At 47.8% G+C, this 57,671-nt stretch carries 52 protein-coding genes and 1 other annotated feature; of the genes, 30 read left to right on the top strand and 22 right to left on the bottom strand.

What is annotated here, in order from left to right; all coding sequences use genetic code 11:
* Positions 1 to 77: 77 nt before the first annotated feature.
* Positions 78 to 749 carry a rhomboid family intramembrane serine protease gene (locus tag BVJ53_RS08410; RefSeq protein WP_129302026.1) on the bottom strand — a complete coding sequence of 224 codons (672 nt, stop codon included), beginning with the start codon at positions 747 to 749 and terminating at the stop codon, positions 78 to 80.
* Between the two features lie 231 nt (positions 750 to 980).
* Positions 981 to 1,901 carry a ribose-phosphate diphosphokinase gene (locus BVJ53_RS08405; RefSeq protein WP_129302025.1) on the bottom strand — a complete coding sequence of 307 codons (921 nt, stop codon included), beginning with the start codon at positions 1,899 to 1,901 and terminating at the stop codon, positions 981 to 983.
* A gap of 200 nt (positions 1,902 to 2,101) precedes the next feature.
* Between BVJ53_RS08405 and BVJ53_RS08400 the strand changes: the two genes are divergently transcribed.
* Positions 2,102 to 3,031 (top strand): alpha/beta hydrolase, encoded by a 930-nt coding sequence (locus BVJ53_RS08400; protein WP_129302024.1) that lies wholly within the window; start codon positions 2,102 to 2,104, stop codon positions 3,029 to 3,031.
* Positions 3,032 to 3,146: 115 nt separating this feature from the next.
* Here the strand turns inward: BVJ53_RS08400 and BVJ53_RS08395 are convergent, their stop codons facing one another.
* The 5 genes from BVJ53_RS08395 to BVJ53_RS08375 form a co-directional block, all read right to left on the bottom strand.
* Entirely contained in the window at positions 3,147 to 4,100 is a 954-nt protein-coding gene (locus BVJ53_RS08395) for an alpha/beta hydrolase (RefSeq protein ID WP_129302023.1), read from the bottom strand.
* 118 nt (positions 4,101 to 4,218) lie between these two features.
* Positions 4,219 to 5,373 carry a mannitol-1-phosphate 5-dehydrogenase gene (locus BVJ53_RS08390; RefSeq protein WP_129302022.1) on the bottom strand — a complete coding sequence of 385 codons (1,155 nt, stop codon included), beginning with the start codon at positions 5,371 to 5,373 and terminating at the stop codon, positions 4,219 to 4,221.
* Positions 5,374 to 5,376: 3 nt separating this feature from the next.
* The gene (locus tag BVJ53_RS08385; protein ID WP_129302030.1) at positions 5,377 to 5,820 is read right to left on the bottom strand and encodes a PTS sugar transporter subunit IIA; all 444 of its coding nucleotides are present in this window, start codon (positions 5,818 to 5,820) and stop codon (positions 5,377 to 5,379) included.
* Between the two features lie 4 nt (positions 5,821 to 5,824).
* Positions 5,825 to 7,882: a BglG family transcription antiterminator gene (locus BVJ53_RS08380; protein ID WP_129302021.1), complete on the bottom strand. Its 2,058-nt coding sequence runs from the start codon at positions 7,880 to 7,882 to the stop codon at positions 5,825 to 5,827.
* A 35-nt stretch (positions 7,883 to 7,917) separates the two neighbouring features.
* Positions 7,918 to 9,738: a PTS mannitol transporter subunit IICBA gene (locus BVJ53_RS08375; protein ID WP_129302020.1), complete on the bottom strand. Its 1,821-nt coding sequence runs from the start codon at positions 9,736 to 9,738 to the stop codon at positions 7,918 to 7,920.
* 385 nt (positions 9,739 to 10,123) lie between these two features.
* On the opposite strand from BVJ53_RS08375, the gene nagB reads away from it, so the two are divergent.
* From nagB to BVJ53_RS08335, 8 genes are all read left to right on the top strand, one after another.
* On the top strand, positions 10,124 to 10,834 hold the full coding sequence (gene nagB / locus BVJ53_RS08370; RefSeq protein ID WP_129302019.1) for a glucosamine-6-phosphate deaminase: 711 nt from the start codon (positions 10,124 to 10,126) through the stop codon (positions 10,832 to 10,834).
* A 212-nt stretch (positions 10,835 to 11,046) separates the two neighbouring features.
* A complete protein-coding gene (locus BVJ53_RS08365; protein WP_129302018.1) occupies positions 11,047 to 11,832 on the top strand; it encodes a Cof-type HAD-IIB family hydrolase in 786 nt (261 codons plus the stop codon).
* 365 nt (positions 11,833 to 12,197) lie between these two features.
* Positions 12,198 to 12,458, top strand: a complete 261-nt coding sequence (locus tag BVJ53_RS08360; protein ID WP_129302017.1) for a hypothetical protein — start codon at positions 12,198 to 12,200, stop codon at positions 12,456 to 12,458.
* Between the two features lie 10 nt (positions 12,459 to 12,468).
* Entirely contained in the window at positions 12,469 to 12,645 is a 177-nt protein-coding gene (locus tag BVJ53_RS08355; RefSeq protein ID WP_129302016.1) for a hypothetical protein, read from the top strand.
* A 309-nt stretch (positions 12,646 to 12,954) separates the two neighbouring features.
* Positions 12,955 to 14,130, top strand: a complete 1,176-nt coding sequence (locus BVJ53_RS08350; RefSeq protein WP_129302015.1) for a spr1629 family repressor/antitoxin — start codon at positions 12,955 to 12,957, stop codon at positions 14,128 to 14,130.
* Positions 14,131 to 14,555: 425 nt separating this feature from the next.
* Entirely contained in the window at positions 14,556 to 15,647 is a 1,092-nt protein-coding gene (locus BVJ53_RS08345; protein ID WP_414467438.1) for an efflux RND transporter periplasmic adaptor subunit, read from the top strand.
* Complete coding sequence (locus BVJ53_RS08340; protein ID WP_129302014.1) at positions 15,640 to 16,329, top strand: ABC transporter ATP-binding protein; 690 nt, start codon at positions 15,640 to 15,642, stop codon at positions 16,327 to 16,329. The genes BVJ53_RS08345 and BVJ53_RS08340 overlap by 8 nt, the downstream gene beginning before the upstream one ends.
* Positions 16,316 to 17,509 (top strand): ABC transporter permease, encoded by a 1,194-nt coding sequence (locus BVJ53_RS08335; protein WP_129302013.1) that lies wholly within the window; start codon positions 16,316 to 16,318, stop codon positions 17,507 to 17,509. The genes BVJ53_RS08340 and BVJ53_RS08335 overlap by 14 nt, the downstream gene beginning before the upstream one ends.
* 96 nt (positions 17,510 to 17,605) lie before the next feature.
* Here BVJ53_RS08335 and BVJ53_RS08330 read toward each other — a convergent pair whose 3' ends face one another.
* From BVJ53_RS08330 to BVJ53_RS08320, 3 genes are read right to left on the bottom strand one after another with little or no spacing between them, the layout of a single operon-like run.
* On the bottom strand, positions 17,606 to 18,775 hold the full coding sequence (locus BVJ53_RS08330) for a pyridoxal phosphate-dependent aminotransferase (protein WP_129302012.1): 1,170 nt from the start codon (positions 18,773 to 18,775) through the stop codon (positions 17,606 to 17,608).
* A 51-nt stretch (positions 18,776 to 18,826) separates the two neighbouring features.
* Positions 18,827 to 19,609, bottom strand: coding sequence for a carbon-nitrogen family hydrolase (locus BVJ53_RS08325; RefSeq protein WP_129302011.1), 783 nt, complete (start codon positions 19,607 to 19,609; stop codon positions 18,827 to 18,829).
* A gap of 32 nt (positions 19,610 to 19,641) precedes the next feature.
* Entirely contained in the window at positions 19,642 to 20,481 is an 840-nt protein-coding gene (locus BVJ53_RS08320; protein WP_129302010.1) for a MetQ/NlpA family ABC transporter substrate-binding protein, read from the bottom strand.
* 253 nt (positions 20,482 to 20,734) lie between these two features.
* Positions 20,735 to 20,953, bottom strand: a binding site (T-box leader).
* Between the two features lie 221 nt (positions 20,954 to 21,174).
* Here BVJ53_RS08320 and BVJ53_RS08305 point away from each other — a divergent pair.
* Entirely contained in the window at positions 21,175 to 22,260 is a 1,086-nt protein-coding gene (locus tag BVJ53_RS08305; RefSeq protein ID WP_129302009.1) for an iron-containing alcohol dehydrogenase family protein, read from the top strand.
* Between the two features lie 80 nt (positions 22,261 to 22,340).
* Here BVJ53_RS08305 and BVJ53_RS08300 read toward each other — a convergent pair whose 3' ends face one another.
* From BVJ53_RS08300 to rpmH, 8 genes are all read right to left on the bottom strand, one after another.
* A complete protein-coding gene (locus BVJ53_RS08300; protein WP_129302008.1) occupies positions 22,341 to 22,817 on the bottom strand; it encodes a threonine/serine exporter family protein in 477 nt (158 codons plus the stop codon).
* 1 nt (position 22,818) lies between these two features.
* Positions 22,819 to 23,583, bottom strand: coding sequence for a threonine/serine exporter family protein (locus BVJ53_RS08295; protein ID WP_129302007.1), 765 nt, complete (start codon positions 23,581 to 23,583; stop codon positions 22,819 to 22,821).
* A gap of 353 nt (positions 23,584 to 23,936) precedes the next feature.
* Positions 23,937 to 25,838, bottom strand: a complete 1,902-nt coding sequence (mnmG, locus tag BVJ53_RS08290) for a tRNA uridine-5-carboxymethylaminomethyl(34) synthesis enzyme MnmG (protein WP_129302006.1) — start codon at positions 25,836 to 25,838, stop codon at positions 23,937 to 23,939.
* Between the two features lie 39 nt (positions 25,839 to 25,877).
* On the bottom strand, positions 25,878 to 27,266 hold the full coding sequence (gene mnmE / locus BVJ53_RS08285) for a tRNA uridine-5-carboxymethylaminomethyl(34) synthesis GTPase MnmE (protein WP_129302005.1): 1,389 nt from the start codon (positions 27,264 to 27,266) through the stop codon (positions 25,878 to 25,880).
* Between the two features lie 373 nt (positions 27,267 to 27,639).
* On the bottom strand, positions 27,640 to 28,407 hold the full coding sequence (gene jag, locus BVJ53_RS08275) for an RNA-binding cell elongation regulator Jag/EloR (protein ID WP_129302004.1): 768 nt from the start codon (positions 28,405 to 28,407) through the stop codon (positions 27,640 to 27,642).
* Between the two features lie 17 nt (positions 28,408 to 28,424).
* Positions 28,425 to 29,261 carry a YidC/Oxa1 family membrane protein insertase gene (locus BVJ53_RS08270; RefSeq protein ID WP_129302003.1) on the bottom strand — a complete coding sequence of 279 codons (837 nt, stop codon included), beginning with the start codon at positions 29,259 to 29,261 and terminating at the stop codon, positions 28,425 to 28,427.
* 29 nt (positions 29,262 to 29,290) lie between these two features.
* Positions 29,291 to 29,647 carry a ribonuclease P protein component gene (gene rnpA / locus BVJ53_RS08265; RefSeq protein ID WP_010490327.1) on the bottom strand — a complete coding sequence of 119 codons (357 nt, stop codon included), beginning with the start codon at positions 29,645 to 29,647 and terminating at the stop codon, positions 29,291 to 29,293.
* Positions 29,648 to 30,058: 411 nt separating this feature from the next.
* A complete protein-coding gene (rpmH, locus tag BVJ53_RS08260) occupies positions 30,059 to 30,199 on the bottom strand; it encodes a 50S ribosomal protein L34 (RefSeq protein ID WP_003568442.1) in 141 nt (46 codons plus the stop codon).
* 756 nt (positions 30,200 to 30,955) lie between these two features.
* Here rpmH and dnaA point away from each other — a divergent pair.
* The 12 genes from dnaA (at position 30,956) to rpsR (ending at position 43,458) form a co-directional block, all read left to right on the top strand.
* Entirely contained in the window at positions 30,956 to 32,305 is a 1,350-nt protein-coding gene (gene dnaA / locus BVJ53_RS08250) for a chromosomal replication initiator protein DnaA (protein ID WP_129302002.1), read from the top strand.
* 173 nt (positions 32,306 to 32,478) lie between these two features.
* Positions 32,479 to 33,618 (top strand): DNA polymerase III subunit beta, encoded by a 1,140-nt coding sequence (dnaN, locus tag BVJ53_RS08245; RefSeq protein ID WP_129302001.1) that lies wholly within the window; start codon positions 32,479 to 32,481, stop codon positions 33,616 to 33,618.
* A gap of 397 nt (positions 33,619 to 34,015) precedes the next feature.
* Entirely contained in the window at positions 34,016 to 34,228 is a 213-nt protein-coding gene (gene yaaA / locus BVJ53_RS08240; protein WP_129302000.1) for a S4 domain-containing protein YaaA, read from the top strand.
* Complete coding sequence (gene recF, locus BVJ53_RS08235; protein ID WP_129301999.1) at positions 34,225 to 35,343, top strand: DNA replication/repair protein RecF; 1,119 nt, start codon at positions 34,225 to 34,227, stop codon at positions 35,341 to 35,343. Before yaaA ends, recF begins: the two co-directional genes overlap by 4 nt.
* A 42-nt stretch (positions 35,344 to 35,385) precedes the next feature.
* Positions 35,386 to 37,347, top strand: coding sequence for a DNA topoisomerase (ATP-hydrolyzing) subunit B (gyrB, locus tag BVJ53_RS08230; protein WP_129301998.1), 1,962 nt, complete (start codon positions 35,386 to 35,388; stop codon positions 37,345 to 37,347).
* 65 nt (positions 37,348 to 37,412) lie between these two features.
* Positions 37,413 to 40,037, top strand: coding sequence for a DNA gyrase subunit A (gyrA, locus tag BVJ53_RS08225; protein WP_129301997.1), 2,625 nt, complete (start codon positions 37,413 to 37,415; stop codon positions 40,035 to 40,037).
* Between the two features lie 251 nt (positions 40,038 to 40,288).
* Complete coding sequence (locus tag BVJ53_RS15320; RefSeq protein WP_238150155.1) at positions 40,289 to 40,609, top strand: hypothetical protein; 321 nt, start codon at positions 40,289 to 40,291, stop codon at positions 40,607 to 40,609.
* A gap of 2 nt (positions 40,610 to 40,611) precedes the next feature.
* Positions 40,612 to 41,502 carry an MFS transporter gene (locus tag BVJ53_RS08220; RefSeq protein ID WP_331250561.1) on the top strand — a complete coding sequence of 297 codons (891 nt, stop codon included), beginning with the start codon at positions 40,612 to 40,614 and terminating at the stop codon, positions 41,500 to 41,502.
* Positions 41,503 to 41,654: 152 nt separating this feature from the next.
* Positions 41,655 to 42,086 carry a single-stranded DNA-binding protein gene (ssb, locus tag BVJ53_RS08215; protein WP_129301996.1) on the top strand — a complete coding sequence of 144 codons (432 nt, stop codon included), beginning with the start codon at positions 41,655 to 41,657 and terminating at the stop codon, positions 42,084 to 42,086.
* A gap of 126 nt (positions 42,087 to 42,212) precedes the next feature.
* Entirely contained in the window at positions 42,213 to 42,509 is a 297-nt protein-coding gene (gene rpsF, locus BVJ53_RS08210) for a 30S ribosomal protein S6 (RefSeq protein ID WP_129301995.1), read from the top strand.
* Between the two features lie 29 nt (positions 42,510 to 42,538).
* Complete coding sequence (ssb, locus tag BVJ53_RS08205; RefSeq protein ID WP_129301994.1) at positions 42,539 to 43,132, top strand: single-stranded DNA-binding protein; 594 nt, start codon at positions 42,539 to 42,541, stop codon at positions 43,130 to 43,132.
* An 89-nt stretch (positions 43,133 to 43,221) separates the two neighbouring features.
* Entirely contained in the window at positions 43,222 to 43,458 is a 237-nt protein-coding gene (rpsR, locus tag BVJ53_RS08200; RefSeq protein WP_003568467.1) for a 30S ribosomal protein S18, read from the top strand.
* 85 nt (positions 43,459 to 43,543) lie between these two features.
* Here the strand turns inward: rpsR and BVJ53_RS08195 are convergent, their stop codons facing one another.
* Positions 43,544 to 44,050, bottom strand: coding sequence for a type 1 glutamine amidotransferase domain-containing protein (locus tag BVJ53_RS08195; RefSeq protein WP_129301993.1), 507 nt, complete (start codon positions 44,048 to 44,050; stop codon positions 43,544 to 43,546).
* Positions 44,051 to 44,411: 361 nt separating this feature from the next.
* Here BVJ53_RS08195 and BVJ53_RS08190 point away from each other — a divergent pair, with 361 nt between their 5' ends.
* The 5 genes from BVJ53_RS08190 (at position 44,412) to BVJ53_RS08165 (ending at position 50,505) form a co-directional block, all read left to right on the top strand.
* A complete protein-coding gene (locus BVJ53_RS08190; protein WP_129301992.1) occupies positions 44,412 to 45,890 on the top strand; it encodes a cytochrome ubiquinol oxidase subunit I in 1,479 nt (492 codons plus the stop codon).
* A complete protein-coding gene (gene cydB, locus BVJ53_RS08185) occupies positions 45,883 to 46,902 on the top strand; it encodes a cytochrome d ubiquinol oxidase subunit II (protein WP_129301991.1) in 1,020 nt (339 codons plus the stop codon). Before BVJ53_RS08190 ends, cydB begins: the two co-directional genes overlap by 8 nt.
* Before the next feature lie 147 nt (positions 46,903 to 47,049).
* On the top strand, positions 47,050 to 47,244 hold the full coding sequence (locus tag BVJ53_RS08180; protein WP_129301990.1) for a hypothetical protein: 195 nt from the start codon (positions 47,050 to 47,052) through the stop codon (positions 47,242 to 47,244).
* 1,057 nt (positions 47,245 to 48,301) lie between these two features.
* Complete coding sequence (locus BVJ53_RS08170) at positions 48,302 to 49,396, top strand: ammonium transporter (RefSeq protein WP_129301988.1); 1,095 nt, start codon at positions 48,302 to 48,304, stop codon at positions 49,394 to 49,396.
* A complete protein-coding gene (locus tag BVJ53_RS08165) occupies positions 49,393 to 50,505 on the top strand; it encodes an NAD(P)/FAD-dependent oxidoreductase (RefSeq protein WP_129301987.1) in 1,113 nt (370 codons plus the stop codon). Before BVJ53_RS08170 ends, BVJ53_RS08165 begins: the two co-directional genes overlap by 4 nt.
* Positions 50,506 to 50,820: 315 nt before the next feature.
* On the opposite strand, the gene BVJ53_RS08155 is transcribed toward BVJ53_RS08165, so the two are convergent.
* The 3 genes from BVJ53_RS08155 to BVJ53_RS08145 form a co-directional block, all read right to left on the bottom strand.
* Entirely contained in the window at positions 50,821 to 52,077 is a 1,257-nt protein-coding gene (locus tag BVJ53_RS08155; protein WP_129301985.1) for a cell wall hydrolase P40, read from the bottom strand.
* A gap of 201 nt (positions 52,078 to 52,278) precedes the next feature.
* Positions 52,279 to 54,852, bottom strand: coding sequence for an ABC transporter permease (locus BVJ53_RS08150; protein ID WP_129301984.1), 2,574 nt, complete (start codon positions 54,850 to 54,852; stop codon positions 52,279 to 52,281).
* A 9-nt stretch (positions 54,853 to 54,861) separates the two neighbouring features.
* Positions 54,862 to 55,563: an ABC transporter ATP-binding protein gene (locus BVJ53_RS08145; RefSeq protein WP_129301983.1), complete on the bottom strand. Its 702-nt coding sequence runs from the start codon at positions 55,561 to 55,563 to the stop codon at positions 54,862 to 54,864.
* A gap of 181 nt (positions 55,564 to 55,744) precedes the next feature.
* Here BVJ53_RS08145 and BVJ53_RS08140 point away from each other — a divergent pair, with 181 nt between their 5' ends.
* The 3 genes from BVJ53_RS08140 to BVJ53_RS08130 are packed head-to-tail and all read left to right on the top strand — an operon-like array spanning position 55,745 to position 57,456.
* On the top strand, positions 55,745 to 56,296 hold the full coding sequence (locus BVJ53_RS08140) for a TetR/AcrR family transcriptional regulator (RefSeq protein ID WP_129301982.1): 552 nt from the start codon (positions 55,745 to 55,747) through the stop codon (positions 56,294 to 56,296).
* 24 nt (positions 56,297 to 56,320) lie between these two features.
* Positions 56,321 to 57,127 (top strand): HAD family hydrolase, encoded by an 807-nt coding sequence (locus BVJ53_RS08135; RefSeq protein WP_129301981.1) that lies wholly within the window; start codon positions 56,321 to 56,323, stop codon positions 57,125 to 57,127.
* 8 nt (positions 57,128 to 57,135) lie between these two features.
* A complete protein-coding gene (locus tag BVJ53_RS08130) occupies positions 57,136 to 57,456 on the top strand; it encodes a hypothetical protein (RefSeq protein WP_129301980.1) in 321 nt (106 codons plus the stop codon).
* The last annotated feature ends 215 nt before the right edge of the window (positions 57,457 to 57,671 follow it).

Raw genomic sequence — 57,671 nt, 5'->3', positions numbered from 1 at the left:
AATCTTGAAAGTTGCTTCGGCCTTTCGCGCTAGCTCCATCAGTTTTAACGACCCAACTTCTTTAGCCTAGCTAGCATCTATGCACGATCAAGCCTTTGACGTCTTTCTTTCTTGACGTACCAAATGCCAAACAAGCCCCCAACAAGGCCTCCGCCAGTATGCACATAAGCCGTCATAGTCAGTCCGGTTGAATCCTGAAATCCAAGAATGACATCCCCAATTGTCAAGACTACGAAAATAACCATGACGATCAATCTACCTTTTACTGCTTTCAGATGTCGCCAATAGACGGCGAAGAAGGTGATGAGCGTAAATATAAACAATCCTGCAATAGCGGTAGAAAAACCGACAATACCGGTGAGGTAACCATCACTGGCAAAAATTGGCCAGATGTTCTCTTTGAGGTGAAACAGGTAAGTCACGAAAATATCCGCCAGTAAATTACCAATGACGCCAGAAACCAGAAGAATGACAAGGTACTGCTTCTTGCTGACAAGTTTCCACACGAGCCAGCTTAAAATGGCCAGTGATACCATATTACCGATTAAATGACCTGGATCCTTATGCAGAAAAAGCGAAGTCACCAACCGATAATATTGGCCGTCAAAAACTAACATGGGAACGTTCAAACTATGACTCTGCATGTAATCCAACACAAGTGGGTTATTATCTTTCCAAAACTCCAACCCAGTACAGATAATCAGGATCCATGCAAACGGATTCAGCACAACGACCTTCACTTTTTTCATAATTTTGTCATCTCGTTCCTTCTAACGCACTTGCCTTCACCATTCATTCTACAAGGAAGGTCCTCAAGTTACTCGACCTCAAACTCGGACATTTGTGAGACGCCATTAACTCGCAACGTAGAATCTTTCGTCAAAAGCGCACTTATTAAAAAAGCCGGATTCCATTCGTTTGAATGAAGTCCGGCCTAAAAATAAAGTTGTCATTTTATGTAACTAACAACAACCCAACGATTAAAACAAAACATGAATCGACTGATTACTATTAATCAACTTAATGGCCTTGCCTAACATCGGTCCAACGGAAATCTGTACCAGTCCGTCGAATTGATGCTTGGGGGCGAGTTGAATGGTGTCGGTGATGACAACCTTTTTCAATCCTAAGTGCTTGATTCGATCAACTGCGCCGCGTGAGAAAACACCGTGGGTCGCAGTGGCGTAGACGTCTAGGGCGCCAGCTTCAGTTAAGGCCTTATAGGAATCAACGATCCGGTCGCCGGTATCGATCAGGTCATCAATGATGATGGCGTGCATACCTTCAACGTTACCGATGACGCCGATATGATCTTGGTCACGCTTATCGACGATCGCAATGGGCGTATGTAACTCTTCAGCCAACGCTCGGGCCTGCTTGGTACCGCTGTGATCCGGAGCAATAACCACCACATTGTCGCCAAGATTCAGTTTTTTAAAGTAGTTGCCAAGCAACCGGTGTGCCTTGAGATGGTCAACTGGAATATCAAAGAACCCTTGAATCTGGTCGGCATGCAGTTCGACTGCCACAATGCGATCGACGCCATCCATTTCCAACAGGTTAGCGACTAATTTGGCAGTGATCGGTTCCCGTGATCGCGCTTTACGATCAGCACGCGCGTACCCATAATATGAAATGACAACGTTAATATGGTGGGCACTGGCGCGGCGCAAGGCGTCAACCATGATCATGAGCTCCATGAAGTTCTCGTTCACCGGATCAGAGACTGACTGGATCGCATAAACATCAGCACCGCGAACACTTTCCGGCAATTCGACTTGGATCTCACCATCGGCAAAGTGTTTGACGCTAGCTGGCGACAGCGGTAAACCGACTTCTTCCGCAATCTTTTCAGCTAATGGACGGTTACCATTGAGACTGAACAACTTTAATTCGTGCATCGATTTCTCCCTTATTCATATTTAACGGTCTGTACCGCTATTATACGAGAAAAAACAAGAAATTGCGACTGGTTATCTAATGAGTTAAAGTGATAGCAGAACATTTGCAGCTTCATAAGCAAGGCTTCAGCCAACATTGGCTTTAGCATTTGCCATGCTTTGATCCAACTGCAAGACTCGGAAATGGAGGGTTCTTTATCATGAAACAAAGCCATTTGATCGGCCTTGCAACCCCGTTGTTACTGTCAGCGGGCACCTTAGCAACTGCTGAGCGTTTTTATCAATATGCATTTCGCCGAATTAATTATATTCCGGACGCACGCAGCTCCATGCAAAAATATGCTCCGTTATATTACAAGCATGTCCATTGGGTTGAAAGCCAGCGCCACATCGAAGCCTGGCATATGACTGCCCCGGACAACCAACGCCTTGAAGCACTGTGGCTCCCTCATCCCGGTAGTAAAAAAGCTGTCATTATCGGTCACGGGTACAAAGGCACCGGCATTACCATGAGCAACTTCGCCCATATGTTTTACGACTTAGGCTTTAATGTCTTGCTACCAGACGATCGTGGCCATGGTGAATCAGATGGCGAATACATTAGTTTTGGTTGGTTGGATCGTCTCGACTACCTTGGCTGGCTGCAGCGCATTCTCGATCGTCTGGGCAATGACGCGAAGTTACTGCTGTTTGGCACCAGCATGGGCGGCGCGACGGTTTCGTTGGTCGCCAGTGAGCCTAGCCTGCCTAAACAAGTCAAGGCAGTGATTGAAGATTGCGGCTACACGGATGTTGAAACGGAATTAGCGTACTTGCTTAAAAAGCAGTTCCACTTACCTCCAATGCCGATAGTTCCGTTGGCAAGCTTTATCAACTACCGGCGACTGGGCTATCCTCTTCGTGTTGTCAATGTTCGCCAAGCATTGACGCACAATCGCTTGCCACTTTTCGTCATTCATGGTGCTAATGATGTTTACGTGCCAACTGAAATGGGCCGCCAGAATTATGCTGCCTCAGCTGGTCCCAAGGCATTATGGATCGTTCCCGGTGCCGCCCATGCGGAGAGCTACTGGGTCAATCCAGCGGCGTATCAGGCACACGTCAAGCGGTTCCTGGATATTTTCTTTTAGAACCATTCAATTAATCTTCATAGTAAAAACGCTTGGATGCTGCAACTCATCCAAGCGTTTTTTCGTGGTGATTGTTCAACTATCGTCTAGCTCAACATGTTCCGCTAACCGTCAGTTAATCAAATTCGTCTTCATCGGCTTCGTCATGCTGCTTGCTGAGGTCGTCAAATGTCCGTAGCATGGCTAGATTTGTTTCAATACTTTCCGGCCATTCCCAGTGCTGGACATTGAAGACGTGCTTGAGGTGCGGCCCAGCACTAGCAGGCCACAGCTTAGTCGTGTAGGTGACTTTATTGGCGTCGAAGACTTGCAATAAGGCCTGACTTTGTAAGTAGAAGCTATCATTTTGCCCGCCAATTAACATGAACGGCGGCAACTCCAAGCCCTTCGCCACCTGCGAGAAATTCAAATGTTCCGCCAACGCCTTATCCCCGCCGCTAAGCTTATCTAGATAAAACGATGCCATCTCACTCATATCGCCTGCTGCTTCCGGCAATTTGCCTGGTTCAGCTACCGGACAAACCAAAGCAACCAAGGTGAAGTTGAAATTAACCCGGCTCACACCGAACAGTTCCTGCAGCTCCTCACTTTGCTGAATGCAAGCAACTAAGGACGCTAGATGGCCGCCTGCCGAGTCGCCGGTCAGGAGGACATGGTCAAGGTCAAATCCGCGCTGAGGACCATAATGCGACAACCAGCGCAGACTCGAAAAGATGTCTTGAATCTGGCCGCGAACATCAACTTCCGGCAACAACCGATAACCCATTCCCATCACGGCATAACCCTGACTCGCCAAGTAACGACAATAGTTTTGGTTGAGATTCCGATCGCCATAAAACCAGCCGCCGCCGTGCACATCAATCACAGTTGGCAATGTCGCATTCCGCCGTTTTGCCGGGTAGTACAGATTTAAGGTCTGTTGCGGATCAGCCGAGTTTTCATACCGATATTCTGTCTCCCAGTGAACATTTTCCGGAACCCGCTCATTGGCATAACGTGCCTTATCGCGAGCACCAGTTTGCGCCCAGACTGCTTGAATCCTCGCCAACATTTCGTCTTCATCAGCCATACAGATACCTCCTGTTTTCCTTCATTACTTTCGCATTAAAAAGGTTATTCCCATATTAACGCAAAAAGGCTGCCAGTGACGTACCTGACAACCTAATCGTTTGTTTTCATTGTGATTTTTAACGATCCTTCGATTTGACGCTGGCTTCGACTTCATCAATCAAAGCAGCATCTTTCAATCCCGTGACCGCTTTAATCACGTCAACTAGCGGCTGATCTTTTAGCATGGCCTGAAGTTTAACCGCTTCAGCATCGTTTGGTTCAACGTAATGGAACATCATACCAACAGTGTCCATCAAAACGCTGTAATCCAATCCGCGTTCTTTTAATTCACGAATCGGCCGGATGAAGCGTTCGTTATAGCCTAACTTGCGGATCGGCGTGCGGGCAACCCGAGAAATATCATCGGAAATGTAGGGATTCTGGAACCGTTGCAACACCCGATTTTGATAGGTTTCGAGTTCCTTTTCGTTAAAGTTCTTGAACTCGGCGAGCAACAACGACCGCGTTTCGGTCAATGCGCCTTTTGCCTGATTGAAGACTTTCGGATCCTTGATCGCGTCGCCAATCGTTGTGTAACCAAGATACTTGCCCGTATATGCGGTGGTAGCATGCCCAGTGTTGACCGAAAAGAGTTTCCGCTCAATGTACGGTTCAAGATCTGGCACGTAATCAACCGTCTTTAGCTTCAGATCCTTGTTCTTCATCTGGCTTTCGTCAACAACCCATTCTTTGAAGTCTTCGACACTCACCGCTAGCGGATCGTCATGTTTTTGTTGCGGCACAATGCGGTCAACTGCCGCATTAGGGAAGCCAATATACGTATCGGTAAAGGTCTTGCCGGCGTCATCGAGATGTTCATATACGTTCTTTTTAAGCGATTGGGAACCGCCAATCATGTTTTCACATGCGATCACATCGAGCGGTTGGTGATTGTTGGCAGCGGCACGGGCCTGCAATCCTTGCGCAATGAGCGGCGCAATAATCGGCAGAATTTTCGGGCCAATGGCGGTCGTCACCAAATCGGCCTGGGCAATCGCCTTCACAACTGCTTCTGGATCCTTGGCATTGTTCAAACCGTCAACATTGTCCACGTGAATCTTTTTCTCACCCGGAGCTGCCAGCGTGATCGTATATTCCCCACGCTGGTTCAACGCATCGATAATCGTCTCATTAACATCGACAAAATTAATCTTGAAGCCGTTTGCGGCAAGTGTTTCACCGATAAACCCGCGACCAATATTTCCTGCACCAAAATGTACTGCTTCCATCATAATTTATTCAACTTCTTTCAGTAAATTGACGATTTCCTCCGGCGTTTGTGCGTCGGCTAGTTTCTGGACATTCTCGACATCACTGCAATACAGCGCGATTTGTGATAAGAGCTTCAGATGTTCACCGTTCAACCCGGCAATCCCGAATACAACTGTCACCAAGTTCTCATCAGCGGGATCTTCCGACCAATCAACACCCCAAGGATATTGAACAACCGAAATGCCGGTTTTTTTAATATATTTCATACCAGCCTCAGTACCATGCGGAATTGCAATAAAATTACCCATGTATACCGAAACGTCGCGATTACGATCAAGCATTGAATCAATATAAGCAGGTTCAACATTGCCATTGTCGACCAATAATTGGCCAGCTTGACGAATGGCTTCGTCCTTGGTCTTTGCTTCCTGACCAAGTTTGATCGTATTTACGTCAAGTCCCTTCATCATGTCACCTTCGATCAATTTTTTGGATTTCTTGCATAAAAACTTCTGTTATCACTTGATACAACTGACTATAGTTCCCTTTTTCAAAAAGCCGCAAGTTCGCTGGTGATGCGACTAACTTAGCACTAACAGCACTCAAAAGGGTTAAAGTTTCTTGTGGAACGGGATTCGGAGTTAGTAGTAACAAAATTCGCTGTAATTGGATCGTCCCCATGTCCATCGCCGGCAAAGGCAACGGATTTGCTAGATCAAAGACGCCAAGATACGGTGTGGCGACCCCTTGGCTGCTAGTATGGATCATCGCCAAGCCAGTGTTGGGAATACCCACCGGCGCAAGTTCAAGCCGTTTAAGCAAAGCTTCTTTGACAACCGATCTTTCGGCAACAACAGTCGGCAATCGGCTAAGCATTGCGTCAATCGTCGGTGCAATCGTTGTAGTTTGCTCGGTCATATCACTGACTGCAAAGCGTTGTAACAAGCCATCTGCAGCCATCACCATTGTTTTAAGACTCTCAAATGCTGTGACAGTCTGATCCAGCGCGGGTTGGTTCGCCGGTCGCACATGTTTAGGCGTGGCCTTTTGGACCAATCGGCGTATTTCGGCCATTTCTTCACGTCCCAAAATCGGGGTGATCACCAGATATTGGTGTTTGAAGCCCGGTAACGGCATGGTTGCCAAAACCAAATCATAGTGTTCGAGCTGTTGCTTGGGTAAATCGCTGACCTGAATAATTTTGATCTTGCGAATTTCGGGCACCTGAACTCGTAGTTTTCCGGCGATCAAGCTGCCGGTACCGGGACCATCACTCGTAATTAGCAAAATCGCAACTGGCGCATCGGTTCGCGTATGATCCAAAACCGAGGCAAAGTATAGAACCAGATAACCTAAGGCATTACCAGTAAAGGTGCCGCGCCCGAAAACGACATCAGCCGCTTCTTGAACAGCCTGATAAAGTTCCGGGTAGTCATCACGCAAATGAGCAAGCACCGGATTCGTCATCGTGACCCCTGGCAACCAATCGCCGCCGGTTGTCCGCTGAACATGGGCAAGCAACGAAGAATAAAGCTGCGTATTGCCGGAAAATTTCCCGGGAAATTTTCGTGCCACTTCGCGAATTAATTCTTGGACTTCCAGATTAATGGTCAAATCAAATGGATCAACCTGTTCACCGGCTAAGCCACCACGGATGTTACTGAGTTCAACTGCCAGAAACTGATAGTCACCAACTCGCACTTTTCCCCGGATAGTAGGATCCATTTCAGCTAGAAACTGGAGTGCCAGTTGTTGATCCTGAAACAGCCGTTCCTGGTCAAAATGGGGTTGCGCCTTCACATGATGGTCTTCACGCGACCGACGCGTGTTAACGGCAACGGTGAGTAAAACCGCTTTGCGTTGATTGTCACTCAGGTCGGCTAGCGCTTTGATTCGAGATAGTGCTGTGTTGGCAGCTAGCAGTTCTTCTTGTGGCAGCCATTTGATGAAATAATCGGTCACCGGATCAAAGAGCTGCCGCGGGTCATCTAAGAAACGAAAGAACACATAAGGATTAATTTCCGCATTTAACACGCCAACAAGCACGCGTCGTATACCGCCTTCCTCCCCTTCAATCCAGATACCGGCAGCTTTTTGTCGATTCAACTTGAGATGATATTCATTAAGTGCGGGTTCCAGAATATCAAGATCTTGTTTAATGGTTGTGATGCTGACATCTACATCTGTTGCCAATGCCGTCATGGTTTTTGGAGCGACGGCATTCAATAACATCAAGATTAAGGCACTCTGTCGTTGACTTGGATCGAAAGTCAAGTTCTGTTGTTGTTGGGCCAACGTTTCTGATAGCTTTTTCAGATCCATTGCGTCCCCTACTAACCGATAAGAACTACCATTGCCTTTGTCGAGCTTTAAATTCAATGAGGTGATATCATGTTCCAGCTGCGAAAGTTCACGGTAAATGGTCCGACGACTGACCCCCAACTGTCGTTCCAGCTCATCACGGCTCACACCAGCGGGTTGACTCATCATTATTTTGATCATTTCCTGTTCACGATTCGTTAGCAACATGTTTTTCGCCCCAGATGGTCGCAACTCGACCTCGCTTATTTCATTTTCTCAATAAGTTTATCATAGTTTGTTGCATTCAAAAGGCCGTCGACCGTGTAGACCTGGACATTGGCAAATTGCAGCTTGACGCGTCGTGCCGTTTCCTTTGAAGCGATAATCAGCACATTATCCTTGTCTTCAATCTCACCAATGGCAACATTGCGAACCTGGATGTTTTTGTTAAGTTTCCGCAGTTCGGAACGGAAGGTTGCCTGAGCCATTGTCGCAGAACCGATATTTTGATCATGATGCAGAAAGTCTACTTCTGTGATCTTGTCAAAATCAATCTCATTCAGCTCGTCTTCTGGTGCTTCCTGTTGCGTCTGCGACACCTCTTCAGCCGCCTTTTCATCAGCTCCGCCGACCGCTTCAGCTTTCAGACTGGCAATGATCTCGTCATACTTCGGACTATTCAGGAAGTTTTCAACCGCAACATGGGCAGCGCCTGGCGTCTGCTTTTTAGCCCGATCCGCCAGTTCGTCTTGGGTCACAACCAACAGTCCCGGCTTGTCTTGCAAATTACTAATCGCCGTGTTGGTGACTGAAAGATCCAACCCAGCCTTCTTAACTTTGTCACGCAGTATCGAAGCACCCATTGCGCTTGAACCCATGCCGGCATCGCAAGCAAAGATAATCTGTTTGATGCCCTTAGCTTGATTCATCACGTCTTTAGCAGCCTCAACATTTTGTCCTTTGGCTTCAGCCTTCATGGACTTCATCTTGGCTTCACTTTCCGCCAGTTCATCGCCGGTCGTGCTCTTATCCCGCCGTAAGATAAACGCAGAAATCAAAAATGAAACCGTCGTGGCACCGGCAACACCGATGATCAAGCCAAGATAGTTGCTTAGACTCTTAGGTGACATCAGGAATAACGAAATGATGGAACCCGGTGATGGTGAGCTCTTCAAACCAACATTAAAGATGGAGAACAACGTCGTGCCGGTAACACCGCCAGCCATAACTGACAGGAACAACGCTGGCTTCATCAAAACATACGGGAAGTAGATTTCGTGAATACCACCAAAGAATTGAATGATGATGGCAGATGGTGCCGAACCTTTTGCAGTGCCCTTACCGAATAAGGCAAAGGCCAACAAAACGCCAAGCCCTGGCCCTGGATCGGGTTCCAGCAAGAATAGAATTGACTTTCCGTGTTCAGCTGCAGCCTGAATGCCAAGCGGTGTTAAAATGCCTTGGTTGATCGCATTGTTTAAAAACAGGATCTTCGCCGGTTCAATAAAGACATTAGCCAACCAAATCAGTCCGTGTTTGATGATCCAGTCAACACCAGCGGCCATGACATTTGTCAAGCCGGAAATAATCGGCCCCATCAGGAAGAATCCAACAATTGCTAATAACATCCCGATAATACCGGCACTAAAATTGTTGACCAGCATTTCAAAGCCTTGTTTAATCTTATCCTGGAAGCGGTTATCCCACTTCTTAATACACCAGCCACCTAATGGACCCATAATCATCGCACCAATGAACATAGGTACGTTGGTGCCGACGATGACACCCATCGTAGCAATAGCGCCAACAACCCCGCCACGATGACCGGCCACCATTGAACCGCCAGAAAAAGCGATTAACAATGGTAGCAAATAGGTAACCATCGGCTTAATCATCTTTGCTAGATGCGCATTTGGATACCAACCACCCTTGAGGAAGATGGCAGTAATGAGGCCCCAAGCAATAAAGGCACCGATGTTTGGCAACACCATGCCGGAAAGCTTGGTTCCGAATGATTGCATACCGGCCTTCAGATTGAATTTCTTCTTCTCCGTTACCGGCGTGTTTGCTGATTTAGCTTCCAAAGCAAACACACTCCTTTCCCTTGTTTACGGAGAATATTGTAACCGCTTCATGTAATCGCTGACAAAAGCTACTTTGGCACAGTTGGGTGTGCCAAACATTCACCACAAGCCCCAGCCATCGTTTGTTTGCCCAAAACAACAGCAAAAAACGATAACAGTATTCGTTAACTGTTTCACACGTTATCTTAAAAGTGCGACTTAACAAACATCCGGCTGCTCAATAATGAAGCATGACCTTCCCAAGAGCAGTTATTTTTTCTAGCCTGCTAAAGAGCCGAGTTGCCCAAGAAATTTCCACAAAAAACAAAATTAGGTATAGACCATTGTTGACAACACCCCTTTTTGATGTTATATTGGACTAGACCAGATAAGGGGGATATCAATCATGGATGTTAAAGTTTTTGATAATGATACAGAAGCAGGTAAATACGCATTTGAACTGATTAAGCAAGGGATGGACAATGGCGCCAAGGTACTTGGCCTAGCTACCGGCAGCACCCCTGTCACCATGTATCAGGCAATGGTGAACAGTGATGTTGATTTCAGCAACATGACGTCGATCAACTTGGACGAATATGTTGGCATGGCGCCGGATAACGATCAGAGTTATCGCTACTTCATGCAGAGCCACCTTTTTGACAAGAAGCCGTTTAAGGAAACCTTCGTGCCAAACGGCCTTGCCAAGGATCCTGAAGAAGAAACCAAGCGTTATAATAAAGTCATTGCCGATCACCCAATCGACATTCAGGTTCTGGGAATTGGCCGCAACGGTCACATCGGTTTCAACGAACCGGGTTCACCGTTTGACGCAGAGACACGGAAAGTTCCGTTAACTCAAAACACGATTGACGCCAACGCCCGCTTCTTTGCCAATAAGGACGATGTACCGCGTTACGCTTACTCCATGGGTATCGGCTCCATCATGAAGAGCAAGAAGATCTTGCTTCTGGCCTTTGGTGAAAACAAAGCCGACGCCGTTCAAAAGATGATCGAAGGCCCGGTTACCAATGACGTACCTGCATCTATTTTGCAGAAGCATCCGGATGTTGTTGTCATCTTGGACAAGGCAGCTGCAAGTAAGTTGAGCCAGAAGTAAAACGTTGTTAAAACGAACCACTGAAGCAGGTTAATTGCGACCTGCTTTTTTGATATAAGCGTGAACCGGCGTATAAGCGACTTTGGTGGCAGCCTTTCGCGCCGGCGAATGCGTTATCGCTAAGCTAAGTTCACACGATGCAAGCGCTTCTATTTTTAATCCGGATTCATGGTAAAATGAAGCCACCACAAACTCGGATATCGGAGGAAATTATGTATAAAGCCGTTGTATTTTTTGATTTAGATCAAACCCTGCTCAACGATGAAAAGCAAGTGCCGCCAGAAAACGTGAAGGCGCTTAAGGCACTGGAGGCTAATGACATACTGCCGGTCATTGCCACTGGCCGTAGCTATTACGAATTAGCCGATATTATGGCAGCCACCGGTATTCGTAGTGCGATTACAGCTAACGGCGGGGACGTTTTCCTTAATGGCGAGCACATTTTTCAAAGTGTCATCGGCGAACCTCAGCTTGTGCGGTTTCTCAATGCAACGGCGGCTCAGGATATTCAAGTGGCCATGTACTCAAGCGAAGCCTCTGCCTTGACTGGCTACAACAAATTGACTACCGATAACTATGCGCAAGTGCATCAGACACCGCCGCCGATTAATCCTAAGTATTATCAGGAGGCCCCACTATCGTTGTTGCTCATCTTTTTACCTTGGAATCAAACCGGCGATCAGTTAGGTAAGCAGTTCATTCAGGATTTTCCGGAATTGACCTTCTATCGCAATTCCCACTTTTCCTTTGATATTGTCAACCATGGCATTTCAAAGGGCAGTGGCATGTCGATTCTGTTGAATCAGCCTGTCTTGCGCGGTGTTCCGACCTATGCATTTGGCGATGGCTACAACGACATTCCGCTCTTGCAGGCAGCCGACACGGGTATCGCTATGGGAAATGCTTATCCCAAGGTTGCCGCCATTGCCGATTATCAAACTGATGATTACCGCCAAAACGGTATTCCCAATGCGCTTGCCCATTTCAACCTGATTTGATTGATTTGCCTGCCAAGCTCATCGTCATGTTGTCCGATGAGCTTTTTTTAAAAGCATAAAAGTCCGGAAAGTATGCTTTTATTAAGGAACTAATAGTAATCCTTGGAACCCCTATGGCAAACACACGTTCTCATCATTTTCTCTTAAACCTCCTGTCGAAAAATATTTATTTTTTAGCGTCAAAACGTTGCTCCATCAAGGTTTCTAGCTTTCCCTATAGCTTGTTCGCCGAGTAAAGTCAAGACCGCCGCGGCACGAATTTTCTGCTATACTCAAAGCATGCTGCACGTTATTTGGGCGTGATCGTGTTACAGATCAATAACGCCGCGGCATCGCAAAATCTGCTGATGGAGGGGTCTTCGTTTATGTTAGAACAATCGACAATGCATCCTGTAGTCTGGATTAATAAACATACTTATATCAATATTGTTAAAAATGCGGACTATAATTTAGAAGTCTGGGAGATTACCGCCGAAAATCGGCAGCATCGGATGGCGCGGATGAACTACAAATATCATCGTGATAATTTCGCCGGGTTCATCTATCGACTCTTTCCGCAGATTGATCTCATTCAGATTCACAACATTCAAAAGAAGATCAACCCGTATTTCGATTTAGAAGTTTAGAGGTGTTCACATGGATAGTCTTGTCATTCAATTACTAATCATGGTCGTTGTCGCCCTCATCATCACGTTGGCGATTATCGTGGCTGAATGGCGCACCAAAACATTCAAAACATGGCAAATCAGTGTCCAGTCCGTTGTCGCCATTTTGCTCTTAGCCATCGGAATTAGCTTGTTGACGGTTCGCTAGGCTCTGCATGATATGAGAGCCGTCTGAAAATAAGTGTTGGATGTCCTGCAATCTTTTGCAGCTGTCACAACGCCCGGTGCCCGTTAACACCTTGTTTTTTGGATGGCAAACTTCAGTATTATCAAAAATATCGTCAGCCCAAACTTGACTAGCCGGTGAACCTTTAAAAGTCAGCCTTAACGACTAAAATCGTTGAGGCTGACTTTTTTGCGTCTCATACGCGCACTTTAAAAAACTGGCGATATTTGCGGTAAAATTTTAATTTCTATGCTAGAATTAAACAAAATTTTCAAGGAGGATGGCCGCTTAATGAGGTTTATTGGTTCAAAACTAAAAGCACTGCGGGAATTAAACGGCTATACCCGCAAAGATCTTAGCGTACAAATCGAGGTAACCGAACAAGCTGTCTGGCAATACGAAACCGATAATGTCATGCCTAAAATCGAGATCCTTAATGCCTTTCAAAAGATTTTCAACGTTGACATGGCCTTTTTATTGAGCGGTAATGCACCGAAACATGTTGTGCATGAAGCAAAAATCGCATTCCGGACGACAGATCGTTCGAGTCGGAAAAAGACAAAGCTAGAAGCCCGCTATTTAGATTTTGCAGACGGCTTAACTAGCTACTTTGAAAAGTTCGTCAGCGTCAGACCCGCCGGATTCGATAAACTTCAACAAATGGTACAAATAAAGCTGTCTGGAACAAACAATCTGATAAAAATTCGTGAAGTCGCCAAAATAACGCGGCAGTTTCTTGGCCTCCAAGATAATCACGACTTAATGGCAAAACTTGAACAAGTCGGTATCTATATAGTTGAGAAAGACCTTGGTGTCCATATCGACGCCTATTCAACCATAACCGATAACGGACATGCATGGATTGTACTGGGCTCCATTAAGAAGTCTTCTGTACGCCGCAATTTCGATCTTGCCCATGAATTAGGTCATTTGCTTCTCCATAATGCCATTGATTTTGATGAGCTAACAGCCGCTGAATATAAACAAATCGAACACGAAGCCCATACCTTTGCGGCAGAATTCCTTTTGCCCATTGAGGATTTCACTGCGGACTTCAAAAAACTGTATCGACGTTCAAATCCTGATTACTATCTGGATTTAAAGCGTAAGTACCAGGTCTCGATTGTCGCCATGGCCATGCATGCGTATGCGTTAGGACTTATGAGCTATCAAGAACAACGGTATTTCTTTGGCCAACGCACCAAAAAAGGTTACAAAATTATGGAACCCTTAGATGACCAGATAGTACCGGTGCGTCCAGGAAAAATCCGCGCCCTTATAGCGCTCCTGTTTAATCAACAAGTGCTGACGCTTCGTGATCTTTCAAACCACCTTCATGTTAGACCAACTTTCATTGCGCAACTCTTTGCACTGGAGCCCAACTTTTTCGCAAAGTATCAGCCGCAGCAGCGCTACGCTAATATGCAGAATGTCATTCCGTTTCCTCGGCGTTTCAGTAAAGATTGAAATGATCAATTGGAGATTATTAGTTCCTTTGCCACTCGATTCGTTGTCAGCAGCGATTCAAGTGGCTTTCTTTTTAACAATTTGTCGAGAAAGCCTTTTTAAAGCATTCTCATCCCAAACTTTCACCATCTCATCCCAAACCCGTCTTCATATCAACCATATTTGTTTCACGTGGAACTTTCAAAATTTTCCCAAACGTCACTGACTCAAGCCCTTCTGTTATTCTAAGTCACTCAATCATCCGAACTTCTTCCTGACCTCGTCAACTAAACACCACTATCTGTATCAAGTCGCTCTTTCAACGCTGAAACGTCATTTTTTTTACAAAGTTCGTTTCTTAATGGGAAAACCAAATAATTCCGCGAATTCTATGATTGGACGTTAACCAATTCAATCCGTATACTTGCACCAACGGCACGGTAAAAATGCGTTTACATGGAGGCGGAATTTTGAAAAAGCGACAGGCGAAACACAAAGGTATTTCCCAACGAATGGTGATCATTGGCATCGGCGTTTTGGCTATCATTGTTGTGACCATTATTTTCTTCGTAACGCAAAAGAAGCAACCTCAACAGTCAACGGCTCAGGATACGGTTGCGACGTTTCAGGTTAAGCGCCACGAGTTGCGGCTATCTGGCCAGGCCCAGGCCGTTCGCTCGCAAAAAATCGATATCCCTGAAGGCACGGTTCAGAATCAATCGGTTAAAAACGGTGATACAGTGACAGCCGGTCAGCAACTCTTGACGGTTTACCACCCTGATGTGCAGGAAAAAATCGCCGCGGCAAACCAGTCACTTCAGAAACAACAACGCAGTCTCAAACAAATGGACGACAAGATCAACCAAATCAAAACGTCCATCAATCAGTTAGCAGCTGACGATCCGCAAAGGTCCGACCTGCAATCGCAGTTGGATGAAGCGCAAAGTAATCGTCAGGATTCAGCCGCATCCATTGATCAAGCCAATCAGGATCTGACAAAATTGCGGCAAAATCTCAACACCATCGTTAAGGCGCCGTTTGCAGGTCGCTTGTATATTGATTATCAAGCAAATGGCCAGCAATCGTTCACCGAAACCTCTTCGGAAATGGAAGCAGTCGGTCAGGTTTCCGAGTTTGATTATGCCGATGTTAAAATTGATCAGCCAGTAACGGTGCAGGCACTATCGACCAAGACGAAACAAACCACATCCGTTAACTTCATTAGCAGCGATCCGGCGAAATCCAGCAAACTGAATCTGGCTAAGTACAACGTCACCGCCAAGCTGGATCACGGCTTTTTAAACGGTCAGTCGGTCAGCATGATCATCCCCTTAAGCGGCCTGCAGATTCCTAAAACTGCTGTCCGCCAAGGCGCTGTTTACAAAGTGGTCAACGGCCGAGCGGTACGGACCAAGATCACTTACACCAAGAAAGATGACATGTATGAAGTCACGGACGGCCTCTCCAGTGGCGACCGCATTTTGGAAAACCCCACAAAGTCCACCAAAGACGGAGCGAAGGTGACCGTTGATGATTGATCTTCAGCATGTTAACAAAAGCTACGGTCAAGGTGCGACCGCTTTTCACGTCCTCAAAGACATCAATTTGCACATTGACGAAGGTGAATTCGTTGCGATTATGGGGCCTTCAGGGTCAGGAAAATCGACTTTGATCAATATCATCGGCTTTCTCGACACGGCATTTGAAGGTAAGTATTTTTTCCAAGACGAAAATGTGGCTGACTTCAACGCAACCAAGGCTTCACGCATGCGTAACCGTCATGTGGGCTTTGTGTTTCAAAACTTCAGCCTCATTCACAACTTGAATATTTTTGAAAATGTTCTGATTCCCTTGAGCTATGGCGGACACCGGCGATCGGAAGTGCGTGACAGGATCGCCGAGCTGCTGGAATCGGTCGGTCTTGCAGGGATGGAAAATAAATTGCCGCGGAACTTATCCGGTGGGCAACAACAACGGGTGGCGATCGCCCGGGCGTTGGCAAACTCGCCGCAGTTTCTGATTGCCGACGAACCCACCGGCGCATTGGACAGCCACACATCGGCAGACATTATGCAGCTTTTCAAAGAGTTACACCGAAAAGGCGGCACGATTATCATGGTGACTCATGACGAACATGTGGCCGAGCAAAGCGATCGGATAATTAAAATCCTCGACGGCCAGATCATCAGCGATACGGAGGTGGCCCATGCGACTAAGTGAACTCATCAGAATCTCTTTTCGCGCGCTGGCGGCTAACAAACGCCGCAGCTTCTTAACGATGATCGGCATTGTCATCGGGATTGCGTCTGTGGTCACGATTCTTTCCTTGGGTAACGGAATTAAGGCTGCGACCGTGAAGAACCTGCAGGCCGACACCCAAGGCCAGCAAACCGCCGAAATCACTTTTAATCCCACCAGCAGCAGCGAGACTGATGCCGGCTTCAAAGAAAGTGATATTGCTTTGGCCAAGCAAACAGCGCCAGACAAAATCAAAAAAGTCGTCATTAAACACGACAAGGAGCGCCTTCAAGTCAACGGTCAGCTGGCAAATGCCGATACGATGATGTCCGTTACCTTGGTCAACAAGGCGAAACCCAACATTCAGCTAAACGCCGGCCACGGTTTTAGCCAAGACTCGCTGCAAGCAGATGGTGAAGATGCCATCATCTCCAAAAAACTGGCCAAGAAAGTCTTCCACGGTAATGCCGCGGCCTTAAATTCTTCGTTGGAACTCGGAACCAAAAATTATAATATTGTCGGTATTTTCAGCCCACCCAAAACGCCTTATTCTGCGCTGGACGTCGATGTGTTGGTGCCGGAAAAAGCGTACCGCGCCGGCCAGCTTTCCCAAGAAGGCCGAAAACTGGCGATCACGTATACCCCTGGCAGTGACGTCAGCAAGCTGACCAAAGATGTGGTTGAGAAACTGAAAAAGTCCGGCAGTGAACGGCGCAGCGGCGAGTATTCGTACTTTGACTATGGCGAATTACTGAAAGGCATTGGTAATGTCATCAGCGCCTTAACGCTCTTTGTAAGTGCCATTGCCGGTATCTCCCTTCTGATTGCAGGTGTTGGCGTCATGAACATGATGTATATTTCCGCTTCGGAACGATCGCAGGAAATCGGCATCCGCATGGCAGTCGGCGCCACCCCAGCCGAAATCATGAAACAATTTCTTTTGGAATCGGTCATGCTCACCTTGACTGGCGGCGTTGTCGGTCTCATTGTGGGCGCCTTAACCGCGTGGGTAATCGCCATGTTCCTGCCATTCAAGCCTGTCGTCACGTTGGGCTCTGTCATCGGCACCTTTGCCATTTCAAGCATTGTCGGCATCTTGTTTGGCTTATTGCCAGCGAAGAGCGCGGCGAATAAGAATTTGATTGATATTTTGAAATCATAATATTTAGAAGCGCTGGGGAAATCCTAGCGCTTTTTTGCTGCCTCAAAAAAAGCCGCAGCACCCGGTCATTGTGACCAAATGCTGCGGCTTCGTCCTTTAAAACAACCCCAGCTTTCCGATGCGCTGAGCTGCTTCCTGCAAACGTTGCGGACTGGTGAGTAAGCCGATTCGAACATAGCCTTCTCCATGGTCGCCAAAGCCGTTACCGGCAGCCACGGCCACGTCAGCTCGCTCCAAAAGTAATTCGGTGAAGGATTCGCTGGTGTAACCAGCAGGCACGGGCATCCAAGCGTAAAAGGTGCCTGGCGATCTTTTTCCATGCCAACCAATGGCCTCTGTCGCAGAGAACCACGCATCGCGGCGTTGCTGGTATAAGTCAACTAGCTTAGGCACCGATGTCTGGTCACCAAGGAGCGCTTCAATCCCCGCTTGCTGAATCGCAGGGAAAACCGAGACGAAAAGATGATCCTGAATCAGATTGATGGCTTCGATCATATCGGCATTGCCTGCTGCAAACGCCAAGCGCCAACCGGCCATGTTGTATGTCTTCGAAAGTGTGTAAAGTTCAATGCCCACCTCTTTCGCACCAGGACTTTGCAAGAAACTCACGGGACGCTGACTATCAAAACCGAGCGCGCCGTAAGCAAAATCACTGACAATGCCAATGTGATGCGCCTTGGCAAAAGCAACGGTTTGCTCATAAAACACCGGGGTTGCCACCGCGGTCGTGGGATTATTTGGATAGTTCAGATAAAGCAGCTTGGCAGCGTCTGCCACTGCCGGCTCGATCGCAGCATAATCAGGAAGCCAGTCATTCTCGGCAGTCAGCGTCATCAAGGCCAGTTTCACCCGAGCCAATGTGACGCCTGACAAATAGTCTGGGTAGCCCGGGTCAGGCAGCAAAATCGTCTCACCAGGGTTCATCAACGCAAGCGGCAATTCCACTAACCCGATTTTGGAGCCGCCCAAAACCGCAATTTCCTTTTCCGGATCCAGCTGAACGCCATATTCGCGCTCGTAAAAGTCGGCCGCTGCCTGCTTAAACGTTGGTAAACCGCGAAAAAGTGAATACTTATGATTTCCCGGCTTAGCCACCGCCTGTTGCGCCGCCTGCACGATATTGTCAGGTGTCAGTTGGTCAGGATTCCCCTGGCCTAAATTGATTACGTCATGGCCAGCCGCAATCCGTGCATTGACATGTTTGACGAGGCTGGCAAAAAACTGCTTAGGCAGCGCTTGAAGCACCGCTGATTCTGAAAATGTCACTTGTCTGATTCCCCTTTTTAATGAATTTGTGTTGTTAGTGTGTCTGGGTGCTTAATACAGTTCCGGGCGCCGATCCGCGAAAACCGGAATTTGTTGACGCGTGGCCGCGATCTGATCCAGATCAATGGTCACGACACCGACTTGCGGCTGATCGTCCAATTGCAACAGGCGCTTGCCGAACGGATCAATCACTTGGCTTTGTCCGCCAAATTTGTTATCGGGATCTTGCCCAACCCGATTCACCGCCACCACAAAGGCTTGATTTTCAATAGCGCGCGCTGTCAATAATGCAGAAAATTGTTCCAATCGCGGCGTCGGCCATTCAGCCGGCAGGAAAAATAGCTGCGTTCCATCGCTGGCCATGCGCCGAAACCACTCTGGAAACCGCAAGTCATAGCAAATCGCCACACTAGCCGGCACCCCAAGTGTAAAGTGATTAGGCTCTGATCCGGCGGTGATGAACTTTTCCTCATTCATCAGGCGAAAAAGATGCGCCTTCGCATAAGACGCCAGCAAGTGGCCCCGAGCATCCAGCGTCAAACTTCGATTGAAAAAATGTTCATTTTCTGCTGTGGCGATCGAGCCACCCACGATTGCCAGGTGATAGTGGCGCGCAAGATCGCTCAAAAAAGTCTGCGTCTGCAAGCCATCCGGATCGGCAAGCGTCTCTAGATGTTCAAGGTCATAGCCGGTATTCCACATCTCCGGTAACACCACGACATCCGCCTTTTTTCGGGCTGCTTCAGCAACAGCATCGGCAACAGTTTGATAATTTCGCGCCGGCTGACCAAACGCGATGTCGATTTGCGCTAAAGCAAGTGTTAATTGCGTCATTTCCATCCCTCTTTTTGAATCATATCCACCGCTTAAAAGGCCGGTACGATCGATCCCTTGAATTCCTTGGCAATATAATCCTTAATGGTTTTGCTCTGATAGTATTTCTTAATTTGCTTGATAACCTTATCATTTTGATGCTTGGTCTGGACCACAAAGTAGTTGGGATAAGGATTATTCTTGGTTTTCTCATGATAAATCGCGTCTTGGTTGATCGTGAGTCCGGAATCAAAAGCAAAATTCGTGTTGATGGCCGCCGCTGTCACATCTTGTAAGTGCGTCGGCAACTGCGAAGCTTCCAATTCCTCAATTTTTAGTCCCAGCGGATTCTCGACAACATCAGCCTTTGTCGCCTTTTGGCTAATGCCGGCTTTAAGCTTGATCACACCAGCGGCTTCGAAAAGCTGCAACGCCCGCAACTCGTTTGACGGATCGTTCGGTACCGCGATCGAATCGCCTTTCTTGAGTGACTTCAAGTCTTTTATCTTTTTGGAATAAACGCCCATTGGAAACGCCACGGTTTTAAAGACCTGCGTAATCTTAAAATTCTTGGATTTGATCTGTTCTTTCAAAAACGGCAGCGTCTGGTAACTGTTAGCGCCTAAATCACCATCGTTCAAAGCCACGTTTGGACTGTTGTAGTCGGTGAATTGCTTGAGTTTGATGGTTAACCCATCTTTTTTGGCCAACTTTGCAACCTGCTTCATGATTAATTCGTGCGGCCCAGCTGTCACGCCGACCGTAATGGTTTTATCCGACAGCTGATCCGTCGATGCCTTGCTGCTGGCGCTGCTGCCGCCGCATGCGGTCAAAACGACTAAAAGACTGAATGCAACAATTGCTGCCCAACTTAACTTCAACCATTTTTTCATGTAAAAATCCTCCTATTATGGGTTGTTTGGCTGATAAAATGATGACCTGCCTGAAGGTGAGCTGACTAACGTGATGCACTCCTTGACGCAACGGACTAGATCCGACGCGTTCACCAGCCCAGAAATCTGCGTGTAAGGACCTCGGTCGCAATGGCCAGAACCGGGCCATCACGCCCGAGGCCACTTACACTCCGGTTTCTAACCGGGCTAGCTCACGCTCAAAAAAAGGCCCTGCCGAATCAAAAAATGATTCAGCAGGGCCGACAATGTCGGGGTACCACCCTGGTTCGTTACCACGTAACCTTAACGATGCCTGTTGACATCGAGACCGTCTAACGCAGGCCTAGTGCGTACCCGACTTATCGCCGGATCCATTCCGCGGTCATTTTCACCAGACGCCTGCATCGATTTCCACCACCCATCGACTCACTTAAGCTGCGTTTCTGACTACTCTCCGCTTCATGACGTTTCATCATTTTATCAGTTACTTTTAAAGATGAAAGCAGTTTATCTGCATTCGAGTTAAATGTCAACCGTTTTGTTTCACAAGTTGTCCACGTGAACATGCAGCCGTTTATGCCAATCCCTTCCGAAAACCAAATATTTTTTATTTTTTGGTTGACTTCGGTTATGACAGCGCGTATGTTAACAATTATCACATAAGATGAGATTTACATGAGAGGAGTTTTGTCGATGGAGTTGGAATTTGATTTACGCCCTGGCGCCAATCGGTTTGTGAGTGGGGCAGGCGCGCTTGCTTATTTGGATACCATTTTGAAGGATTTCACCAAGCCAGTTGTCATTACCGGTGAAAAGAGTTTTGCGGCGTTTAACAAGGCCTATCCAGGCACCCTGGACTTGCCGGTTTATCATTACGACGGCTCGGCCAGTGACGAAAATGGTCATGCGTTAGCTGAAGCGATCGGACAAGCCGATGCTGTCGTGGGAATCGGCGCGGGCCGCTTGATCGACACGGCAAAAGTCGCTGCAGAAACACTGGGCGCCGAACTCATTAGCATCCCCACCTTGGCCTCCAACTGTGCACCGTTCACACCGTTAGCGGCGATTTACCACGCACAGGGACATACATTTAGTTACGTTGAATATTTTAAAAAGTCCGCTTACATCACCTTGGTTGACTATAACCTGCTGCTCAGCACGCCACATGATTTCTTTGTTGCCGGGATTGGCGACACGCTGGCGAAATGGTACGAAATGGACGGCATCACCCGCAACAAGGTTGATCAGCTCAATGCTTATGGTCAGCTAAGTCGTGCGTCTGCCAAAACCATTCAGGCAATTCTCTTCAAAAATGCTGAGCAAGCCTTGGCCGATCTGGATGCTGGCCGCGACACGCCTGCTTTTGAAGCGGTGGCCGATACGATCATCGGATTGGCCGGAGAAGTTGGCGGTTTCGGCGGCGTTGATGGCCGTGCAGCAGGCGCCCACGCCGTTCACAACGGCCTGTCCTACCTGCCGGAAACGCACGCCATTCTCCACGGCTCAAAAGTGGCTTACGGCATTTTGGTTCAACTCGCCACAACTGGAGATGACGATGAAATTCGTAACTTGATGCCTTTTTATGAAAAAATCGGCCTACCGTTAAACCTTGAAGATCTACACGTCACGAAAAATGTTGCCCAGAAGATGCAGCAAGTTGCTGAATTTGCCGCACAACCTGAGGAAACTTTTATTCTAATCGACAAGGACCTTACGCCGCAGCAGATTGTATCCGCCATGAAAAAAGTGGAACAAGTCACTGGCGAAGCTGCTGCCTGAGCGCACTTTGCCACAAAAATACGCCGTTACTCAATTGCAACAAGTTGAGCAGCGGCGTATTTTGTGTGCTTTAATCGGTTTCATTTTTGGGATTTTGTCTGAACCTCAGGTAGTTTGGCGATCAATCGAATCAAAAACGGGCGAATGGCTTTGAAAATCACTTCAGCCACCACGAACCCCACCGCCAAGGCCATCGCAATCAAAATAACATTATAAATCTGTTGTGCGGCACTGGCTGCTTTTCCCATGGTAAAACTGCGCGCGCCCAGATAAGCAATCCCACCTGGCACTAGCGAGACAAGGCTCGGTATGTAAATCGTATTCACCGGTACGCGATGGCGAATCGCAAAATAATTGCCTAACAACCCAATAATCACGGTAGCAGTGAAATTCGGCAGAACCAGACTGTGATCCTGCAAACTGATCAGCCAGTAAGCGCACCAGGAAACGCCGCCCGTAATCCCTGCTGGCAGCAATGCGCGCTTGGGAATATTGGTGATGACGCCAAAACCGATGCTCGATAAGATGCTAATAATAAATTCAACGAGTAACCTCACGTCAACGTCCCCCCAACACTTGCGTCAAGACAATCGCAATCACAACCCCGGAACCAATTGCCCCGGCGACAAAAACCGCGTCCACAGTTCGGACAATGCCGCTGATAATCTGCCGCGATAAAATTTCACGAATCGCGTTGGTAATTGCAACTCCCGGCACCAACGGCATCAGCGCACTGATAATAATATTACCAGCACTATCGCCCCAGCCAATATTCATGAGCAACTCCGCCAAAATCGCTACCACAAACGCCCCGGTCGCTTCTTTGAAATACGGCGTCGTGGTGCGGCGGCCGACAAATTCCGCGCCGAGATAACCAAAGATCCCGACAAAAAACGCCCACGCCAGATCACCGTTTGTCGCTTTAAACAGCAACATCGGCGCCACGGAAACCCAGCCAGCACCAAGAATGCGCGCCCACCAAGGAAAATTGATCACCTGTCGTTCAATTCGAGCTACTTCTCGCTCCAAATCTGAAAATGTGATTTTGTGGGCAACGAACTCCCGCGAAAGCTGATTCAGTTCATCCACCTTCTGCAAATTAAAGCCACCCAATGACGACTTGATCAAGCGCGTTCGACTCTCATTTTCCAAGCTGACAAACACCGCGGTAATGGTTGCATAACAGGCCACCCGCGCCCCGGCAGCATGACCGATATATTCAACCGTCGTCTCAATGCGCGACGTCTCCGCCCCGGCATTGAGCAAAATCTCACCGACCTTGCCGCAAACCTCTAAAATTTCTTCTGTATCCGGTTGGCTCATACGTCCTGCTCCTTATCGCGTTGCGTTTTACTAATTGTCGGCTTTTTTAGCGCCAGTGACAAGCGGTCCGCCATAAATAGCCATTTAAAAACAAGCTGTCACAACCTGATCGGAATTTCATCAGTTCCATACGTTAACCAATGAAAAAAGTCCACGATCTAGCAGCCCCTTTTTCCATTCTCACTTTGCTTAGTCACTTAATAAAATCTCAAACTAAGGCGCATTAACACCAAACATAACGACAACGACAACATAACAAATATCAGCAATAACAAAAAGATCAATAACAGCCGCGGCAAAAGAAAAAGCCAGAAGACTTGCAGCTCAAGTCTTCTGGCTTTTCATATTACTGCTCACTGCGCGACTTTACTAATCCGTCCCTGCTCAATATACACCGACAAAATCGCCACATCGGCCGGATTAACCCCGCTGATTCGGCTAGCTTGGGCAATCGTTGCCGGTTGGATTTTAACCAGTTTCTGCCGCGCTTCCGTTGCCAAACCATTGATGGCGTTGTAATCGATGCGGTTCGGAATCTTTTTGCCTTCAAGCCGCTTCAACTTGGCAACACTTGCTTCTTCCTTGGCAATGTAGCCGGCATACTTGATTTGAATTTCGACTTGTTCGATCACCCGATGATCTAGCTCCGGATTGTCAGGTAAAAATTGCGCCATGGTTTGATAGTCGATTTCCGGCCGCTTCAGGAAATCACTAGCGAGAACCCCATCTTTCAGAGGCGTAAAATGATGAGCTTCAAGCCACGGGTTAACGTCCTTGGGCTTCAACCGCGTCGTCTCCAGTCGCTTCAATTCAGTCGTGATGGCCTGGCGTTTCGCCAAAAAGGCAGCGTATCGCTTATCACTGATTAAACCAAGCTCGTGACCCATTGGCGTGAGGCGTAAGTCAGCATTGTCGTGGCGTAACAACAAACGGTATTCTGCGCGGCTCGTTAACAAGCGGTAAGGTTCGTTTGTGCCTTTGGTAACCAGATCATCAATCATGACCCCAATGTAAGCATCGGATCGCTTCAAAGTGAATGGTCCCTTACCTTGAGCACGGCGAGCCGCGTTGATTCCAGCAACAATCCCTTGACCAGCCGCTTCTTCATAGCCGCTGGTGCCATTCATCTGGCCAGCCGTGTACAGATTCTCAACAATTTTGGTTTCCAGTGTTGCTTTCAGCTGCCACGGTTCGATCACATCATACTCAATTGCATAACCGGGACGCATGAGCTCGGCCTTTTCCAAGCCCGCCACACTGTGCAGCATTTTCAATTGAATCTCTTCAGGCATGGACGTTGAAAAGTCGCCGACGTAATACTCGGAAGTGTCGCGGCCTTCAGGTTCCAGAAACAACTGATGGCGCGGCTTGTCGGCAAAACGGACAATTTTATCTTCGATGGATGGGCAATAGCGCGGACCGACACCCTTAATGACGCCGGAAAACATCGGCGCACGGTCCAGATTCTCACGAATGATTTGATGGGTCGTTGCGTTGGTATACGTCATCCAGCAGCTTAACTGATCTTTGAGATAAACCGAATCAGGAGTGGTAAAACTAAAGTGATTCGGCGTCGTGTCGCCGGGCTGTTCCTCGGTTTTGCTGAAATCAATCGTGTTGCCGTTGACTCGCGGCGGTGTGCCGGTTTTAAACCGGCGTAATTTGAAGCCGAGTTTCTCCAGGTTCTCGGATAACTTGATACTTGGCAGGCTGTTATTGGGACCGGAACTGTACATCAGCTCGCCGATGATAATCTTACCGCGGGAGCTAGTGCCAGCGGTGAGCACAACGCTTTTGGCCCGGTAAATCGCACCGGTCGCGGCCACGATGCCGACCGCTATACCGTCTTCGACCAGTACTTCATTTGCCAAACCCTGACGTAAATCCAGGTTGGGGGTGTTTTCAATGACGTGCTTCATGCTGCGATGATAGGCAGCTTTATCTGCCTGCGCTCTCAATGCCCGCACGGCCGGACCTTTACCGGTGTTAAGCATCCGCATCTGAATATAGGTACGGTCGATATTCTTGCCCATTTCACCGCCAAGTGCATCGATTTCGCGAACCACGATTCCTTTTGCCGGGCCGCCAACGCTCGGATTGCATGGCATGAACGCCAGCATTTCCAGGCTAATCGTCAGCAACAACGTTTTTTCACCCATGCGCGCCGCAGCTAAGGCAGCTTCACATCCGGCATGACCGGCGCCGACAACCACCACGTCATACTTGCCGGCTTCAAACTTCTTTACTTCTGGCATCTGATTTCCTCCAAGCATCTGTTTTCATCATATTAACGGTTACTTACCTAGGCAAAATTGGCTGAATAACTGGGTGATTAATTCATCCGGCGCACTTTCACCGGTAATTTCACCGAGTTTGTCCCATGCCGCGGTCATGTCAATTTGAACCAAATCAATTGGCATCCCTGCATGAATACCGGCAATCACAGCATCCAGACTCTTACTGGCCTGCCGCAACAGACCGATTTGGCGGGCATTTGAGACCATGACGGTACTTTGACTATTTTCAATGCCGCCAAAGAAAAGTTTGGCGATCCGCTCATCCAGCGCGTCCATCCCATCACTTGTAGGAATGGCTGTTTTAATGACTTCATGCGGTTTAACTAATTGGTACAAGGCGTCGGTATCAAGTTGCTTCGGCAGATCTTGTTTGTTTAAAACAATGATCCGCTTTTTGTCGGCAGTCGCCGTGATGAGTTCGCGATCTTCGGCAGTCAGCGGCTCACTTTGATCCAACACAAGCAAAATCAGATCGGCTTGCGTGATGGCTTGCCGGGATCGTTCGACGCCGATTTTTTCGACTTTATCGGTGGTGTCATGAATGCCGGCAGTGTCGACCAACTTCAACGGGACGCCGCGAACATTGACGTATTCCTCAAGCACATCTCGCGTGGTACCGGCAACATCAGTCACAATCGCTTTATCTTCATGCAGCATATGATTCAGCAGCGAACTTTTCCCGACATTCGGGCGACCGACAATCGCTGTCGCCAGTCCTTCGCGCAACACTTTGCCTTGACTAGCCGTTGTTAGCAGCTGTTCGATCGCCTTTTTGACAGTCTGCGCTTTTTCAAGCAGCATTTTAGTCGTCATTTCATCGGTGTCATATTCGGGATAGTCGATATTGACCTCAACTTGCGCCAACACTTCGAGAATTTCCTGCCGCAGCCGTTTTATTAATGTATGCAGATTCCCGTCAAGCTGATTGACAGCGACTTGCATGGCGCGATCGGTTTTGGCCCGAATCAGATCCATGACAGATTCGGCTTCGGTGAGATCAATGCGGCCATTTAAGAAGGCGCGTTTGGTAAATTCGCCGGGTTCGGCCATGCGCGCACCTTCGCCAAGCAATAATTGCAAAATGCGATTGGTCGCTACAATGCCGCCGTGACAGTTAATCTCCACCACGTCTTCGCGGGTGAACGTCTTCGGTGCCAACATCACGCTCACCATCACTTCATCAATCAAGTCGCCTGTTTCCGGGTCGACAATGTGGCCGTAGTGAATCGTATGGCTTTTGACTTTCGTGAGGTCTTTGCCTTTGAAAACTTTATTGGCGGTTGTCACAGCAGTTTCGCCGCTGAGCCGGACAATACTGATGGCACCTTCGCCAGGCGGTGTCGAAATCGCTGCGATGGTGTCGTAAGCGGTGATAGATGTTGACATGACGGAAGACTCTCCTTTTTTGATGGTTTTGGGACAGATTCATGAGTACGTTTTTTGTGAGGGGCTGTGAGATATGCAAATCCGTTCTATATAGAGGCAATTATAGGTGGAACTTGCATATTCTATAACGCGCTCCCCGGCGCAGGAGCCTATGTGTAAGGACCTTGGTCGCAATGGCTAAGACCGGCCATCACGCCCAAGGCCACTTACACTCCGGCTTCTAACCGGGCTGGCTCACGCTCACTTCACAAAAAAAGTGCCGAATCCAGTCTCTGCCCCTGTTTAGGAGAGACTGGATAAAGCACTTTGACTACTTCATCGTTATTAAACTGAGATCATCATACTGAAATGTAGGCTACTTGTCAAAAGTTAGTTATGGTCGTTTTGGGGTGACCACGACGTAGCGGCGAGGGTCGACGCCTTCGGAATGGGTGTCGACGTATTGATTGTCGGCTAGTGTCGTGTGGATGGCTTTGCGTTCGAATGATGGCATTGGATCTAAGTAAATAGCTTTGCCGGTAGCCAGAACCTCACGCGCCGTGCGTTCTGCTAAACGCTTGACAGTATCTTGGCGGCGTTCACGGTAATCGCCGACGTCAAGCATAATGGTCCATTTGCTTTTGGCATAGTGGTTGAATTCGGTTTGGGCTAAGTATTGAATGGCATTGATAATTTTACCGTGTTTGCCGATTAATAGCCCTTCTTCATCGGTTTTGAGTTGAAAGGTGACGGTATTGCCTTGACGTTCACTGCTGACTTGCGTCTTGATACCCATGCCGCTGGTAATATCTTCTAAATAACTTTGGACCATCGCCAGGGCCGTTTGATTATCGCGCTTTTTGGTTGTGATATCGTTAAATGCGCTGGCAATCTTCTTGCCGGCACTGTCGGTCAACGCCACCGCAAACTTGCTTGGCTTTGATTTACCTGCAGCCGCATCTTCACCTGATTTAGGATCAGGCGGATCTGCTGGCGGTTCTAATGGTTTCAGATTGACAATCGCCGGTTTGCGCATCAAGCCCAGGAAGCCGTTCTTGTTTTCTTGAACGACTTGAACACTGACGGCATCACGTGGCAAACCAAGTTGTTTCAGCCCTGTTTCGATGGCTTTTTGAATCGTACTGCCTTGAAAGGTTGGCATCTTGCTTCCTCCCGTTGTTATCTACGCCGTTTGGTCGCTTTCTTATAAGCCTTTTTGAGTGCGCGTTCTTTCTCTTTTTCTGCCCGCGCTTTTTCTTCACGCTCACGCCGAATCTTGAATGGGTTTTGAATCAGTAACTGTTGAACCATTGAAAAGGCGTTGGTAACGACCCAGTAAATGGCCAGCGCACTTGGCAAGGATATGGAGAAAATAAAAATCATTAGCGGCGAAATGATCGTCATGATCCAACTGCTTGAATTGCGAGTTGGTTGCGCCATCATGGATAAAATGCTAGTGCCTAACGTGAATAAGGTAGCCAAAATCTGCATTATCCATAGTGGATCAGGTTTGGACAGATTCATCCACAAAAATGTGCCGGACTGCAGCGAAGGTGTTCTCAAAATTGCCTGATACAATGCGATCAAAAATGGCATCTGAATCACGATTGGCAAACAGCCCATTACCGGATTGACGCCAGCAGATGCATACAGTTTTTGGGTCTCGTCACGCAGTTTGGTCTGTGTCTCTGTGTCCTTAGAACTATATTTATTCTGTAGTTCTTTCAGCTGTGGCGCGATTTCTTGTTGCTTGGCCATACTCTTGATGGACAAGTAGCTCAACGGGAAAATCAAAATCCGGATGATCAACGTAAAGGCAATAATCCCGACACCAGGGTTGCCGCCGAACAGATCCGCCAACCAGATAACAAATTGGCCGGCAGTATAAACAACGTAACGATCCCAGAATCCAGTGCTGTGTTCTGTCACCGGCCCAGTGCCACAGGCGGTCAGAATGAAAACCAGACTCAGCATGCTCGCAATGACAAGCAGGCGTTTGATTTGACGTTTTTTCACAAATAATCCCTCTCTTAACCTAAGCATGGTCAGATAACCTCGATATCTTCGTTCAGGATACCCGCCAAACGCATGACATGGATCAGGTTCTTTTTGGTTTCAGCCATATCGAGCTGATTAGCGGACTTACGCGCGATGACCAGAAAATCAGTCTGCGGATCAATGTCGGGTTTTAACTCGAGCAGGCTTTGACGAATATAGCGTTTAATCTGGTTACGCATAACCGCAGTATGGCCAACCTTCTTGCCCACAGAGATCCCCACCCGAAAATGGGGTTGATCCCGTTTCATGTGATAGATCACAAAATTGCGGTTGGCAACCGAATCGCCGTGGTCAAACACATTTTGAAATTCTGCTTCTTTTTTGATCCGATACGACTTGCGCAATGATGCTCCCTCACAATCTGATTCTAAGTATACAAGACGAGTTGATGTTTTCCTATATGTATCAGCAGCTGACTGCCGATTTTATATGAGAAATGGGATTTTAGACAATGACCAAAATGAACGGCAACGACCAACAATCGGGTCATTGCCGTTCATTGGATGGCTGGGTGAGACGCGTGAACTCGGGTAGAAACCTGCGTGTAAGGACCTTGGCCGCAATGGCAAAGACCGCCATCACGGGTAGCTGCCCGAGAACTCTCCGAAACGCGCTCACCGGCGCAGAAGCCTGCACATAAGGACCTCAGCCCTAAATGGCCAAAGTCCAGCCATTTAGGGCTGAGGCCACTTATGCTCCGGCTTCTAACCGCGCCGGTTCGCGCTCTTAAAAAAACCACTGACGCGGTCAGTGGCTTAGGCGGATAATACTTTACGTCCTTTAGCGCGACGGCGTGCTAAAACTTTGCGGCCGTTCTTTGTGCTCATTCGTTTCATGAAACCATGAACACGTTCGCGGTGACGTTTCTTTGGTTGGAAAGTACGTTTGGTTGTCATTGACGACACCTCCTATAAAACCCGATTTATCTTATTAAGATGACTTGCATTATCAGACATCATCCGAGTTTACACGAGGACGCAAGCTGCGTCAAGGTTTTTTCGCTGACATGGGTGATCTTTTTTAGGCTTTTCGTTGTCTTGACGGTTACGCACTGTTGCCGGTCGGTCTGTGGATAACTTGTGCATCGCAAAAATTTGTTTTCTTTGTTGTGCACAACTGCTGCACAGCCAATTCGCAAAATCACAGGAGTGTTGATATAGTTATCCACAGGCTGTTAGGGGCTTGTTAATATCTTGTGAAACACTTACTATTATGAGGTTTCAGCTCCACAGACATCATGTGCATAACTGTATTTTCTTATTACTGCGCTGTCGGTATCCTCAGGTCTGGGGATAATTTGTTCGCACCTTGTTTATTTCTCGAATTTTTGTTTGTGGAAAACTGTGATTTCTGTGGAAAACTCGGTTCTGCAATGCTAAACTTATTTTTGCAGAACTATTTTCGATCTAACCAGAACCAGCATTTATATCTATTCATTAGCTGAACTTAATCCTGCTCATCTTGATCGGCCTGTGTTTAAGTCGGCAATTTTAGGTTAAACCACATTTAGCGTTTATTGATCCACCTGTTGACAACTATGGTAGTTGCCTTGGTTTCTTATGCGCTGATGTGCTGTTCGCGTATCATCACATGTTAGCCATCGGCGGCTTTTTGTACGCTGATGACAACCGCTATTTAGAGGAGGGGCGTTTATGCCCAATTTAGAGGAGCTTTGGGCTTACCTGAATGATAAATTCCGTGAAGAGTTGACCCCAGTCGGCTACAGCACATGGATTCAAACAGCCAAACCCGTTAAATTAACCAAAGATAAACTTGAAATCGAAGTCCCGGCATCATTGCACAAAGCTTACTGGGAGAAAAATCTGGTTACCAAAGTCGTGGAAGGCGTTTACGAGTTTGCCCAGCTGGAAGTTGACCCGGTGATCATGACCAAAGACGAGTTGCAGCCAGTCATGACGCATCAGCAACAGCCTGCTGCCGACGACGATGATCAACAACTAACTTTTAAGGCAAAAACGCACCTCAATCCGAAATACACGTTTGACCGGTTCGTGATCGGCAAAGGCAACCAAATGGCGCATGCGGCGGCTTTGGCGGTGGCCGAGGCTCCTGGCACAACGTATAATCCGCTGTTTATTTATGGTGGCGTCGGTTTGGGCAAGACCCATTTGATGCAGGCGATCGGTAACCTGGTTTTGGACAATAATCCGGCAGCTAACATTAAATATGTCACCAGTGAGAATTTTGCCAATGACTTCATTAACTCGATTCAAACCAAACAGCAGGAACAATTTCGTCAGGAGTACCGCAATGTTGACCTGCTGTTGGTTGATGATATTCAGTTTTTTGGCGACAAAGAGGCCACACAGGAAGAGTTCTTCCATACGTTCAACACGCTATACGAAAATATGAAGCAGATCGTGCTTACCAGCGATCGCTTGCCAAACGAGATTCCTAAGTTGCAGGAACGTCTGGTGTCGCGGTTTAACAAAGGCTTGTCCGTTGACGTCACGCCGCCTGATCTTGAAACCCGCATCGCGATCTTACGCAACAAAGCCGATGCCGAAGATCTCAGCATTCCTGATGACACGCTTTCTTATATTGCCGGCCAAATCGAAAGTAACGTTCGTGATTTGGAAGGCGCTTTGGTGCGTGTGCAAGCTTTTTCTACTATGAAAAATGAAGATATCACCACCAGTTTGGCCGCCGATGCATTAAAGGCGCTTAAACTTGATGATCGCAGCGGACAACTGACTATCGCGCAGATACTGGACGCTGTCGCCAAATATTTTCAGGTCACCGTGCAGGATCTAAAAGGTAAGAAACGGGTCAAGCAAATTGTGATTCCCCGCCAGATTGCAATGTATCTGGCGCGAGAAATGACCGATAATAGTTTGCCGAAAATCGGCCAAGAAATTGGCGGCAAAGATCATACCACCGTCATTCACGCGCATGAAAAAATTATGTCAGCGATGACGACGAATGAAGATCTTAAAGCCCAAGTCATCGAACTACGAAATATTCTTAAAAATCGTGGATAATCCCCTTGTGGACAACTGCGAAAAGCAGCCGTGTTTGTCCCTTGCACTTATCCACAGGTGCATAACTTCTCTAGCTGTTGTTTCTCAAAGTTTTCCACAGTTTGAACACGACCTATTACTATTACTTAAAAAGCTTTATATTATATATATAAATAAACGTACGGGAGGCTCTTATGAAATTTACGATTACCCGATCCACGTTCTTAAAAACCTTAAATGACGTTGCCAGGGCTATTTCAACCAAAACCACGATTCCGATCCTGACAGGTTTAAAAATCGTCCTCACTGATACAGGGCTGGTGCTAACCGGTAGTGATGCCGATATTTCAATTGAATCACGTATCAATGTTGCTGATGAAAACAACGATCTTCAAATCGAGAGCATCGGAGAAATCGTGTTACCTGCACGTTTCTTTAGTGAAATCGTCAAACGCCTGCCTGAAGATACGATGACTTTGGAAGTCAAAGACAATTTTCAAACCGTCATTACCTCTGGTGCATCTGAATTTACCATCAATGGTTTGGATGCCAACAACTATCCTCGTTTGCCGGAAATTACCGCTGATGAAGCGCTGACCGTTCCCGCTGACGTGTTGCGGCAATTGATTAATCAGACAGTTATTGCCGTTTCCAATCAAGAAAGTCGCCCGATCCTGACCGGTGTGCATTTCACGATTATGGGTAATGAGTTAGTAGCTGTTGCAACGGATTCACATCGGTTAGCGCAACGAACCCTGACATTGCCAAGTGCAAGCACCACCAATTACGACATCATTATTCCCGGTAAGAGCCTCACCGAATTAAGCCGCATGCTGAGCGATGATGTGGAAAAGATCGAAATTCGGATTGCCGAAAATCAGGTACTGTTCGTTTTCGGCCAGACAGCTTTTTATTCGCGACTGCTGGAAGGCAATTATCCGGACACCAGTCGCCTGATTCCAACATCAAGCAACACCCAAGTCGAATTCGATGCGCCGACATTATTGGCATCGATTCAACGGGCCAGCTTGCTGAGCCATGAAAGCAGCAATAATGTGGTTCGGTTAGAGCTCAATATCACGGATCAAAAAGCGACAATTTACGGCAACTCGCCTGATGTCGGGAATGTCGAAGAAGTTCTTAGCTTTAACAAGTTAACCGGTGATGATCTTGAAATTTCATTTAATCCTGACTACATGAAAGATGCGCTGCAAGGCTTTGGCCAAACTGCTATCGAAGCGGACTTCACAGCTCCGTTGCGCCCATTCACCTTGGTACCGACAGAAGATAAAGAAAAATTCATTCAGCTTATCACGCCTGTTCGGACGTTCTAAGGAATTACTGACTTAACACGTTAAGAAAAAAAGGTTCTGGAGAATTTCTCCGGAATCTTTTTTCTTATGTATGCACGTTTGCTATGCTGCCAACAAGTATTTCAGCAAACTAGTTCAGGTGAGCTGACTTGTCCAAGCATGATACTAACTGAGTCTAGCTAAAAATTGCTTTAGACTAGCCTAAAAACAGTAAAAGTGAAAATTTGGCTGTTTTTGGGCTTTTTAGAGGTTTTAGTCTAGGGGGGCGTCTTGGTGTTAAATTGGCTCAGAACCGCTTAAATGACCGTTTAGAATTGTTTTTTAATGAGCGAAAGGGTATAATTGTTATGTGTTCATCTGCGGCAAATCGTGTCAAATCGCGATTTGCCGGTACTTTTTGGATTGGAGGGCGACGACCATGACAACCATCAAAATCACGACCGCATTTTTGACATTGGGTCAGTTTCTGAAAGAAGCCGGTCTGATTGACAGCGGTGGTGCGGCTAAGTGGTATCTAGGTGCGCACCCGGTGACCGTCAACGGTGCCGCCGAAGACCGTCGTGGCCGGAAGCTATATCCCGATGATCAGATTGAAGTTGCCGGTCAGACTTATGTGATCGTGAGCGCATGAAGCTGGATCATTTAACGTTAAAGGATTATCGCAATTATGCCAGTGTCGATGCGGCGTTATCGCCCGAAATCAATGTTTTGATCGGCGAAAATGCGCAAGGTAAGACCAACTTGCTTGAGGCCATTTACGTTTTGGCATTGGCGCGCAGTCACCGAACCAATAACGACAAGGAATTAATCCGGTTCGGAAGCGATTTTGCACGGGTTTCCGGACGAATTTCCCGACAGAGCGGCACCCATCAACTGGAGCTTGTCATCAGTCATCAAGGTAAGCGGGCCCGAATTGATCGGATCGAACAATCGAAGCTTTCGCAATACTTAGGACATTTCAATGTCATTTTGTTTGCCCCTGAGGACTTGGCGATCGTTAAGGGAAGCCCAGCTGGCCGGCGTCGATTTATCGACATGGAGTTTGGCCAGATGAGCTCGAAATATCTCTATAACCTGAGTCAATACAAAATATTCCTCAAGCAGCGCAATGCCTACTTAAAGCAACTGAAATACCATCAGGCCAAAGATCTTGTGTATCTAGATGTTTTGACGGATTCGCTAGCTGCCTTTGGGGCCGAGTTGATTGCCGCGCGTGCCAAGCTATTGCAAACCATGTCGGATTACGCTGCAGCGATTCAACAGGATATTACCAAAGGACGCGAAACGTTACGCTTTTCATACCAGACACAGGTTGATACCGAGGCGCAGCAAAATAGTGAAGCAGCTTATGCAGCGTTGGGTACGTTGTTTGCGAAGCAGCAGGCGCGCGAAATCGAGCAAGGCACCAGTTTAGTCGGACCGCATCGCGATGATGTCGCCTTCATTGTGAATGATAAGAATGTTGCTGATTTCGGCAGTCAGGGACAGCAGCGCACCACGGCTTTGGCGGTCAAGTTGGCGGAAATCGATTTAATGAAGGATCAGACTGGCGAGTATCCGGTTTTGCTGCTGGATGACGTTTTGTCTGAACTTGATGCGATGCGCCAGACCCACTTGCTTAAAGCCATTCAAAGCAAAGTCCAGACGTTTCTGACGACCACCAGTCTGGATGGTATTCAGAAAGAAATCATCACGGCACCAGCGATTTTCCGGGTGCAGGATGGGGTTTTGACTAAACAGGCATAGGCTTGCTGTATCGGAAAACGCGTTTTTTAAGGAGGATAACCAGTGACGGACAAGAAAGAATCGGCCGAAGAGAAGAAAGAAGAGCTGGCAGCAGAATATGATGCCAGCCAGATTCAAGTGCTTTCAGGCTTGGAAGCGGTGCGGAAGCGGCCAGGGATGTATATTGGCTCCACAAGTAGCCAAGGTCTGCACCATTTGGTTTGGGAAATTATTGACAATGGTATTGATGAAGCGTTAGCGGGGTTTGCGACTCAAATCGAAATCGAAGTCAATCCGGACAACAGTGTCACCGTAACCGATAATGGTCGCGGAATTCCGGTCGATATCCAAGCGAAAACCGGTCGACCGGCACTGGAGACCGTTTATACGGTTCTGCATGCCGGTGGTAAATTCGGCGGTGGCGGTTATAAAGTGTCCGGCGGGTTGCACGGTGTCGGCGCTTCTGTTGTCAACGCCTTGTCGACGAATCTGGATGTGACGGTCAGCCGTGGTGGCAAGCGTTATTACATTGATTTTATCCGCGGCAAGGTGCGTACGCCGATGAAGGTCATCGGCACGGCGCCGGAACACGAGCACGGGACCAAAGTTCATTTTCAGCCAGATCCGGACATTTTTACCGAGACGACAACCTTTGATGATAAAGTGCTGACAACGCGGATTCGGGAATTGGCGTTTTTGAACAAAGGCCTTAAGCTGACGTTTACCGATAAGCGTGCAGCCACCCACGAGAAGCTGGTCTTCCATTATGAAGGCGGCTTGAAATCCTATGTCGACTTTTTGACAGAGAAAAAAGAGAACCTGCTTCAAGAGCCGATTTATGTGGAAGGTCAGGATAAGGGGATCACGGTGGAAGTGGCGCTGCAATATACTAACGATTATCACAGCACGCTGCTGACGTTTGCCAATAATATCCACACGTATGAAGGCGGCACGCACGAAACCGGGTTTAAAACGGCGCTGACCCGCGTCATTAATGATTATGCCCGACGCTCCGGAGCGTTGAAAGACAGCGATGACCCACTGAGCGGCGATGATGTGCGTGAAGGGTTAACGGCGGTTGTCTCGGTCAAGCACCCTGATCCGCAATTTGAAGGGCAGACCAAGACAAAGCTGGGTAACTCGGATGCGCGGACGGTCGTGGATCGAACATTTTCCGATCATTTTAACAAGTTTCTGATGGAACACCCGGCTGACGGCAAGTTGATCATTGATAAGGCCATGCTTGCCAGCAAAGCCCGTCTAGCTGCCAAAAGAGCCCGCGAAGTGACCCGCAAAAAGAGCGGTTTGGAAATTTCCAACTTGCCGGGTAAATTGGCCGACAACACCAGCAAAGATCCGGAAATTTCGGAATTGTTTATTGTCGAAGGGGATTCTGCCGGCGGTTCGGCGAAATCCGGCCGCAGCCGTTTGACCCAGGCGATTTTACCGATTCGTGGGAAGATTTTGAATGTTGAAAAGGCTTCGATGGAACGGATTTTGGCTAACGAAGAAATTCGGACCTTGTTTACGGCGATGGGCACCGGCTTCGGCCAGGATTTTGACATCGGCAAAGCGCGGTATCACAAGCTGATTATCATGACCGATGCCGATGTCGACGGCGCGCATATTCGTACATTGCTCCTGACGCTGATTTATCGCTATATGCGGCCTGTACTGGATGCTGGCTACGTTTATATCGCACAGCCGCCATTGTATCGCTTGCGACAAGGCAAAATGATGAAGTACATCGATTCTGATGAAGAATTACAGGACATTCTCGGGCAATTGCCGCCAAGTCCCAAACCGGATATTCAACGGTACAAAGGGCTGGGCGAAATGGATGCCAGTCAGCTTTGGGAAACGACCATGAATCCGGATACGCGACGCCTGTTACGGGTATCGCCAAAAGACGCGGAAGAAGCCGATGGTATTTTTGAAATGCTGATGGGTGACCATGTTGAACCGCGGCGGAAATTCATTGAAGAAAACGCGGTCTTCGTTGACCCGAACAATATTGATGTGTAATGGACCGGCTTTCGGATTGGAAACAGGCCGGATAAGAGAACTTTTGAGAGGAGACTTTTCGCTTAATGGATGATCGCCAAGAAAGCCGGATTACGAATGTGAATCTCGGCGAAACAATGCGTAAATCATTCCTTGAATACGCGATGAGTGTCATTGTGGCGCGGGCCCTGCCTGATGTCCGCGATGGCCTCAAGCCGGTTCAACGACGGATTCTGTATGGCATGAATGAACTCGGAGTGACGCCGGATAAGCCGTATAAGAAGAGTGCGCGGATTGTCGGGGATGTTATGGGGAAATACCATCCGCATGGTGACAGCTCGATTTATGAAGGACTCGTGCGGATGGCGCAGGATTTCAGCTATCGATATATGCTCGTTGATGGCCACGGGAATTTCGGCTCGGTCGACGGTGACGGTGCCGCGGCGATGCGGTACACCGAAGCCCGGATGAGCAAAATCGCTGTTGAAATGTTGCGCGATATCAATAAAGACACGATTGATTTTCAGGATAACTACGATGGAACGGAAAAAGAGCCGGTAGTTTTGCCAGCACGGTTCCCGAATTTACTCGTTAACGGCGCGACCGGGATTGCGGTGGGGATGACCACCAATATTCCGCCACATAATTTGTCTGAAACCATTTCTGCCTTGCATGTGCTGATGGATCATCCGGATGCGACCACAGCTGACTTAATGCAGGCGCTGCCGGGGCCTGATTTTCCGACAGGCGGCGTTGTCATGGGCAAGTCCGGTATTCGTCATGCGTATGAAACCGGCCGCGGGACAATCGTGTTGCGTGGGAAAGTCGATGTTCAGACCGAAAAATCCGGCCGCGAACGGATCGTCATCACCGAAATTCCATATATGGTCAACAAGGCCAAAATGGTGGAACGAATCGCGGATCTGGTTCACGAAAAGAAGATCGATGGTATTGTCACGTTGCGCGATGAATCTGACCGTGACGGGATGCGGATTGTCATTGACGTGCGGCGGGATGCCAGTGCTTCGGTGATTTTGAACAATCTGTACAAGCTAACACCGTTGCAGACAGGTTTTTCATTCAACATGGTCGCAATTGTCAACGGCGCCCCGAAGCTGTTGAGTCTCAAACAGATTCTGCAATACTACTTGGATCACCAGGAAAATGTCATTCGGCGGCGGACGCAATATGAGCTGAAGAAGGCCAAGGCCCGGGAGCATATTCTCGAAGGCTTGCGGATTGCGCTTGATCATATTGATGAAATCATCACGATTATCCGCAGTTCCGAAACCGGGGATAAGGCAAAAGTCATCTTAATGGACAAGTTCAATTTGTCCGACAAACAAAGCCAAGCCATTTTGGACATGCGGCTGGTTCGCCTGACCGGTCTGGAACGCGACAAGGTTGAAAACGAATATAAAGATGTGGAAGCAGCCATTGCCGATTACACCGATATTCTTGCCAAACCTGAACGGGTTCACCAGATCATTTACGACGAATTGCTGGAAATCCAAAAGAAATTCGGCGACAAGCGGCGGACCGAACTGCTAGTCGGCGAAGTGCTAAGTCTTGAAGATGAAGATCTGATTGAACAAGAAGATGTCGTGATCACGTTGAGCCATAACGGTTACGTCAAGCGACTGGCTACCAGCGAGTTTAAGGCACAAAATCGAGGCGGACGCGGCATTCAGGGGATGAACGTCCATGATGATGACTTCGTTGAACACTTGATTTCGACTTCCACGCATGACGTGCTCCTATTCTTCACCAACAAAGGGAAAGTTTATCGGAGCAAAGGTTACGAGATTCCGGAATACAGCCGAACTGCAAAAGGCATTCCAATCATCAATCTGCTGGGTGTCGGTGCTGGTGAAAAGATTCAGACCGTCGTCAACGTACATGAAGACCAAAAGGATGATCGTTATCTCTTCTTCGTCACGCAAAACGGTGTGGTGAAACGCACGCCGGTCAAAGAATTTGCCAACATCCGCAGCAATGGCCTGATTGCGTTGAATCTGAAGGATCAGGACGAACTTAACAACGTCATTTTGACATCAGGCAACGACAATATCCTGATTGGCACACACTTAGGTTACAGTGTCGCCTTTAAGGAACAGGATGTGCGTTCGATGGGCCGGACAGCGACAGGGGTTCGCGGCATTCGGTTGCGCGACCATGATTACGTTGTCGGTTCCGACATTCTCAAACCGGATTCAGAAGTCTTCGTGATTTCAGAAAAGGGCTACGGTAAGCGTACTGCCGCGAAGGAATACCCGATTAAGGGCCGCGGCGGTAAAGGGATCAAAACCGCCAACATTACGGAAAAGAATGGCCCGCTTGCCGGTGTGACAACGGTTAACGGTACTGAAGATATTCTGGTCATGACTGATTCCGGTGTCATGATTCGCTTCAATATCCAAAGTGTCTCGCAAACCGGCCGCGCAACATTAGGCGTTCGCTTGATTCGGGTTGACGATGATGCCAAGGTCGCAACCATGGCCAAGGTCGAACCGGAAACCGATGATCCGGAAGATGGCGACAAGCCGGACCAGCCAACCGATCCGCAAGCCGGACCGACTGATGCTGAGCCAAAACAGGAGCCGGCTGACGGGCAATACGCAGGCAACGCCGATGAGCAAGTCAACAAACTGCTGGATCGAGCTGAGACCGATCAGCCTGCATCTGATACTAATAGCGATGACGAGGACTAAAAGTGCCTGAGTCATTATGAGGAATACCGTTCAATCCTGCCCAGATGATGGGTGGATTGAGCGGTATTTTTTGCGTGAGATAGATTTCTAAACGTGCTGGAGATTGAGTGTTAGGAGGAAAAGCAAAAGTCCAGAGAGAAAATCACAAGACCGAAATGTTTGACATCTATGCACATAATCTTAAAATTCAAGTAACTTTAGACGCGAATATAACAGTCGGAAATGGTCACCGATTATTTGAGGAGAACGATATGGCACGAATCAAACAAATTATTTTCAGCGATTTCTTTGATACACTGACTAATGGTGCACTAGTGCTCTTTGCATATTGGTACATTTATAAAGTTACACGTGACCAAAGTTACATTTCGCTGTTAGGCCTTATTTCAATGATAGCCACATTATTCACCTTTGTAGGGGGATACTTATCAGATAAGGTAAACAAAGTTTATTTGTTGAAGACAGTAGTTGGGATTAGAGTTTTAAACACTATATTAGGCCTAGTCATTTACCACCTGTTTGATGATCCAATCCTCAGTGTGATGGTGACCGTTGTGATTAACTCAGTCTAAACATAGTCTACAGTCCGTTAACAGAATCAATCGTTCCTTCGATAGTACATGGGAAAGAGGACCTTATTACAGCAAACTCCTGGGTATCAATTGCAAATCAACTATCTTCGGTGTTATCGGCCGGTCTTTCTGCAATTTTTATTTTTTTCGGAAATGTGAGTATTGGCTTAGTTTTGTCGCTTGTGCTTTATGTTCTTTCCTACCTTCTTATCACTCGATTGAGCACCGAAACGAAAGCAGGGAAAAATGTAGATGTTACATCACTGGTTACAAAAGATACCAACAAGTTTTTGGTTGGCATGAAAATTATTCGGAAAAATTTTCTGATTTCGGTTATTGTTCCAGTAGCACTGGTAACTAATTTTTGCTTTTGGACGGTATGGTTGTTGATGCCTAAACTGTCAATAGATGTTTTTTCTGGCTTCACGTATATGTACAATTCAATTGATTTATCTTTTACAGTAGGCTCAATTCTAGGAGCATTTGCGGTTAATGTTAAACATAAAGGTAAAAAAACATTTACAGCTAGAAACTTCCCATATTTTCTTCTACTACAAGGACTGATGATTCTGTTGATTGGCTTATTTAGTCTTCAAAATAGCGAGGTATTTGGAATCGTAGGGGTTGTCATCTCATGGTTGGGATATGGCATATGCAATTCGGTCGGTTCAATTTTGTATTTCTCTACCGTTCAACTCTCGGTTCCAAGCAATCATATAGGCATGGTCATAGGAGCAATTTTAACTATTTTCTCACTAGCAAATCCCATTGCAGCAATTACTAGTGCGCCATTATCACACATCACAACAACGCCGATTATAATATTCAGCTTAGGCACTGTTATGATGCTCGCGTCTGTTCCCGTTTTTTTTAAAAAATCAGGATGCAATTAAGTCAAGAATAGTCGTCATTCTCTTAAAAAGAAGCAGCCTCGTCAGTGCGAAATTTTCCAAAAGACAAACGCGTACTATCTGGTCAAGCGCAAAACTTTTTGCGTAATGTATAGCCGACAGCGAAAATAGCGCGATGAGATGGAGGATGGCATATGCTAAATTGTGTGAGTTTAACCGGTCGGCTGACGAAGGAACCAGAGGTGTTTAAAACAGCAGCCGATCTTGAGCTGGTTCGTTTTACGTTGGCTGTGGATCGGGTTTTTAAGAACAAAACCGGACAACGCGAAACGGATTTTATCGAGTGCGTGATTTTTGGCAAACGGGCGTTGACGTTTGCCAGCTCAACAACGAAGGGGTCGCTCATCGGCGTTGCCGGGCGCATCAGTAACAACCATTTTGAAAATAAACAAGGTGAACAGAAGTGGCGAACGTCGGTGGTGGTTGATAATTTTGCGTGGTTGGAGTCGCGGGCGATGACCGAAAGTCGGCGGACCGGCACCTTGCAGGCAACCGGCACTGATGGCATGCCGGCGAGAGATCCGTCTGCATCGCCGGAGCTGGCCACAGATGATTTACCATTTTAGCAGTAGTATTCGGAGCGAATCTATGCTACAATTTTACTTCGTGAGTATCCGGCTATTTTTGTAGCCTTATTACTCCTTGCTCCGGCAAACGACCGGGGCCTAAAGTCCATAAGGAGGTGAATCGTCATGGCTGAAACCAAGTATGAAGTAACTTACATCATTCGTCCTGATTTAGACGAAGCTGCAAAGACTGATTTGGTTGAACGTTTTGACAATATTTTGAAGGAAAATGGTGCCAGCATCATTGATTCCAAGGATTGGCAAAAGCGTAAGCTCGCATATGAGATCAACAAGTATAACGAAGGTCTCTATCATATTGTGAACTTGTCCGCAGAAGATGACAAAGCGATCAATGAATTTGACCGTCTTGCCAAGATCAATAATGATATTCTGCGTCACATGATCGTGAAGCGAGAAGACTAATTGTAACTTTTTGAAAGGGGCGCTACGGCATGCTTAACAGTGTTGCATTGACAGGTCGTTTAACCAGAGATGTTGACTTACGCTATACACAAAACGGTACAGCTGTCGGTTCATTCACTTTGGCCGTTGATCGCCAGTTCCGCAGTGCAAACGGTGAACGGGAAACCGACTTTATCAATTGTGTGATCTGGCGTAAGTCAGCGGAGAATTTCGCAAACTTCACCAAGAAAGGCTCACTGGTCGGGATTGAAGGGCACATTCAGACGCGTTCTTACGATAATGCGCAAGGGCAGAAAGTCTATGTGACCGAAGTCGTCGTTGAGAACTTTGCATTGTTGGAATCACGGGCAACGACACAGCAGCGGCCGTCCGAACCTGCGAATCCGGCTGGCCAAGGCAACCAGAATTACGGCGGTGGGCAACAGTTTGGAAATAACCAGCAGCCGCAAACGCCACCTAGCTTTGGTTCCCAAAGCGCCCCGAACAATGCGCCATCATCGAATCCGGGCCAAAACCCGGCAGCAGGTCAAAGCCAAGGCAACAATGGCAATACTGCTAATCCCGATCCTTTTGCCAATAACGGTAAACCGATCGATATTTCCGATGATGATCTGCCATTCTAATGTGTGACTAAGGTCATGCTTAGCAAAGACATTGGTTCGTAAGGAAGCAATGTCGACTTGGAATCTTTGATAGAGAAGGAGGAATTCTCATGGCACAACAACGCCGTGGTGGCCGTCGTCGTCGTAAAGTCGACTTCATCGCCGCTAACCACATCGAGTACATCGATTATAAAGACACGAACTTGTTGGATCGGTTTATCTCAGAACGAGGCAAGATTTTGCCACGTCGGGTAACCGGCACCAGCGCTAAGAACCAACGTAAGCTGACGATCGCAATCAAGCGAGCGCGGATTATGGGTCTTCTGCCGTTTGTTTCGGAAGACTAATATAGGTATTTAAAAAGGATGTTTCTGCTAATCGCGGCAGAAACATCCTTTTTTTTCTTTGTGCTTGTCAGTTAGCACCGTTAATTTACTTTAAGTGCGCCAACATCGCTTTATTGAACTCCGGCAAGTCATCAGGTGTCCGGCTGGTGACTAAGTTGTGGTCAACGACAACCGGTTCATTTTTCACGATCGCACCGGCGTAATAAAGATCCGGACGAACCGTTGTGTAAGCAGTCATCGTACGACCCTTAGCCAAGCCTGTCTGAATGAAGAATTGCGGTCCGTGGCAGATTGCAAAGACTGGCTTGTCGGCCAAGAGGAAGGCTTTGACGAAATCAACAAAACGTTCATCGGCCCGGAGTTCGTCTGGCGAAAAGCCGCCGGGGAGCAGCAAGCCGTCAAAATCATCCGGTTTCACATCGGTAATCGTGGTATCGATGGTTGCGGTTGCGCCGTGTTTACCGGTAATTTGCTTGCCGGCTTGGGTTTCGATCAAAGTCACGTCATGCCCCTGATCCTTTAATGCTTCGACAGGTGAGGTAAGTTCCGCATCCTCGAAGTTGTCGGTAACCAATACAGCAATTTTTGCCATGGTAAAAAAACTCCTTTCAAAAGGTATTACTATTTTAGTTTAACGGTTTAAAAGCGTTGATGCAAAGAATTAAAATCCTGATACGACGCAAAAATCGTGGATCAGAGGTGTCAACCAATCTCTCATCTTTTCCGCTAAAAATCGTCATAACGGGATCATCTTAGGCCTGTCCCATCGTTATTTTCTTAAGACAAATCCTGAACAGCGGTCTTCTGATAGAAAGCTTATGAAAGCGTTAGCAAATGCAAATAAAATCACAAGCTTATCGTTATATCAAATTTTGATTTCGTTTTACAATGACGATGATCAGAATCGCAAAATGAATTTTATATCTGGGGTTTGATTATCAGAGGTGATCAAAATGGGACTCACATTAGCCGCGATCCCGTTGGCTGTAACGAACTTATCGCGAATGCAGTTTGCGGTGACCGCCATTACGCACTTTCTATTTGTGACAACCACCATCGGGATGTTGCTGACGACCATGATTTTTGAATTTTTATATGCCTATAGTCGCGGTGACAATGAAAAGTACGGTCGTTTAACGCTATTCTTTAGCCGCATCTTCTTCTTCAGTTTTGGGACGGGTGTTGTTACCGGGTTGATTATGGAATTTCAATTCGGCATGAACTGGTCGGCCTTTACCCGCTTGATGGGCGACGTTGCTGGTGTCCCACTGGCAATTGAAAGTATGATTTCATTCTTCATTGAATCCACCATCATCGGCTTGTGGCGGTTTACGTGGGGTAAATTGCCAAAACGTGCCCATGCTTGGTTGGGCGTTGGGATATTTGGCGCATCACTGTTTTCCGTTGTTTGGATCCTTGCTATTAATGCCTTTATGCAAAATCCTTATGGGTTCCACTTGGAGAACGGCCGTGCGCGTTTGGACAGTTTGATTACGTTGCTGCAGAATCCACAGTACCGACCGGAATTTTTACACGTTTTATTTGCAATTCTGATCACCGGCGGCTTTGTGACAGCTGGTATCTCGGCTTGGCAGATCCTGCATAAGCGTGATACCGAGGCGTTTAAAGTTGCAGTTCAAATCGGTTTGTTGATCGCATTGCCCGCAGCCTTCATGCAGCCGGCGCAAGGTGACGATCAAGGTGCTGCCACTGCTGCCTTACAGCCGATGAAGTTTACGGCAATTGAAGGACGCTATGATTTGGAAGGCAGTGCCACAACCGGTGCGCCATGGGCAATGGCTGCGTTGATCAACGAAAAGGATCACACAACCAAAGCCATTTCCATTCCGGCGATGGGGACGTATTTTGGTAAAAACACCTTCACGGGTGCGATGCCGGGTATGAACCAAGTCGCCAAAATGTATCACGCGAAGTTCGATAAGACCGTTGCCAAATCTTATGACGGCCAGATGAACTACTACCCGCCTGTTACATTGCTGTTTTGGACCATGCACTTGATGGTTTATGCAGGCTACTTCTTCACCATGTTTGCGCTGTTTGCAACGATTATGCTGCATCGGCGTGAGTCGACGATTGAGGAGCATCCAAAGACGCTGCGGACGTTGGGCTGGACGTTATGGCTTCCGTACCTGACATTTACTTCAGGCTGGATTGTTGCTGAAGTCGGGCGCTATCCATTTGTTGTCTACGGCTTATTGACACAGTATGATGCGGTTTCGCCAAGTTTGACGGCGACGGAGGCGGGGACGAGTCTCGCATTGTTCTTCATTGCTGACGTCTTCTTGGTAAGCACCATGATTTATATCTCGCATCGTACCGTCACCCGTGGCTTGCCACAGATTACCGGCGATTATCCGGAAGACCGGACCATTCCAGATCCGTTTGCAAAGGAGGCGTTCAGTCATGCCTAGTCTTTCCAATTTACAAGTCATTTTTCTCGGAATCATTTCAACCGAGTTAATGTTGTTCTTTGTCCTTGACGGCGCTGATTTCGGTGCCGGTATGGCGACATTCTTTGTGGGTGATGATTTGTCGCAGCGGCAACAGATCATGAAGGTCACCGGTCCAGTGTGGGGTGGCAATGAAACATGGGCCGTTACGGCGTTTGCTGTCATGTTCGCCGCTTATCCCGGCTGGTATTCGGCTTTGACTTCCGGCTATTACCCTCTGTTTTTCCTCATGTTGTTCTTCCTGATTTTTCGCGGGGTTGCGTTTGATTATCGCAATCAATGGCACAGTCGCCACTACAATCGGTTCTGGGATTGGGCTTTATTTATTGGCAGTCTGATTCCACCGTTCCTGCTCGGGATTATCTTCAGCTCGACAGTCAGTGGGGTGCCGATCCGCAACGGCTTTGTCTATGCCAGCATGGGCGACATTTTGACACCGTTCACGCTCTTAGGCGGTATTTTAGCCGTCTTACTGAGTCTGAATGTCGGCTTGACGCGGGTGATTAAAAAAGTCAAAGTCGATGTCGCTGAACAGTTAACAGTTGCATTGAAGCGGACAACTTGGGCACTGTATGCCGCAGTTGCCTTGTTCGTAGCGCTATTGCCGTTTTATACCCGTTTCTTCACCAATCGGCCAATCCTCATCTCGTTCTTGCTGATTTTACTGGTTGCGTTCCTCGGAGTTGAGTCATGGGCCATTGCTAACCAGCATCAACGTGTGGCGTTCTGGCTGAGTGTCGGCACGATGGCAAGTTTCATTTACACCATCTTCCTCAGCGTCTTCCCAACGCTCATCGTTGGCCGGACGCGCGGCACCTCAGTCACAGCCCTAACTGCCACCAGCGGCCCGGTATCACTGCTGTGGACTGCATGGCTGTTTGGCTTCACCATTAACTTAATGGTCGGCTTACAGGCAACGGCCTATCACCTCATCAACAAGTATTACCATGAACCGGCATCGCCAATGATCTAGACGTCAGCATTAACGCGTTCGCTGGCGCAGGAGCCTGCGTATAAGAACCTTGGGCGCAATAGTCAGTCCGACATATCACGCCAAGGCCACTTATACACCGGCTCCTGAACGTGCCAGCTCACGCCTCAGCAAAAGGAAGTGTGTACTATGAAAAAAATCTGGATCAACATTTTCTGGGGCCTACTAGTCGTTGTCTTCTGGCTCTACCAAGTCTTCTGGCCGGTATTCTGGAACCCGATTAGTAAATTCTACGGCATGGTCGCTTTGTACAGCATTGCCGCCATCGCCTTTGGATTTGCCGTTCGCGCAACCTTGAAGGGTTATGGTCGGCACAAGGTTTGAGAAAAGTTGCGTACGGCGTAAGGACACTTGAAACTTCCACAGTGATTGTGTGGAACTTCGGGTGTCTTTTTTGGGTTAAGACGTGGAGACCCTGAATAGGCAAGGCTAAACGATTAAATCGACGTTAATTGGCCAAAAGCCAGCGTTTAATTTTTCTTTGTCAAAGAATGGCAGTTTATGCATATACTGGAGAAACAAAGATGACTTTGTAATAGACCTTATCCCACGATGTATTTAGTTTCGATGTTGGCATTCATTGCCATTACCAATCATTCAGAGAAAAGGAGAAACTCCATGACACCAAAACCTAAATCTGTTCTGGGCGTTGCCGCAGTCTACGCCGGTGCGGTCTATTTGAACACAAATGTTAACACAAACCCTAACAATTGGTTCAATCCCGTTCTAATCTTGATTTGCTTGCTTCTTGGAACCGGACTCGGTCTTGCCTATTATTTCTATTCGAAGAAATATAGATAAATTGCTGTATGGGAGACGTGGAATAAGAAGCAATGGCTAAAAAAGACGCTGCTTGTATCGTTTGGGGGCGCTATTTAGTATGGTTCTTAGGCTCATTTTTTGGTCAATTTGCTACCTGATAGATGTTCTTTTCCGAATGTTAATCGGCGATACCTTCAGACAGGCAATGTTGAATATATTGACGATCATGCCACTTATTTGGGTTGTTAACACCGTAAGAGAAATAGCAGTTTGCCATTTCTCGAGAAAGGAACGTTTGTGATCAGGGATAACTCGGCCTAACGAACACCAGTTATTTTTGAAAACAGATTGGCAGCATGGCGACACTTTTAGCAGAGGTGTCGTCTTTTTTTGCCAAAAATATCAGTTGACACCGCTAACCAATAATGATATTGTAACAGTCGCTTTCTAAATCGTAATAGTTACGTTTTAGGGAGCGAGGTAGATTACTTCAAAATGGCGTCATCGATTGAACGTATCCCTTTTTCTGGGAACGATTTTTGACAGCTGAATCGCAACAGATCACACGCTTTCGCAGCCTAAAAAAGCAGGCTAGCGAAAGTTCACAAGGAGGTCATGTATGTTTGCACTTGTCTGTTTCTTGATTATGCTGCCGATGATCTTTAGCGTGCCGCTGTTATATGTTGGCATGTTGCCTCGCTCGCGGCAGCAGCCGGCGCTTCTGAGCATGAGCAGTGCGTTGATGGTGGCCATCGCTTGCTGGGTGTTGTTTGGTAATGACCTGGCGTTTGGCACCAGCTTGTTGCAGGCCGACAATTTTTCGGCATTGCTGAATGGTTTGGTGCAGATGGATTTTTACTTATATGCGATTGCCATGTTGATCGGGACGGTTGTTGCTTTTAAGCATAGCCGGTATTTCCTGGTGTTTGTGCCGGTTTGGACGGCGTTGGTGTATTGTCCGCTGGCGCATTGGCTTTGGGCTGATGGCGGTTGGCTGCAACAATTAGGCGCGTTGGATTTTTCCGGCGGCATTGTCGTGCATCTGACAGCCGGGTTGACGAGCCTGGTTTTGGCGCGGGCTCTGGTGCGCAGTCAGGAGGCGATTGCGGCGAATGATTTTCGCGCGGATTATGCCGCAACGATTATGATACTGGTCGGTTGGCTAGGCTTTAATCTGGCACCCGTGGGCAGTTTGAACGCTCAAGCTTTGCAGGTACTGGTCAAAACGCTGGTTGCTGTCATGGCGGCAATGGCAGGGTGGAGCTGGTCGGTGTATCGACGAACCCGACAAGTCAGCTTAGGCGATTTGTTGAATGGTGTTTTATGCGGTTTGGTGACCAGTACGGCTTTGGTCGGTTATGTCGGAGCAGGCGCCATGGCAGTGGTTGCTGTTGTTTCCGGCGGGTTGTGTCAGACAGCGGTTGTGAAAATGCAGCAGACGAAAAGATACTATGACGCGGTTGATTCTTTTGCGATTAATGCAGTCGGCGGCTTAACAGGTGTTGTCGGGCTGATCCTGGTGCGTTTAGTGACGCGCGAGGATGGGGTCCGTTTTGCCGGCGTGGAGCTTTTGGCAGTTTTGGTGGCGATTATTTTGACTGTTGTCGGCACTGTTTTGGCTCAGGTGGCTGCGCATGTGAGTGAAACCGGTTTGAGTCGGTGGCTGGCGCATGATCGTCAGCGTCTGGATTTACGTAAGGAGAAAAATCTATGAATCAAATCACGATTATTGGCGGCGGTGCAGCGGGGATTGGTGTCGGGATCATGTTGCAACAATTAGGCTGTCAACAGTTTCAGATCCTTGAACAAGGTGAAGTTGGCGAAAGTTTTCGTAATTGGCCTAAAGAGACACGGTTTATCACCCCGTCGTTTACCAGTAACGGTTTCGGCATGCCGGATTTAAATGCCGTGAGCATGGAGACGTCGCCGGCATATACGTTGGGAACCGAGCATCTAAGCGGGCCGCAGTTTGCCGATTATCTGAAGCTGTTGGCAGAAACTTATACGTTGCCGGTTGCGGAACATACCAAAGTTGGCGCAATTACTGCCAACGCAGCCGGTGGTTATACGATTGAGACGGATCACGGAGCCATTGAGAGCAAATACCTGATCATGGCAGTTGGGCAATTTGCTTTTCCGAAGTTAACCGATCACCCCGAAAACGTCATTCACTATCAGCAGGTGCAATCTTGGCAGGATTTGCCAGGGGAGACGCAAATTGTCATCGGGGGCAATGAAAGTGGTGTGGACGCCGCGATTAATCTCGCTACTATGGGTCATAAAGTGCTCATGATCACGGAATCGACCGGCCTAAATGCAGCGTCGCCTGACCCGAGTATTCGCTTGGCACCATATACGCGGCGCCGGTTCTTGGATCTTTCGGCAGCAGTTGCGGATCGGATCACCTTACAACAAAATGCGACTTTAAAAACAGTGACCAGTGATTCGCCATCGCAGTATCAGCTGTGGTTCACCGATAACCGCACCATCACGACGCCGCATAAACCGATCCTGTGCACGGGATTTAACCCGGGCCCGCTAAAGTTATGGCCGGAACTTTTCGAAAGTGTTAATGAAGAGATTAAATTAAGTGATGTGGATGAATCGACCCGCGCCAAAAACGTTTTTGTTGTCGGCCCTGATGTTCGCCACCAAGACGCGATTTTCTGCTACATTTACAAATTTCGTCAGCGGTTTGGTGTCGTTGTGAATGAAATAGCCAAACGAGAAAATTGGGACATTGGCGATTTTGTTACAGTGAATCGTGCCAACAGTTTCTATCTTGATGATTGTGCTACATGCGATGTGGCGTGTGATTGCTAGAATTTAACGCATTTGCCGGATCGGTGCATTGTCTGTTGTGCTGAAGACGTGGCAATGCCCACAACAGGCAACTCCATAACGCGCTCCTCGACGCAGGAGCCATGTGTAAGAACCTTGGTCGCGATGGCCAAGGATCTCCAATCACGCCCAAGACCACTTACACCACGGCTCCTGAACGCGCCGGCTCGCGTTCACAAAAAAAAGCCTCTGAATCTATGCACTTGCAAAGATTCGGAGGCTTCTTTTAATTTCCGCGGTATTTTTAGGTTGGTATCCGAAAATGGAATACCAAGACGTGATTAAGGGTGGGTAAAATTACCGGTGGATATAAGTGTAGCTGCTTGCGCCAGAAATGGTCTGAGTGTTCGGGCCGCTTGGTGAGCCAAAGCCCATTCCGCCTTGACTGATGGTGATGCTGTCGCCGGAAACAGATTGGACGTAAGCAACGTGACCATATTGACCATCAGCAGTCCATTGGCCGCCAACAGACTGTCCAGCAGCGAAGACGACGATCGAGCCGGCCGCTGGTGTGTGGTTAACCGTGAAGCCAGCAGCTGCGGCGGAAGCGCCCCATTCAGCGCCATTGCCCCAGCCATTGCCTGCCCATGGAGCGACAGACTTAACATACCAAGTGCACTGACCCCAAGGATAAGTGTTGCCTGAGGAACTGTAATCTGCGTGGCTGCCGCTACCTGAAACGGTGTTGTTGCTGATGACGGATGATGTGGCACCGCTGTTGGAAGAGGTGCTGGCTGAAGCAATCGTGCTCTGGCTTGAAGCTGCCTTAGTCGTTGAACTGCTGCTGTCGGCACTCTTGCTTGATGCGGAATCGGTTGATGCAGCGACCGTCTTCAAAGCAGCTTGCGTTGCCGCAGCGGTCTTTTCCTGTTCTTGTGCAAACTGGCTTTGCAAAGCAACCAATTCGTCACGGTGGTCATTGATTTGCTTGTTCAAGGCATCCTGCTTGTCGCTAGCTGTCTTTTGCAAGGTAACCAACTGAGACTTCTGGGTTTCAAGGGATGACTTGGTTGAAACCAGGGTCTGACGCGCCGTTTCCTGCTGGCTCTTCAACGCTGCCAGCTTATCCTTGGCAACGGTCACAGCGTCCAACGCTTCCTTACTGGCTTGGCTGAGTTTGCCGACGGTCATGGTGCGGGCGATTAAGTCCGAAAGACTCTGTGAGTTTAACAAGAAGTCAATGTAAACATTACCGGTAACCGAGCTGCCAGCCTTCTTTTGAAGAGAGATCAGTTGGTCTTTCAGGTTGTTCTTCCGTGCTGTCACATTCTTTTGGGCATCCGTGATTTGGCCGCTCAACGATTTGATCTTGGCATCGGTTGCACTGATCTTGGCAGCCGCATCACTGATTTGTGAATTCTTGTCATCGATCTGTTTGTTAAGATTGATAACTTCAGTGTTGGCTGCTTCGATTTGTTTTAATAAATCGTTAGTTTCACTTTTGTTAGAAGCAATGCTGGCACTCGTGTCAGCGAAAACCGGTGTTACGGCGCTCGCAGAACCTGCTAAGGTAACTGCGGCAACCAATGTAATCATAGTTTTATTGAATTTCATTTTGACCTCACCCTTAATTGATTAACTAAAGGCTACTTTACTGTGTCAATGTTACGTCACCATTACAGAACTGTTAGGAGTTGTTCTCAATCTTCATCTCGCGGTCGAATTTACGTGACTTTAGTTTTTATTCCGCATTTTTGGTGAATTTTGGATGAAAAAAAGCAGCCGCGCTCTGCGACTGCATGATAAAATTGTAAGCTATTCGTTGGATTTAAGGGCTTCAACCATGTCAACTCGTTGAAGTCGCCGGTGGGTGAGCCAGGTGACGATGGCGGTGAAGCCGATCATCAGCAGCGTGGCAGTGAGGTAGCCGGTGAAACTGATGGTCAGCGGGAAAACAACGTCGGCAGTTTCAGCTTGCTGTAGAATATACGCCGTCAAAAGGTTGCCTAACCCATAACCGAAGAGAATCCCGACAATCGTCTGCACGATGCTTTCGCGACTGATGTACATGGTGACTTCACGATCGAAGAATCCCAGCACCTTAATCGTGGATAATTCCCGAATACGTTCGGAAACGTTGATATTGTTCAGGTTGTACAGAACCACGAAGGATAAAACGGCACTCAAGAGAATGAAGATCAAAACGATCGGGTCCAGCATGCCGCTCATGTTGTGCAGCGTTTTTTTAGCTGTCGTGGTAAAGCTGATCCCGACAATCGCATGGTGATCAAGTAGGCGCTTGGCGAGCACATCATTTTGCTTAGTCGTTTGTGGTTTCAGGCGGACGAGCATAGCGTTAGGCTTTGTTTGCTTGCCGGTGAGCTGTCGATAGCCGGCATTCGCGAGATAAGCAAAATGGCCGACATAGTTTTTGGCGATACCTTTGATTTTAAAACTGTGTTTCTTGCCATCTGTTGTGGTGATTTTTAAGTGATCGCCAGTCCCGACTTTAAGTGATTTTGCCACTTTGCTGGTAATAACGACACCAGAACGCGGTAACGTCAGTTTTTGGTTGGTTTTGGTTGAGCGGAGACTGATGTAAGGCTCGAAGGTAGTGCCGCTTGCTGGGGCAAAGAGGTTAACATCGCTGATTTGGTGGCCATTGGCGCTGAGTTTGGTCACGGCACTGCTGACAGAGCCGGCGCTGCGAAAGGCGTTGCTTTTCTTTAAGATGATGCTGGCTGCCGCTGAGCTTTTGCCATCCGCCAGACGCACAATGGCTTGGTAATGAACCACATCGTTGTACTGCAGGGTGCCCGTGGCCGTGATGGAATCCTTGATACCAAAGCCGGTGAGAATTAAAGCGGTTCCGCCAGCAATCCCAAGAATGGTCATGATGAGCCGGGATTTATACCGGAAAAGGTTGCGGTAACTGACTTTTTGATTAAAAGAAAGCCGCGACCATAACGGTGTGATCCGTTCGAGTAAAATGCGTTTTGCGGATTTAGGTGCCCGCGGACGCATTAAGGATGCCGGTTTTTCGGTTAATTCGTTGCGGACAACGATGATGGCAGCACCTAATGTCACAATTAAGGCTAACCCGATCGATAGTGCGATGAGCGGCCATTGCAGCGTTACGATTTGTTTAAGCGGAATATAATTTTTGTATAGACTCAAGACAATCCGCGGAATACTGAAATTGCCCGCAAAAACGCCGATAATTCCGCCGAATAAGCCGGCCAATGCCGCATAAGCCAGGTAATTACGGGCAATGGCCCATTTACCATAGCCGAGTGCTTTAAACGTCCCGATTTGAGACCGGGCTTCTTCAACCATGCGGCTAACAGTGGTGAAGGTGATGAGTGCAGCTACAAGGAAGAAGAATACTGGAAAGACATTGGCAATGGCGGCGATCCGGTCGGCAGATCCGCCGTAGTCACCAAAGCCCGGCAAGTCGTTACGGTTTTGCCACGTGAGACTCGTTGCGAGCTGCTTGTGGGCACGGGTCACAGCCTGTTTTTTGAATGTCGGTTGTTGCTTTTGAATCGCGGCTTTCGCGGTGGTGGCAGCGGCACTGGCTGGCATGCCAGCCGCAGCGGCCTGGGCGGTGGCTCTCTTAGTGGCGGCCTGCACAATTTTGGCTTCAATCATGGCTTGCAAATCTTCTTGTGCCTGGGCTTTGACGCGGCGTTTGACTTGTTTCATTTTGACTGCAACCGCATCTTTGTAAGATGAACTGAATGTGTCGCGGTTTTGCAAACTTGGGAAGCGGATATTTAGTTGCGAGGCAACTGGCATGTTCATTTGCTGATCAGGAATATAGGCAAAATACCGTACTGTGCCATCGCCGATATTGGCAGAACCGCGGCTGGTGTCTTCAATGTAAGCGGGCGAATCCACAAAGCCGGTGATGGTGTAGGTCCGCTGCTTAAGGCCGCTGCTGCGGGCAAACGTGTAATGCTGCCCGAGTTTGTAGCCGCCTTTTTTAGCAATCGAATCGAGGACGATTTCGTTATTGCGGGTTGGCAGGTGGCCGCTTGTGAGTTGAAGCCGGTTAATCGTGGCATTTTTCCGATAGCCATATAAGGCGATGACATCGCTGGCCTTGCCACCAATTGCGTATTTGAATTTGACGGCTTCTGCTTGGGTGCCGCTAACCGATTGCGCAGCCTTGGCCTGGGCGTTAGTGACGCCGGTGGTTGCCAACAGCTGACTGTCAGCGAGATGATCGGCTTTGACAGTCGTATTTAAGGAGTCCTTGAGCGCTGGTCCGGTCGCTTTGACCCCGACGAATAAAAGCACGCCTAACATAATGATGATGACGATCGCGATGAATCGCCCTAACGAATCGCGAATATTTCGCCAAAGATTTTTCGTTAATGGTTTCAAACTGATCACCTACCACTCAATGTCTGCGACTGGCGTTGGCGCGGCTTCGTCATGAATGCTGCGAACCTGCGCATCATTGATTTCGATAACCCGATCAGCCATTTTGGCAATCGCAGCGTTGTGGGTGATGATCAAAACGGTTTTATGATCTTTGCGGCTGGCATCTTGCAATAGTTGCAGAACCTGCTTACCAGTCTTGTAATCGAGTGCGCCGGTCGGTTCGTCACACAGTAGCAGCTTCGGATTCTTCGCCAAGGCGCGGGCAATGGCCACGCGCTGCTGTTCGCCACCGGAAAGCTGTGACGGGAAATTATCCAGCCGCGCACCCAAGCCAACTTGCTGCAGCACCGTGGTCGGATCCAACGCGTCTTTCACAATCGAACCAGCCAGCTCGACATTTTCTTTAGTCGTCAGGTTTGGGATTAAATTGTAAAACTGAAAAACAAAACCGACATTATGCCGCCGAAAAGCAGTCAGTTGCTTATCGGAAAAAGTTGCAATGTCAGTTCCGTCAATCCAGACTTCTCCTTCTGTGGGCGAATCCATCCCGCCCAAAATATTGAGCAGCGTTGACTTACCCGCGCCACTGGGGCCAAGAATAACCGTCAACTTACCTTGGTCCGCGGTAAAGTTGATATTCTGATTGGCAGTAATGGTCGTTTCGCCCATTTTGTAACGTTTTGATTCATGTTTGACTTCGATGTATGGCAATATAGAACCTCCTATGATCGCATTGAGGTGAATGTTTGTGATGGCCTGCCCATCAATTCAACACGTTGTTCATTGAATGACATTATGTTAGATTGAAAGTATTCGTTCAAGCACAGAAACGGAAAATCTGTTTTTAAATGAACACTTTGTTGAAATCATGTTGGTTTGGAGGTGAATGTTGATGTCAGGGACACGGGACAATCGCCGGGTTCAGTATACGGTGAATCGGTTTAAGGCAGCTTTGTTGCAGATTTTGACCACAAAGCCATTGGATGAGGTCACGGTCACGGAGATTTGTCGTGAGGCCGATCTCAATCGTGGGACCTTTTATCTGCACTTTCAGTCGCCCTTGGCTTTATTCGAGCAAATCGAAACCGATTTATTAAACGAAATTCAACCGTATCTCAGTGTTAAAATGAACGATATGACCAAGATGTTGGTGCCGATTTTGAAGGTCATCATGCAACATCCGCAAGCTGCAACGATTCTTTTAACGACGCCCGACAGTGAAGTATTGGAAAAAATCGTGCGCCCGATTCAGGCTCAAACGCAGTCACGATATCAAACATGGTATGGCGAAACCGAAAAAGAAAATCTCGATTACTATTATACGTTCTTCATCAATGGTGCCGTTGGAGTGCTGACAATGTGGTTGAAGCATGGGATGAAGGAGCCGCCGGAGCAAATTGCGAAGGTGATTGAAAATGTGGTTACCAAAGGGGCGCCGCATTAACGAATGAATTTATGGGAGAAAAAGATGCGAAATGTAAAATTAATTGCCAGTGATATGGACCAGACACTGTTGACCAGCAAAGGCGTATTGCCACCGCACTTTGATCGGTACCTGCACCGACTTCATCAGGCGGGTATCGAATTCGTCGCTGCCAGTGGCCGGCCATTGTATACGTTGCAGGAAACGTTTCCGCGCTTTAGCCAGCACATCTCGCTGGTTTGCGACAATGGCGGCTTAGTGGCGACACACGGCCGTATTATCGGAAAAAGTTTAATTCCTGCGGCTAAGTATCATGAGATTGTCCGGTTTATTCTTGAAAAAACCGATGGCGTGCCGGTGTTATGCGCGTTGGATGCTGCATATATCAATGCGGTTGATGCGAAATACGCCCCGGCGCTGTTGCCGTTTTACCACAAACTCAAAAAGGTGCCGAATTTGCTAGCTATGTCGCTAGAAGTTGATAAAGTCACAATTTATTTTCCTAATGCGGATAGTCGCAAGAATGCCGATCGCTATTTTCGTCCGGTATTTGGCCAGGATTACACAGTTCAGGTGAGTGGTGAAACCTGGTTGGATATTCAGAATCTCGGGGTGAATAAAGGGCGCGGGATGCGGATTTTGAGTCAGCATTTTGATATTCCGACTGCCCAGATGATGGCATTTGGCGATTATGATAATGATATTCCGATGCTGGAAACGGTTGGATATAGTTATATTATGGCGAATGCGACGCAAGGGATGGCGCAACATGCTAAGTATCGGACCCATAGTAATGATGAATATGGTGTGTTACATGTGATGGATCAGGTCTTGCAGGCGCAGGAAGGCTAGGCGAGCGCATGGCGGCAATCGGGATGCGCGTGGTGATCGGCAGTTATGGATTTGTGATGCTGCTGGTCGCCTGGCAGGCATGGCAAGCTAAGCAAGGGAACCCGCTTTTCAACCAGCTCACGGCGTTGGCTGCGGTCTTGGTGCTGACAGCAGCAGTGATTCCGGACAAGGTCAACGCGGTAATCGTCTTGCTGATCGGGTTGCTGGGATTATCCGCAGTGGCGTGGCTCAATGGTGTAGCGATGTATGGCAAGCCGCACGTGCGCCATCATGTGGTTAGGTTATTGGTTCACTTAGTTTTGTTTGGATTCGCAGTATGGTTACTATAATTGTCAACCACCACTGACTAAAGTCAGTGGCTTGTGAGCAAACACCCTTCTTACGAGCGCTTGAATCACAATTTGCACAGATACACCACTGCAGGCAGTTCGTAGAACTGCTTTGTCTTACACGGCAATTACCAGTGCCTTTAGCGTCCCCAGGTTGCCATAGGGACGAGCCTAATCAGGCTAATTTAGCAATACCTTTGATCAGTATGTTCTGC

The organism is Lacticaseibacillus chiayiensis (assembly GCF_004123795.1).
GTDB classification, from domain to species: Bacteria; Bacillota; Bacilli; order Lactobacillales; family Lactobacillaceae; genus Lacticaseibacillus; species Lacticaseibacillus chiayiensis.
Note: the sequence above shows the minus strand (reverse complement) of the source record. Positions and strands in the feature narration are given on the sequence as shown.

Bases quoted from the DNA above. Each gene is read 5' to 3' on its own strand.
- BVJ53_RS08180 (WP_129301990.1), top strand. From the start codon at position 47,050: ATGAAAAAAATCTGGATCAACATTTTCTGGGGCCTACTAGTCGTTGTC.
- BVJ53_RS08130 (WP_129301980.1), top strand. From the start codon at position 57,136: ATGGCGGCAATCGGGATGCGCGTGGTGATCGGCAGTTATGGATTTGTG.
- gyrA (WP_129301997.1), top strand. From the start codon at position 37,413: ATGGATGATCGCCAAGAAAGCCGGATTACGAATGTGAATCTCGGCGAA.
- rpsR (WP_003568467.1), top strand. From the start codon at position 43,222: ATGGCACAACAACGCCGTGGTGGCCGTCGTCGTCGTAAAGTCGACTTC.
- BVJ53_RS08410 (WP_129302026.1), bottom strand. From the start codon at position 749: ATGAAAAAAGTGAAGGTCGTTGTGCTGAATCCGTTTGCATGGATCCTG.
- BVJ53_RS08140 (WP_129301982.1), top strand. From the start codon at position 55,745: ATGTCAGGGACACGGGACAATCGCCGGGTTCAGTATACGGTGAATCGG.
- rpmH (WP_003568442.1), bottom strand. From the start codon at position 30,199: ATGACAACCAAACGTACTTTCCAACCAAAGAAACGTCACCGCGAACGT.
- BVJ53_RS08385 (WP_129302030.1), bottom strand. From the start codon at position 5,820: ATGAAGGGACTTGACGTAAATACGATCAAACTTGGTCAGGAAGCAAAG.
- yaaA (WP_129302000.1), top strand. From the start codon at position 34,016: ATGACAACCATCAAAATCACGACCGCATTTTTGACATTGGGTCAGTTT.
- BVJ53_RS08355 (WP_129302016.1), top strand. From the start codon at position 12,469: ATGGATAGTCTTGTCATTCAATTACTAATCATGGTCGTTGTCGCCCTC.
- BVJ53_RS08390 (WP_129302022.1), bottom strand. From the start codon at position 5,373: ATGATGGAAGCAGTACATTTTGGTGCAGGAAATATTGGTCGCGGGTTT.
- BVJ53_RS08345 (WP_414467438.1), top strand. From the start codon at position 14,556: ATGCGTTTACATGGAGGCGGAATTTTGAAAAAGCGACAGGCGAAACAC.
- BVJ53_RS08350 (WP_129302015.1), top strand. From the start codon at position 12,955: ATGAGGTTTATTGGTTCAAAACTAAAAGCACTGCGGGAATTAAACGGC.
- BVJ53_RS08360 (WP_129302017.1), top strand. From the start codon at position 12,198: ATGTTAGAACAATCGACAATGCATCCTGTAGTCTGGATTAATAAACAT.
- dnaN (WP_129302001.1), top strand. From the start codon at position 32,479: ATGAAATTTACGATTACCCGATCCACGTTCTTAAAAACCTTAAATGAC.
- recF (WP_129301999.1), top strand. From the start codon at position 34,225: ATGAAGCTGGATCATTTAACGTTAAAGGATTATCGCAATTATGCCAGT.
- BVJ53_RS08195 (WP_129301993.1), bottom strand. From the start codon at position 44,050: ATGGCAAAAATTGCTGTATTGGTTACCGACAACTTCGAGGATGCGGAA.
- jag (WP_129302004.1), bottom strand. From the start codon at position 28,407: ATGCCAACCTTTCAAGGCAGTACGATTCAAAAAGCCATCGAAACAGGG.
- rpsF (WP_129301995.1), top strand. From the start codon at position 42,213: ATGGCTGAAACCAAGTATGAAGTAACTTACATCATTCGTCCTGATTTA.
- BVJ53_RS08190 (WP_129301992.1), top strand. From the start codon at position 44,412: ATGGGACTCACATTAGCCGCGATCCCGTTGGCTGTAACGAACTTATCG.
- BVJ53_RS08320 (WP_129302010.1), bottom strand. From the start codon at position 20,481: ATGAAAAAATGGTTGAAGTTAAGTTGGGCAGCAATTGTTGCATTCAGT.
- BVJ53_RS08135 (WP_129301981.1), top strand. From the start codon at position 56,321: ATGCGAAATGTAAAATTAATTGCCAGTGATATGGACCAGACACTGTTG.
- BVJ53_RS08295 (WP_129302007.1), bottom strand. From the start codon at position 23,583: ATGAGCCAACCGGATACAGAAGAAATTTTAGAGGTTTGCGGCAAGGTC.
- BVJ53_RS08155 (WP_129301985.1), bottom strand. From the start codon at position 52,077: ATGAAATTCAATAAAACTATGATTACATTGGTTGCCGCAGTTACCTTA.
- BVJ53_RS08165 (WP_129301987.1), top strand. From the start codon at position 49,393: ATGAATCAAATCACGATTATTGGCGGCGGTGCAGCGGGGATTGGTGTC.
- BVJ53_RS08400 (WP_129302024.1), top strand. From the start codon at position 2,102: ATGAAACAAAGCCATTTGATCGGCCTTGCAACCCCGTTGTTACTGTCA.
- BVJ53_RS08335 (WP_129302013.1), top strand. From the start codon at position 16,316: ATGCGACTAAGTGAACTCATCAGAATCTCTTTTCGCGCGCTGGCGGCT.
- BVJ53_RS08325 (WP_129302011.1), bottom strand. From the start codon at position 19,609: ATGACGCAATTAACACTTGCTTTAGCGCAAATCGACATCGCGTTTGGT.
- BVJ53_RS15320 (WP_238150155.1), top strand. From the start codon at position 40,289: ATGGCACGAATCAAACAAATTATTTTCAGCGATTTCTTTGATACACTG.
- cydB (WP_129301991.1), top strand. From the start codon at position 45,883: ATGCCTAGTCTTTCCAATTTACAAGTCATTTTTCTCGGAATCATTTCA.
- mnmG (WP_129302006.1), bottom strand. From the start codon at position 25,838: ATGCCAGAAGTAAAGAAGTTTGAAGCCGGCAAGTATGACGTGGTGGTT.
- BVJ53_RS08380 (WP_129302021.1), bottom strand. From the start codon at position 7,882: ATGTTGCTAACGAATCGTGAACAGGAAATGATCAAAATAATGATGAGT.
- dnaA (WP_129302002.1), top strand. From the start codon at position 30,956: ATGCCCAATTTAGAGGAGCTTTGGGCTTACCTGAATGATAAATTCCGT.
- ssb (WP_129301994.1), top strand. From the start codon at position 42,539: ATGCTTAACAGTGTTGCATTGACAGGTCGTTTAACCAGAGATGTTGAC.
- BVJ53_RS08170 (WP_129301988.1), top strand. From the start codon at position 48,302: ATGTTTGCACTTGTCTGTTTCTTGATTATGCTGCCGATGATCTTTAGC.
- mnmE (WP_129302005.1), bottom strand. From the start codon at position 27,266: ATGTCAACATCTATCACCGCTTACGACACCATCGCAGCGATTTCGACA.
- BVJ53_RS08395 (WP_129302023.1), bottom strand. From the start codon at position 4,100: ATGGCTGATGAAGACGAAATGTTGGCGAGGATTCAAGCAGTCTGGGCG.
- nagB (WP_129302019.1), top strand. From the start codon at position 10,124: ATGGATGTTAAAGTTTTTGATAATGATACAGAAGCAGGTAAATACGCA.
- BVJ53_RS08305 (WP_129302009.1), top strand. From the start codon at position 21,175: ATGGAGTTGGAATTTGATTTACGCCCTGGCGCCAATCGGTTTGTGAGT.
- BVJ53_RS08340 (WP_129302014.1), top strand. From the start codon at position 15,640: ATGATTGATCTTCAGCATGTTAACAAAAGCTACGGTCAAGGTGCGACC.
- ssb (WP_129301996.1), top strand. From the start codon at position 41,655: ATGCTAAATTGTGTGAGTTTAACCGGTCGGCTGACGAAGGAACCAGAG.
- BVJ53_RS08365 (WP_129302018.1), top strand. From the start codon at position 11,047: ATGTATAAAGCCGTTGTATTTTTTGATTTAGATCAAACCCTGCTCAAC.
- BVJ53_RS08405 (WP_129302025.1), bottom strand. From the start codon at position 1,901: ATGCACGAATTAAAGTTGTTCAGTCTCAATGGTAACCGTCCATTAGCT.